At 59.9% G+C, this 55913-nt stretch carries 56 protein-coding genes and 6 pseudogenes (1 of these 62 running past the window's edge); 21 read left to right on the top strand and 41 right to left on the bottom strand.

Features of this window, described 5'->3' with window-relative positions; genetic code table 11:
• Positions 1 to 129 (top strand): annotated as a pseudogene (locus BSK43_RS35500) (transcriptional regulator); the annotation flags it as partial.
• A gap of 180 nt (positions 130 to 309) precedes the next feature.
• A complete protein-coding gene (locus BSK43_RS01125; RefSeq protein WP_052228077.1) occupies positions 310 to 825 on the top strand; it encodes a fasciclin domain-containing protein in 516 nt (171 codons plus the stop codon).
• Between the two features lie 43 nt (positions 826 to 868).
• On the opposite strand, the gene BSK43_RS01130 is transcribed toward BSK43_RS01125, so the two are convergent.
• Both BSK43_RS01130 and BSK43_RS01135 read right to left on the bottom strand, forming a co-directional pair.
• Positions 869 to 1069, bottom strand: coding sequence for a hypothetical protein (locus BSK43_RS01130; RefSeq protein WP_077472830.1), 201 nt, complete (start codon positions 1067 to 1069; stop codon positions 869 to 871).
• A gap of 185 nt (positions 1070 to 1254) precedes the next feature.
• Positions 1255 to 1833, bottom strand: a complete 579-nt coding sequence (locus BSK43_RS01135) for a response regulator (RefSeq protein ID WP_077472831.1) — start codon at positions 1831 to 1833, stop codon at positions 1255 to 1257.
• 36 nt (positions 1834 to 1869) lie between these two features.
• Here BSK43_RS01135 and BSK43_RS01140 point away from each other — a divergent pair.
• The 7 genes and pseudogenes from BSK43_RS01140 to BSK43_RS01170 form a co-directional block, all read left to right on the top strand.
• Positions 1870 to 2520: pseudogene (locus BSK43_RS01140) on the top strand (sugar ABC transporter permease); the annotation flags it as partial.
• Between the two features lies 1 nt (position 2521).
• On the top strand, positions 2522 to 3352 hold the full coding sequence (locus tag BSK43_RS01145; protein WP_047636001.1) for a carbohydrate ABC transporter permease: 831 nt from the start codon (positions 2522 to 2524) through the stop codon (positions 3350 to 3352).
• An 18-nt stretch (positions 3353 to 3370) separates the two neighbouring features.
• Positions 3371 to 4368 (top strand): annotated as a pseudogene (locus BSK43_RS01150) (ABC transporter ATP-binding protein).
• Entirely contained in the window at positions 4365 to 5141 is a 777-nt protein-coding gene (locus BSK43_RS01155) for an L-iditol 2-dehydrogenase (RefSeq protein ID WP_047636003.1), read from the top strand. Before BSK43_RS01150 ends, BSK43_RS01155 begins: the two are co-directional and overlap by 4 nt.
• 497 nt (positions 5142 to 5638) lie before the next feature.
• Positions 5639 to 7231 carry a hypothetical protein gene (locus BSK43_RS01160; protein ID WP_047636004.1) on the top strand — a complete coding sequence of 531 codons (1593 nt, stop codon included), beginning with the start codon at positions 5639 to 5641 and terminating at the stop codon, positions 7229 to 7231.
• Positions 7221 to 8234, top strand: a complete 1014-nt coding sequence (locus BSK43_RS01165) for an alpha/beta hydrolase family protein (protein WP_047636005.1) — start codon at positions 7221 to 7223, stop codon at positions 8232 to 8234. The genes BSK43_RS01160 and BSK43_RS01165 overlap by 11 nt, the downstream gene beginning before the upstream one ends.
• A gap of 401 nt (positions 8235 to 8635) precedes the next feature.
• Positions 8636 to 9220: a hypothetical protein gene (locus BSK43_RS01170; protein ID WP_047636006.1), complete on the top strand. Its 585-nt coding sequence runs from the start codon at positions 8636 to 8638 to the stop codon at positions 9218 to 9220.
• Between the two features lie 61 nt (positions 9221 to 9281).
• Here the strand turns inward: BSK43_RS01170 and BSK43_RS01175 are convergent, their stop codons facing one another.
• The 5 genes from BSK43_RS01175 to BSK43_RS01195 are packed head-to-tail and all read right to left on the bottom strand — an operon-like array spanning position 9282 to position 13222.
• Positions 9282 to 11300 (bottom strand): hypothetical protein, encoded by a 2019-nt coding sequence (locus BSK43_RS01175; RefSeq protein WP_047636007.1) that lies wholly within the window; start codon positions 11298 to 11300, stop codon positions 9282 to 9284.
• Positions 11266 to 11658, bottom strand: a complete 393-nt coding sequence (locus tag BSK43_RS01180) for a hypothetical protein (RefSeq protein WP_047636008.1) — start codon at positions 11656 to 11658, stop codon at positions 11266 to 11268. The genes BSK43_RS01175 and BSK43_RS01180 overlap by 35 nt, the downstream gene beginning before the upstream one ends.
• 4 nt (positions 11659 to 11662) lie before the next feature.
• On the bottom strand, positions 11663 to 12061 hold the full coding sequence (locus BSK43_RS01185) for a hypothetical protein (RefSeq protein WP_047636009.1): 399 nt from the start codon (positions 12059 to 12061) through the stop codon (positions 11663 to 11665).
• A 5-nt stretch (positions 12062 to 12066) separates the two neighbouring features.
• Positions 12067 to 12816, bottom strand: coding sequence for a ParA family protein (locus BSK43_RS01190; RefSeq protein ID WP_047636010.1), 750 nt, complete (start codon positions 12814 to 12816; stop codon positions 12067 to 12069).
• 7 nt (positions 12817 to 12823) lie between these two features.
• Positions 12824 to 13222 carry a hypothetical protein gene (locus BSK43_RS01195; RefSeq protein WP_047636011.1) on the bottom strand — a complete coding sequence of 133 codons (399 nt, stop codon included), beginning with the start codon at positions 13220 to 13222 and terminating at the stop codon, positions 12824 to 12826.
• Positions 13223 to 13350: 128 nt separating this feature from the next.
• Here BSK43_RS01195 and BSK43_RS01200 point away from each other — a divergent pair, with 128 nt between their 5' ends.
• The 6 genes and pseudogenes from BSK43_RS01200 (at position 13351) to BSK43_RS01225 (ending at position 16558) form a co-directional block, all read left to right on the top strand.
• Complete coding sequence (locus tag BSK43_RS01200) at positions 13351 to 14031, top strand: thermonuclease family protein (RefSeq protein WP_047636073.1); 681 nt, start codon at positions 13351 to 13353, stop codon at positions 14029 to 14031.
• Positions 14032 to 14099: 68 nt separating this feature from the next.
• Complete coding sequence (locus BSK43_RS01205; RefSeq protein ID WP_244509921.1) at positions 14100 to 14681, top strand: thermonuclease family protein; 582 nt, start codon at positions 14100 to 14102, stop codon at positions 14679 to 14681.
• Positions 14678 to 15301 carry a thermonuclease family protein gene (locus tag BSK43_RS01210; RefSeq protein ID WP_047636013.1) on the top strand — a complete coding sequence of 208 codons (624 nt, stop codon included), beginning with the start codon at positions 14678 to 14680 and terminating at the stop codon, positions 15299 to 15301. The genes BSK43_RS01205 and BSK43_RS01210 overlap by 4 nt, the downstream gene beginning before the upstream one ends.
• Complete coding sequence (locus BSK43_RS01215) at positions 15302 to 15613, top strand: hypothetical protein (protein ID WP_047636014.1); 312 nt, start codon at positions 15302 to 15304, stop codon at positions 15611 to 15613.
• Between the two features lie 8 nt (positions 15614 to 15621).
• A complete protein-coding gene (locus BSK43_RS01220) occupies positions 15622 to 15993 on the top strand; it encodes a hypothetical protein (RefSeq protein ID WP_047636015.1) in 372 nt (123 codons plus the stop codon).
• Between the two features lie 20 nt (positions 15994 to 16013).
• Positions 16014 to 16558 (top strand): annotated as a pseudogene (locus BSK43_RS01225) (hypothetical protein).
• 31 nt (positions 16559 to 16589) lie between these two features.
• Here BSK43_RS01225 and BSK43_RS01230 read toward each other — a convergent pair.
• Positions 16590 to 16931 carry a helix-turn-helix transcriptional regulator gene (locus BSK43_RS01230; protein ID WP_047636016.1) on the bottom strand — a complete coding sequence of 114 codons (342 nt, stop codon included), beginning with the start codon at positions 16929 to 16931 and terminating at the stop codon, positions 16590 to 16592.
• 389 nt (positions 16932 to 17320) lie between these two features.
• On the opposite strand from BSK43_RS01230, the gene BSK43_RS01235 reads away from it, so the two are divergent.
• Positions 17321 to 17614 (top strand): hypothetical protein, encoded by a 294-nt coding sequence (locus tag BSK43_RS01235; protein WP_047636017.1) that lies wholly within the window; start codon positions 17321 to 17323, stop codon positions 17612 to 17614.
• Positions 17615 to 17623: 9 nt separating this feature from the next.
• Positions 17624 to 18970 (top strand): hypothetical protein, encoded by a 1347-nt coding sequence (locus BSK43_RS01240; protein WP_047636018.1) that lies wholly within the window; start codon positions 17624 to 17626, stop codon positions 18968 to 18970.
• Positions 18971 to 19028: 58 nt separating this feature from the next.
• Here the strand turns inward: BSK43_RS01240 and BSK43_RS01245 are convergent, their stop codons facing one another.
• The 18 genes from BSK43_RS01245 to BSK43_RS01320 form a co-directional block, all read right to left on the bottom strand.
• Positions 19029 to 19379 carry a hypothetical protein gene (locus BSK43_RS01245; RefSeq protein WP_047636019.1) on the bottom strand — a complete coding sequence of 117 codons (351 nt, stop codon included), beginning with the start codon at positions 19377 to 19379 and terminating at the stop codon, positions 19029 to 19031.
• 89 nt (positions 19380 to 19468) lie between these two features.
• Complete coding sequence (locus BSK43_RS01250) at positions 19469 to 22267, bottom strand: type IV secretory system conjugative DNA transfer family protein (RefSeq protein WP_047636020.1); 2799 nt, start codon at positions 22265 to 22267, stop codon at positions 19469 to 19471.
• Positions 22236 to 23285 (bottom strand): P-type DNA transfer ATPase VirB11, encoded by a 1050-nt coding sequence (virB11, locus tag BSK43_RS01255; protein ID WP_047636021.1) that lies wholly within the window; start codon positions 23283 to 23285, stop codon positions 22236 to 22238. Before virB11 ends, BSK43_RS01250 begins: the two co-directional genes overlap by 32 nt.
• On the bottom strand, positions 23282 to 24193 hold the full coding sequence (gene virB10, locus BSK43_RS01260) for a type IV secretion system protein VirB10 (protein WP_246662467.1): 912 nt from the start codon (positions 24191 to 24193) through the stop codon (positions 23282 to 23284). The genes virB11 and virB10 overlap by 4 nt, the downstream gene beginning before the upstream one ends.
• Before the next feature lie 13 nt (positions 24194 to 24206).
• Complete coding sequence (locus BSK43_RS35505; protein WP_246662468.1) at positions 24207 to 24617, bottom strand: hypothetical protein; 411 nt, start codon at positions 24615 to 24617, stop codon at positions 24207 to 24209.
• A 9-nt stretch (positions 24618 to 24626) separates the two neighbouring features.
• Positions 24627 to 25439 carry a TrbG/VirB9 family P-type conjugative transfer protein gene (locus BSK43_RS01265; RefSeq protein ID WP_244509919.1) on the bottom strand — a complete coding sequence of 271 codons (813 nt, stop codon included), beginning with the start codon at positions 25437 to 25439 and terminating at the stop codon, positions 24627 to 24629.
• 17 nt (positions 25440 to 25456) lie between these two features.
• The gene (locus BSK43_RS01270; protein ID WP_047636024.1) at positions 25457 to 26191 is read right to left on the bottom strand and encodes a type IV secretion system protein; all 735 of its coding nucleotides are present in this window, start codon (positions 26189 to 26191) and stop codon (positions 25457 to 25459) included.
• Positions 26167 to 27318 carry a type IV secretion system protein gene (locus BSK43_RS01275; RefSeq protein WP_246662469.1) on the bottom strand — a complete coding sequence of 384 codons (1152 nt, stop codon included), beginning with the start codon at positions 27316 to 27318 and terminating at the stop codon, positions 26167 to 26169. The genes BSK43_RS01270 and BSK43_RS01275 overlap by 25 nt, the downstream gene beginning before the upstream one ends.
• Positions 27294 to 27536: a hypothetical protein gene (locus tag BSK43_RS01280; protein WP_052227961.1), complete on the bottom strand. Its 243-nt coding sequence runs from the start codon at positions 27534 to 27536 to the stop codon at positions 27294 to 27296. Before BSK43_RS01280 ends, BSK43_RS01275 begins: the two co-directional genes overlap by 25 nt.
• The gene (locus BSK43_RS01285; protein WP_047636026.1) at positions 27533 to 28324 is read right to left on the bottom strand and encodes a hypothetical protein; all 792 of its coding nucleotides are present in this window, start codon (positions 28322 to 28324) and stop codon (positions 27533 to 27535) included. The genes BSK43_RS01280 and BSK43_RS01285 overlap by 4 nt, the downstream gene beginning before the upstream one ends.
• A gap of 22 nt (positions 28325 to 28346) precedes the next feature.
• On the bottom strand, positions 28347 to 29519 hold the full coding sequence (locus BSK43_RS01290) for a lytic transglycosylase domain-containing protein (protein ID WP_077472855.1): 1173 nt from the start codon (positions 29517 to 29519) through the stop codon (positions 28347 to 28349).
• Complete coding sequence (locus BSK43_RS01295; RefSeq protein ID WP_047636028.1) at positions 29497 to 32016, bottom strand: VirB4 family type IV secretion/conjugal transfer ATPase; 2520 nt, start codon at positions 32014 to 32016, stop codon at positions 29497 to 29499. Before BSK43_RS01295 ends, BSK43_RS01290 begins: the two co-directional genes overlap by 23 nt.
• Positions 32017 to 32019: 3 nt before the next feature.
• A complete protein-coding gene (locus tag BSK43_RS01300; RefSeq protein ID WP_244509917.1) occupies positions 32020 to 32343 on the bottom strand; it encodes a VirB3 family type IV secretion system protein in 324 nt (107 codons plus the stop codon).
• 2 nt (positions 32344 to 32345) lie between these two features.
• A complete protein-coding gene (locus tag BSK43_RS01305) occupies positions 32346 to 32717 on the bottom strand; it encodes a TrbC/VirB2 family protein (protein WP_047636030.1) in 372 nt (123 codons plus the stop codon).
• The gene (locus BSK43_RS01310; RefSeq protein ID WP_244509915.1) at positions 32714 to 34060 is read right to left on the bottom strand and encodes a transglycosylase SLT domain-containing protein; all 1347 of its coding nucleotides are present in this window, start codon (positions 34058 to 34060) and stop codon (positions 32714 to 32716) included. The genes BSK43_RS01305 and BSK43_RS01310 overlap by 4 nt, the downstream gene beginning before the upstream one ends.
• Positions 33999 to 34454, bottom strand: coding sequence for a hypothetical protein (locus BSK43_RS34970; protein WP_047636032.1), 456 nt, complete (start codon positions 34452 to 34454; stop codon positions 33999 to 34001). Before BSK43_RS34970 ends, BSK43_RS01310 begins: the two co-directional genes overlap by 62 nt.
• A gap of 11 nt (positions 34455 to 34465) precedes the next feature.
• On the bottom strand, positions 34466 to 35248 hold the full coding sequence (locus tag BSK43_RS01315) for a hypothetical protein (protein ID WP_244509913.1): 783 nt from the start codon (positions 35246 to 35248) through the stop codon (positions 34466 to 34468).
• 1470 nt (positions 35249 to 36718) lie between these two features.
• A complete protein-coding gene (locus BSK43_RS01320) occupies positions 36719 to 37201 on the bottom strand; it encodes a hypothetical protein (RefSeq protein WP_047636033.1) in 483 nt (160 codons plus the stop codon).
• 502 nt (positions 37202 to 37703) lie between these two features.
• Here BSK43_RS01320 and BSK43_RS01325 point away from each other — a divergent pair.
• Positions 37704 to 37973: a WGR domain-containing protein gene (locus BSK43_RS01325; RefSeq protein ID WP_047636034.1), complete on the top strand. Its 270-nt coding sequence runs from the start codon at positions 37704 to 37706 to the stop codon at positions 37971 to 37973.
• A gap of 95 nt (positions 37974 to 38068) precedes the next feature.
• Here BSK43_RS01325 and BSK43_RS34975 read toward each other — a convergent pair whose 3' ends face one another.
• Positions 38069 to 38233 (bottom strand): hypothetical protein, encoded by a 165-nt coding sequence (locus BSK43_RS34975; RefSeq protein WP_168600508.1) that lies wholly within the window; start codon positions 38231 to 38233, stop codon positions 38069 to 38071.
• A gap of 380 nt (positions 38234 to 38613) precedes the next feature.
• Here BSK43_RS34975 and BSK43_RS01335 point away from each other — a divergent pair, with 380 nt between their 5' ends.
• Complete coding sequence (locus BSK43_RS01335) at positions 38614 to 38907, top strand: HU family DNA-binding protein (RefSeq protein ID WP_275507241.1); 294 nt, start codon at positions 38614 to 38616, stop codon at positions 38905 to 38907.
• A gap of 64 nt (positions 38908 to 38971) precedes the next feature.
• Here BSK43_RS01335 and BSK43_RS01340 read toward each other — a convergent pair whose 3' ends face one another.
• The 14 genes and pseudogenes from BSK43_RS01340 to BSK43_RS01410 form a co-directional block, all read right to left on the bottom strand.
• Complete coding sequence (locus tag BSK43_RS01340) at positions 38972 to 39304, bottom strand: hypothetical protein (RefSeq protein ID WP_047636036.1); 333 nt, start codon at positions 39302 to 39304, stop codon at positions 38972 to 38974.
• Positions 39305 to 39359: 55 nt separating this feature from the next.
• Complete coding sequence (locus tag BSK43_RS01345) at positions 39360 to 39683, bottom strand: DUF736 family protein (protein ID WP_047636037.1); 324 nt, start codon at positions 39681 to 39683, stop codon at positions 39360 to 39362.
• A 579-nt stretch (positions 39684 to 40262) separates the two neighbouring features.
• Positions 40263 to 40681 (bottom strand): annotated as a pseudogene (locus tag BSK43_RS01350) (hypothetical protein).
• Complete coding sequence (locus BSK43_RS01355; protein WP_047636077.1) at positions 40671 to 40931, bottom strand: type II toxin-antitoxin system prevent-host-death family antitoxin; 261 nt, start codon at positions 40929 to 40931, stop codon at positions 40671 to 40673. Before BSK43_RS01355 ends, BSK43_RS01350 begins: the two are co-directional and overlap by 11 nt.
• Positions 40932 to 40994: 63 nt before the next feature.
• Positions 40995 to 41936, bottom strand: coding sequence for a DUF2493 domain-containing protein (locus tag BSK43_RS01360; protein ID WP_047636039.1), 942 nt, complete (start codon positions 41934 to 41936; stop codon positions 40995 to 40997).
• Between the two features lie 318 nt (positions 41937 to 42254).
• Positions 42255 to 43305: pseudogene (locus BSK43_RS01370) on the bottom strand (toprim domain-containing protein).
• Positions 43306 to 43317: 12 nt separating this feature from the next.
• Entirely contained in the window at positions 43318 to 47736 is a 4419-nt protein-coding gene (locus BSK43_RS01375; protein ID WP_136686649.1) for a bifunctional class I SAM-dependent methyltransferase/DEAD/DEAH box helicase, read from the bottom strand.
• A 133-nt stretch (positions 47737 to 47869) separates the two neighbouring features.
• Positions 47870 to 48124 carry a DUF6117 family protein gene (locus BSK43_RS01380; RefSeq protein ID WP_047636042.1) on the bottom strand — a complete coding sequence of 85 codons (255 nt, stop codon included), beginning with the start codon at positions 48122 to 48124 and terminating at the stop codon, positions 47870 to 47872.
• A gap of 106 nt (positions 48125 to 48230) precedes the next feature.
• Positions 48231 to 49421: a hypothetical protein gene (locus tag BSK43_RS01385; RefSeq protein WP_047636043.1), complete on the bottom strand. Its 1191-nt coding sequence runs from the start codon at positions 49419 to 49421 to the stop codon at positions 48231 to 48233.
• Positions 49422 to 49497: 76 nt separating this feature from the next.
• Positions 49498 to 50154, bottom strand: a complete 657-nt coding sequence (locus BSK43_RS01390; protein WP_047636044.1) for a hypothetical protein — start codon at positions 50152 to 50154, stop codon at positions 49498 to 49500.
• A gap of 103 nt (positions 50155 to 50257) precedes the next feature.
• A complete protein-coding gene (locus tag BSK43_RS01395) occupies positions 50258 to 52378 on the bottom strand; it encodes a ParB/RepB/Spo0J family partition protein (protein WP_047636045.1) in 2121 nt (706 codons plus the stop codon).
• 360 nt (positions 52379 to 52738) lie between these two features.
• Positions 52739 to 53488: a sulfite exporter TauE/SafE family protein gene (locus tag BSK43_RS01400; RefSeq protein WP_047636046.1), complete on the bottom strand. Its 750-nt coding sequence runs from the start codon at positions 53486 to 53488 to the stop codon at positions 52739 to 52741.
• A 225-nt stretch (positions 53489 to 53713) separates the two neighbouring features.
• Positions 53714 to 54301 carry a hypothetical protein gene (locus BSK43_RS01405; RefSeq protein ID WP_047636047.1) on the bottom strand — a complete coding sequence of 196 codons (588 nt, stop codon included), beginning with the start codon at positions 54299 to 54301 and terminating at the stop codon, positions 53714 to 53716.
• Between the two features lie 74 nt (positions 54302 to 54375).
• Positions 54376 to 54834: a transposase gene (locus tag BSK43_RS01410; RefSeq protein ID WP_047636048.1), complete on the bottom strand. Its 459-nt coding sequence runs from the start codon at positions 54832 to 54834 to the stop codon at positions 54376 to 54378.
• 161 nt (positions 54835 to 54995) lie between these two features.
• On the opposite strand from BSK43_RS01410, the gene BSK43_RS01415 reads away from it, so the two are divergent.
• Both BSK43_RS01415 and BSK43_RS01420 read left to right on the top strand, forming a co-directional pair.
• Entirely contained in the window at positions 54996 to 55652 is a 657-nt protein-coding gene (locus BSK43_RS01415) for a helix-turn-helix domain-containing protein (RefSeq protein ID WP_047636049.1), read from the top strand.
• A gap of 2 nt (positions 55653 to 55654) precedes the next feature.
• Positions 55655 to 55913, top strand: partial view of a hypothetical protein gene (locus BSK43_RS01420; protein WP_068391584.1) — the beginning only. 1937 nt of this gene lie beyond the right edge of the window; 259 of the gene's 2196 nt are visible here — the first part of the coding sequence; its start codon is at positions 55655 to 55657; the stop codon falls past the right edge of the window.

Consider the following 55913-nt stretch of genomic DNA (forward strand, 5'->3'; position numbering starts at 1 on the left):
GACGACAGCTTGATGCATCAACCAAAGGCTGATGCGGGCAAAGACTGCATTTGTCTTGCCGTTACCGAGGCGCCGCTACGATTCAAGAGCAGGTTTTTGCGGTTGATACAGCCAATCCTCGGGATCTAACGCTCAGTATTATCGATCCAAAATCGCGAACGTGCTCACAAGCTTTTTGCACGATTTTTCTTAGATTTTTGAACCGGAGCGGCTGTCATTCGTAGAATGCCCTACCGAGCCAAGAGGCAGGCATTGAGAGGAGATGATTATGAAGTTTTTCTAGTAGTTTCGGCAGTCGCGTTGGTCAGCATGATGACGGGCAGCTTGGCTGCGTATGCCGCCAACCCTAAGGTCGGTGGCGCCGCGATGTTCGAGGACAAGAACATCATCGAAAACGCCGTGAATTCGAAGGATCACACGACGCTCGTCGCTGCCGTCAAGGCTGCAGGCCTGGTGTCGACGCTTGAAGGGAAGGGGCCGTTTGCCGTGTTCGCTCCGACCAACAACGCCTTTGATGCGCTTCCCAAAGGGACCGTCGAGAGGCTTCTCAAGCCCGAAAACAAGGACAAGCTCACGAAAATTCTGACTTGCCACGTGGTCGCAGCTGATGCGATGGCCAGCACCCTCGCCGGGATGATCAAGAATGATGGCGGCGAACATGACATCAAGACCGTCGGTGGCTGTGTTTTGAAGGCCAAGGAAAACATGGGCAAGATCACGCTCACCGACGAGGCGGGAGGAACTGCTACCGTGACGATCGCTGACGTCAAGCAGTCGAACGGCGTTATCCACGTCGTCGATAAAGTTCTCCTTCCCAAGATGTGACGGGAAGCGCCGCGCCGAGTTATCGGCCCGGCAATCTTTCAAATTAAGTTACGTCATCACTTTTTTCTGCATCACTTGTGTTCGAACGCCAGCCGAGCTCTGCGCATAAATCTTCACCGGCAGCAACGCCAGCGCGGAGACTTTCAAAAGGCCCTTTCAATATCGTGGTTTTTCCACGGAAAGCGACGATCACGGTCTTTGAGACTGGATCATAAAATACAGTCATTCCGTCTTCATAGTTCATTGATAACCTCTTTCCAGAAAGGGCCGGCGGAATGGCCGCCGGCCCACGCGGACCCGATATCGATCCGCGTCAGCTCCTGGGGTACGGAGCCGGTTCCATCGCTGTGGGGCTTTGCAATGGAACTGCCTTGTTACGGAATGCTCGATCCTTGGATCAAATCTGAAGGAGATTTATAGGGTCAGCAATCATTCCTTTGGTGGACCGCGGGATAGCAGCCGTTGCAAAGTCCGTCGATGCAGACGCAAAAGCCGCGCCGTCAACGACATGTTGTTCCCGGTGTCAGTAAACACGCTGTTGATGTGTTCCCAGCGGACCCGTTCTGCGGACTTTAGGCATGGCGCCTCCGTTTGGCTCAGTTGAGGGTAAACTCCAAGCACCTCTAAAATCTCATCCACATCCGCGGGTTTGCTTAAGAACTCGGTCGCACCAAGTTTCACCGCGGATACAACAGCGCCGACGTGGCCGTATCCAGTAAGCACAAGCGACTTGGTGTTGGGCGATACTTCCTTGCAAAGCTTCACGAGTTCAAGACCGCTGTCGTCGCCGATGCGCAGATCAGTTATCAGTATATCGAGGCAACCGCGATTGATTACGGCGCCCGCTCTCTCGATTGTTGTGCAGATTTCGACATTCAAACCACGCTCTTGTAGAGCCTTGCCAAGTCGATGCGCGAAAACGTGGTCGTCGTCTACCAAGAGTGCGTTCAGACTTGTCAGTTCCGTAGTTTCAACATGTGATATGGGCCGATCGGGTGTTCTTTCCATTGCTTCCTCCTACGGACGCCCTTGGGGCTGCAGCCGATGGTGCTCGGTGTGTTGTTGATCACGGTTATTGGGGGCATCGCCTTCGCGATCTTGCTGAACCAGGATAATCTATGGGCAGGGCATCGTCCGCATCCTGGTGATCGCGCCGTTCTTCGTCATGCCGACGGTCGCTGCGCTTGTCTGGAAGAACATGTTCATGAACCCGGTCAACGGGCTCTTCGCGCATCTCGCCAAGCGCTCGGATTGCAGCCCTATGACTGGCTGGCGAATGCGCCGCTGTTCTCGATCATCCTGATCGTTGCCTGGCAGTGGCTGCCCTTCGCGACGCTGATCATGCTGACGGCCTTGCAGTCGCTCGACGAAGAGCAGCAGGAAGCCGCCGAGATGGACGGCGCCGGCGTTGTCTCGAAATTCATCTATATCGTGCTGCCGCACATGGCCCGCGCCATCACCGTGGTCATCCTGATCCAGACGATCTTCCTGCTGTCGGTCTTCGCCGAAATCCTGGTCACCACCAATGGCGGTCCCGGCACGCAGAGCACCAACTTGACCTATCTTGTCTATGTGCAGGCGCTTCTGCAGTTCGATATCGGCGGTGCTTCGGCAGGCGGTATCGTCGCTGTCATCCTCGCCAATATCGTCGCGATCTTCCTTGTCCGCCTCGTCGGCAAGAATCTGGAGGCGTAAGATGGCTCGCAAAGTCACCACACAGCGCAAGGTCATCATGACCGCGATTGCCTGGACGCTCGGGATCCTGATCTTCTTCCCGATCCTCTGGACCTTTCTGACCAGCTTCAAGTCGGAAGCCGATGCGATCGCCTCGCCGCCGCAGTTCCTGTTCTTCCACTGGACGACCGAGAACTATGCGGAAGTACAGAGCCGCTCGAACTATCTGGCTCACTTCATGAACTCGGTGATCATCTCCTTCGGCTCGACGCTGATCGGCCTGATCATCGCCATCCCGGCTGCCTGGGCCATGGCGTTCTCGCCGACCAAGCGCACCAAGGATGTCCTGATGTGGATGTTGTCGACGAAGATGATGCCGCCTGTCGGCGCGCTCATCCCGATCTACCTGATGTTCCGCAATACCGGCCTGCTCGACAGCCGTCTGGGTCTGGTGATCGTGCTGACGCTGATCAACCTGCCGATCATCGTCTGGATGCTCTACACCTACTTCAAGGAAATCCCTGGCGAAATTCTCGAGGCCGCCCGCATGGACGGCGCCTCGCTCGCCAAGGAAATCATCTATGTGCTGACGCCGATGGCGGTGCCGGGCATCGCTTCGACGCTGCTGCTCAACATCATCCTTGCCTGGAACGAAGCCTTCTGGACCCTCAACCTCTCCGCCTCCAAGGCGGCGCCGCTGACGGCCTTCATCGCTTCCTATTCCAGCCCCGAAGGCCTGTTCTATGCAAAGCTTTCGGCAGCCTCGACAATGGCGATTGCCCCGATCCTGATCCTCGGCTGGTTCTCGCAGAAGCAACTCGTCCGCGGCCTGACGTTCGGCGCGGTGAAATAAGACGACAGGGAGAGAAACATGGGCAGCATTACCCTTCAGAAAGTCTCGAAGGTCTTCGGCGAAGCCAAGGTCATCCCTTCGATCGATCTCGATATCCAGGACGGCGAATTCGTCGTCTTCGTCGGCCCGTCGGGCTGCGGCAAGTCCACGCTGCTCCGGCTGATCGCCGGGCTTGAGGATGTCTCCGCCGGTAAGATCGTCATCGACGGCAAGGATGCCACCGAAAAGGCGCCGTCCGAGCGTGGCCTGGCGATGGTGTTCCAGTCCTATGCGCTCTATCCGCATATGAGCGTGCGCAACAACATCGCCTTCCCGCTGAAGATGGCGGGTATGGACAAGGCCGAGATCGACAAGAAGGTCTCGGATGCCGCGCGGGTGCTCAACCTCACCGACTATCTGGAGCGCAAGCCGCGCCAGCTTTCGGGTGGCCAGCGCCAGCGCGTCGCCATCGGCCGCGCGATCGTCCGCCAGCCGTCGGCCTTCCTGTTCGACGAACCGCTGTCGAACCTCGATGCCGCGCTGCGCGTCAATATGCGCATCGAGATCAGCGAGCTGCACCAGCAGCTTAAGACCACGATGATCTACGTCACCCACGACCAGGTGGAAGCCATGACCATGGCCGACAAGATCGTGGTGCTGAATAAGGGCAATATCGAGCAGGTCGGCTCGCCGCTGGAGCTCTACAAGAACCGCGCAATCTCTTCGTCGCCGGCTTCATCGGCTCGCCGAAGATGAATTTCGTCAAGGGCCAGACGGCAGCACAGCTCGGCGCGCACACGATCGGCATTCGTCCGGAGCATGTGATGCTGTCGAACGAGAGCGGTGAGTGGAAGGGCAGGGTCACGGTCGCCGAGCATCTTGGCTCCGATACGTTCCTGCATATCGACGTCGATGGCATTGGCCCGGTGACGGCACGTGGCGGTGGCGAGTTCGCGGCCAAGGCGGGCGACACCGTCTACCTGACGCCGGACAAGACGCTCATTCACAAATTTAACGAGGAAGGACTTAAGCAATGAACGGACGCCTTGAAGGGAAATCCGCATTGATAACTGGATCCGCGAGAGGTATTGGCCGCGCCTTCGCCGAAGCCTACGCGCGTGAAGGAGCCACAGTTGCAATCGCGGATATCGACATCAAAAAAGCAACCGAAACAGCACGTGATATTGGTCAGCGGGCGTATCCGGTTAAGATGGATGTGACAGATCAATCCTCGATCGAAGCGGCCATCCACGCCGTTGACGACAATACTGGCGGAATCGATATCCTAATCAATAACGCAGCAATTTTCGATCTTGCTCCGATCGTCGATATAACACGTCCAAGCTTCGAGAAATTGTTTGCGATTAACGTGGGCGGGTCGCTGTTTACAATGCAATCGGCGGCGAGATCTATGATTGTGCGAGGACGTGGGGGAAAGATCATCAATATGGCTAGCCAAGCGGGGAGGAGGGGTGAGGCGTTGGTCGCCGTTTACTGTGCGACCAAGGCCGCAATCATTAGTTTCACACAATCGGCAGGGCTGGACCTCATAAAATTTGGTATCAACGTCAATGCGATTGCACCAGGCGTCGTCGATGGAGAGCATTGGGACGGCGTAGATGCTCTGTTTGCCAAGTACGAGAATCGACCTTTAGGAGAAAAGAAAAAGATGGTTGGCGCGGCAGTGTCATTCGGCCGCATGGGCACCGCACAAGATTTGGTAGGAATGGCCGTGTTCTTGGCAAGTCAGGAAGCCGATTATATTGTTGGCCAAACTTATAATGTGGATGGTGGGAACTGGACCACTTGATGAAGCTCGTTGGCGTTCAGATCGCGGCCCTCCAAACACGTTGATCGCCTAGCCGAACCTGTTAGTCCAATGGGGAGCGCTCCAGGATACCATGATTCCAAGAGGGTCTTCATAATGCGACGAGTTCCATAAACTGGATTATGCGATTCAATTCCTGATTGAAGTATTGGCCGCTTATTTCTTGGCGGTACGGGCGCTCCGCTTTCTCTTAAGCCGTTATTTAATCACACTTTATTTACTATTTTCGCACCAACCTTCTGCGCATCCTACACACGCAGGAGCTGCTTTTTTCTTTTCGCCCGGACATTCTCGGTATATAAAGCTGTCACCAAGCAGCGCCGACTTCGCTCTGACGGACGAGGAGTCGTCTGTGGCAGTTTCCCCATTGCTTCGATGAGGACGAGAAGGGACTCCACGGCACCGATCGGAAGGGCATCACAAGGCGGAGGGCCCGCTGTGCATATGGGAAAACTGAACACATTTGAGCGTCTGAACCATTGGAAAAGAACGGGAAGATATTTGTCGCTCCGCCCAAGGACGGCAGCGACTTCAAAGAACTGTTTAAGCAGTTAGCTGCTGTGGGTGCGGGCCGTCCGGTCGGCATTGACGGCTTTCCACAGGGGCCATGGACTCCGGAGCTCCTGGCAGAGGCGATTACGCAGATCGACTCCAATCGGGCCGGAGTCGATTTACGCACGGTCCAACTATGGTTTCAAGAGAACGACAAGGGGATCAGCCCTTCCAATATCAACTGGTTGGCTCGGATCTTCGGCTGCGATGATAGGGAAGCGACGAGCGAATGGCTCCTGGAGCTTAGCGCGGCTCAAGCTCGTCTCACTGCCAAGAGACGAGGTTTAAAGAAAGCGACTTCTGCTGCAGATCCCGGCCCGGTGACCGGGCAAATTCAGATGCAGCCTGCGGACGCCGAGGGACAAGACGACGAGCGCGTTCCGCAAAAAAAAGGCCTCAGCTTGGCCCAACGAACGGAGGCGCTTTTTGGTAGCGGATCTCCCTTGAACCTCCCCGCGTCCACATTCGCTGGCGCCTCTGCCCTCGGATTTTTGTCGTACATCGTGGGGATACACAGCGTTACATATAGTCGGCCAGATGGGGTCGTAAAGCAGGTCGGCTTCCTGTGGGCTCCGAACTGGACGTTCCTGTTCATGATACTTTTACCGCTATTTTTTTCGTTTGTGACAGAGCTGCTACTCCTTTGGAAACAGGACGCGCGCTACAGGCTGTTGGCGCAAACAAACAGGTTTGAACGCAAGGTCTCCTGGGCGCGCAACGTCCAGGCTTATTCTTACTCGTACGCGGCGGTTTTCGTGATTTGCGTGATATTCGCCGGTGTTTTTCAATGGATTGGCGTGTGCTTGATCCCACTGTTGCAAGGTGGTGGCGACTACGCCACGAGTTGGGGCACGGTGGCAAACGTACAACCTGATCTCATATCAGTGCCGGTGGAGATCGTTTTCACTGGGCTCGCGTACCTGTACATGTGCCTCTGCTTCTATCTGTTCTTCGCGGGTCTTATTTTGCTCCACACGATCATCCACGATTTCTGGAGAATAGAAGAAGGATTGATGCCGCTGCTTGGAGGGGAGCATCATCCAGACTGCGTAGTCCGCATCAGAGTCATGCGGGGAATTTTCCGGTGCACCATCGTTGGTATCCTCGTTGCCATATGTATGAAAGTTCAAAGCTCATACCTGAGCTCGGACGGAGCGGATATTGTAACCTGGATAGTCCACGATTTGTTTTCGGTCGTATATCGTGACCATCACGCCGCCAACACCTTCGGCTACAGAATGCCGACGCACTACAGCAGTCTCCTTGTCGCCATTTCGGCGTGTGTCGTCTTTCTTTACGGCTCCATCCGCCTGAACGTCGGAGCGCGGTTCCGTGAGGCTTTGTGGAAGATGTCGGCGGTCGTTGGCCTGCTCTTCGCCACTTATTTGTTGATCGATGCCTTTGACGGCTTTTCAATCATTCTCATCGCGGGAGTGCTGGTTGCGACATACGGCCTCTTTGATCCAGAGTTCGGGCTGCCGCGATCGCGCAAATCGGAGAGCAATCAGGGTGTATCATAGGTGGCTGGATCGTTGGGACGAACGTCGAGCCCAACGCGGTGAAGAAGTTAAGGAAGCGACGGATTTCATCCTCGACTCCGGCCGCGCCTTCCCCGGTGCGGAGGAGGCAGACTCTCTCGAGGAGTTTTGTGTCCTTGCGGACCACGCTGTGTCCGATCCAAGCTTTTACGATGAGCCGGGACGGAGCGTGCAAGGGTTTGAAAGGCACGACGGGTGGCTCACGTTCCCTTCGGAGATCGCCACCGACGTGGACGAGAACAACACCGTTTGGGCAAAACTCACCGAAAGTGGCTCGCGCGATCAGGTTCTGGTCATTTTCCATCATTGGAATGCCCGCGCCCGACAACGCCAGATCGCCGGATTCTTCTCGAAACGTGGGATCACGGTCGTGGAGATTGCTATGCCCTATCATTTCGAACGCAGCCGACCCGGCGCGCTGTACGCCGATTATATGCTCAGCTCAAATCTCGGCCGCACGATCCAATCTGTAAGGCAGGCTGTATGGGATGGGCGGAAACTCATCCGGTGGCTGAAGAGCGAAGGCTACGGAGAGATCTCGGTTCTTGGCATGAGTCTGGGTTCGTGGGTGGCGGGTCTGATCGCAGCGCATGAACCGGCCGTATCGAAAGCTTCGCTGTTTTTGACGGCTGGAAGTCTTGCAGACATGGTTTGGACTGGACGCGCGACGCGCTCGATCCGCGAGAGCTTAGAACCGGCCATTGGACTCACGGATCTGCGGAGGGCATGGGGTCCGCTGAATTTGGAGAATTTCGCGCACAAATTGGCACGGCCCGAACTCGCGCTTCACGTGGTCTTCGCAACAAGAGACAAAGTAGTGTTGCCCGCGCTAACCAAAAGCTTCATCCGAAAACTGCAACAAGCAGGAGCGAAGCCGAGCGTTCTGAAGCTGAACTGCGGTCACTATTCGCTCGCGACGCCCCCGTACATTTTCTTGGCAGGTTGGAGCCTGAAGCGTTTTTTGTCGCGCGCCGCTACATCATAGATTGAGACGTCGAGACGCCCACGTACATGAGCCGGTTGGTTTTAGCGACCCGTCTTTGCATGTACTTTGGACAATCCCCTTACCCGGAGAATTTCCTGCCAAGCCCGGAAGCCAAGAATTTCATCTGGGGCCAGACTCGAGGCCCAAAAAAAGGAAATCTTCCCCGAGCCGTCTCTGTAAAAATTCGAAAATATTAACAAGGACTTGCTGGCGCCATTTCGTTTCGTTTCGGTTGGTTTCGCATCATATCGTGCAATCTGCGGTAATCGTCGTTTTTATCAATTATCAAAAACTGGAAGGCGTCTCGCAACTCAGTCGCGGTTCGGACTAACCCAATGTTACACGGCCACCGACTGCGGATTGCAGCGTTTGAAGGAAGCGAAGCCGGTATGAGAGCAGCTATGGAGACGGTCGTACTCGACGATCGCGGCATTCAAAGACGAGAGGGTTCAGTTGGCTTAGTCATTTTTGAGCGTGATGACTTGCTGCTACGGCACAGGCCGGAGTTTGGAGACCAGACGCTGGGAGATATCGACACAAGATTCCTGGCAATGCTTCAGGAGTTGCGCGACATCAACATCCGCTTCGGGTTCATTTCGTACCATACGGCTTCCCCATTCGATCGTAGCGCACGCATTGATAGTGCAACGCTTACGCGGTTGCTCGACGATCTTCTGAAGGTCTCGGGCGCCGTACCCGACTTCTGGATGGAGGCGATCCATTCACCGAGCCAGGGTCAAACCCGGCACTGGCCCTCGACCTCTGACCTCGATGTGATATTGAAACTGACTGAATGGTATGAAGTCGATCCGACGATGACGGTCGTGGTGCGCAAAGGAAATTTCTCTCGTTTCAGCAAAAAGACGCCTGTTTTCACGGAAATTCTTTATCCAGGATCAAGTGCCGCTGGCTCCTCCGACATCGATACGCAGGCCACAATGGTCTGGCTTAAAACGACGATCAAGCACGCTTTGAAACTGCCGTAAGTCTCATTTCGGCATCAGGGCCAGTTCTACAAAAGCGGCCTTGCTCACGCAGGCCATTCAGCTACCGGCTTCGATCCCGATCCTTATACTGTGGTGGGCGAAGTTTGATCGATTTTGACTGATCGCGGTCACGCCGTTGATTACCTTGGCGTTCCGTGCGATTTTTCTCAGAGCTATCGTGGTCGGCATTTGAGCGTGCTATGCGGGATTGATCGACGGTACGGTTGCTCGAAGTCTTGTTATCGAGTCCCTGCTCCGCTACGTGGTCGCGACCAGTCGCAGACTTCGTTTCCAAGCTATCCGAAGAGCGTTTCGCCTTACCGACCTCTGCGCGATCTCGATTCTTGGTTACACGAGAGTCGAGTTGCAGCCCGACGACCTTGCCGATGACATTGGTCGCTTGCTCGAAGAGCAGCCGATCGGCGGGATTGGCAATCTTTGCCGCAACGCTGAGGGCAGTGGTCGCCAGCATCTCCTTCGCCGCTTTCGACTGAGCAGCACTGATGGGTGTGGATCGCAGCATGTGTTCTTCTCCTTTCATTCTGGTAGGATCATGTCCGTCGCGCACGGCTACTTCCAACCGACGGTATTCGCGCTGCAGGCCGAGCGACAGATCGTGGCTCAGTTCCCGCGCCGTGCTCGGTGCACTTCGGTCCTTAGCAATGCCTTCCAGCATTTGGATGGCGCGCCCAACTGAGTGTCGGGTCTGATCAAACCGCTTCCTCGCGTCTTCCAGCTTCGGCGCGGTGGGCGTGTCGCGAAGCTTGGAGATCACCTTGTCGACAACATTCGTGGGTGCTGTCGCGCCCATGCGGTGAAACATCTCCCATTCCCATCGTTTGATGGGCGGTGGACCAGCACGCTCGACACGCTTTTGACGATCAATCGCTATTCCGCGCTCCCGCGCCTTTTCGGCGAAGCGGGTGCGCCACTCGGTGAAGTCGCGGATATTGGGGTTGAGCATCTTGCCGCTGGCATTGCGTAGCGCGACGATCACATGCAGATGCGGATGCTTCTCAAGGTCGTTGCGATTGTGGACAGCATAGGCATATCGGTGGCCGGAGAACTGCTCTTTTAGAAAGTCACGACCAGCCAGGACAAATCGGTCACGGTCGACATTGGCTGGGCCCGACAACAACAGATGCATGAAATCGCGCGGCTGACGGGTCTGCATCAGCGCGGCGACTATCTTACTCTCGACCGTAAGCTGCTTATGATCGCTTGTCGTCATCTCGCGCCGGTCCGTGGCTTGATAATAGCGGCCGCTCCTGCCCGGGCGCTCCTCGATGTGGGCCTTCGTCGAAAGCGTGACCTCCGCGCCTTGCCGCTGCATCGCATGGAGCGTCGCGGCCAGCCCCTTCGGACCGCTCGAAAACTCCACCGGATAGCGCGAGACTGGCGCCACTCCTTCCATCCGCAATGCTCTGTCCACACGCGCATCGATCGCGTGCACGTCATCCATTTCGGCGGCTATGCGATTCTGGCTGCCCCGATCGGATCGGTCCCTTTTCTCGTGCGCGATCACCAGCGCCAGGTTCAGACGGGTTTGTCCCTTTACGCCCTCGCTAACGCTGAACGCGTAGGTCCGATCGGAATCACCAACATCGCGGAACCCGTCGGACGCAAGCGAACTCAATGCGCGGGCAACGTGTTCCCGGTCGGTACTCTCCAGCTCATAGGTCAACCGTAAAACGTCCTTGCTTCCTTTCCTGTTTCCGAACTCCCGCTCCCAGGATCGGACTTCTTCGCTAAGATCGGTGACCTCACGGCCATCCTGATCATGTGCCTTTTCCTCCTTGCTTTGATAGGCAAGCACGTTGCGAGCCGAGGCCGCACCTGCTCCATACGACAACACCTTGACGACGACGGCGTTATTGCCACTCGCCCGACTTAAGGCTGTCGCCGCGCCGGCGTTCCGCCCAACCGAGGGGACCCCCACCTTTGCCCTCACCGGCGCCTTTTTGGTTCCACCGCCACCGCCGCCGCGGCGTCGAAGCTCATCCTCGATGAGGTCGAAATAGCTCGGTAGTCTGCGGCCTTCAGGCTTAGACCCCGAGCGACTTCTGGAGAGGTCGTTCATCGTGTTTCCTGATCAGGTCGGCGATAAAAGTGGATGGTCTCACAAAGGCTGCATCGCGGATCGAATCCACGGCGGCCATCACCTCGCCCAGCTTGGTCATGATGGCGGCGGCGAGGATGGCTTGGTCGCGCTCTTCCGACAGAAACTCCTCGTTCCGGAAGGCGAGCTCGCGGAGGAACTGGTGCATGTTTGCCAGCTGCCGTTCGTGCTCTTCGAGGATCGCAGGTATATGCATAATCTCCCTGGTGACGATGAGCTTTGCGACAAGATTGACGGAAATATCGAGCCGGCCGGCAAGCAGCTCCACGTTGCTCAGGACATGGGCCGGTAGACGGAACATGACGGCCGGTTCGCGCATCTGCCTACAGCCCCCTCGCCTTCAGCGCTTCGAGGATCAGTCTGTGGGTCGCCGATGAGAGCTGCTCATGCCGTTCCAGCGATACGCGGAAAATCTTCGTCAGCACGTCATCGTCGAGGTAGAGGGAAATACGCTTCCTCTTCACGGATCCCGTAATTTCGTCGGCTTCTATCGCCTGCTCTTCCGGAATTTCTCTTCTGGCTGGAGGACGGCCGAGCTTTGACCTTGGCTCCGTATTGACGCTCGGCTCCTGCGCCTGGGGAGGATCCTCCGGCATCAGCTTGTCGAGATCGAGGCTTGTCGGCATGTAGGAGGTCGCATCCTCCTCCACGTCCCTCGCCTGATCCTCTCTCGATCGGGCAAGGGCGAGAATATTGCCAGCCGGCGTTCTTTCCCTCGACATCGCGCTCAGGCAGCCTCCGCCTGCAGAAGGCCGATGAACTCGTTATTGATCTTTTTTACGAGATCTATCGCGTCAAGCACGCTTTCTGAGGCGCGCCGCTTGGCCGACGGCGTCAGCGTCGGATTGTTCTCGATGCTGGCGAGCTTGGAATAGAGCGACCCGAAGCCGGCGCCGACATCGCTGAAATGATTGCTCTTCCGAATGACCGTGTCGACCATCGGAATTCGGCCGCTTGTCAGGATGGCATGGACTTCCGGAAGGGAGCGATTGTGCTTGAGGGCGATCATGTCCACGTAGTTCCAGATCGCCGCATATGGAATTGGACCCTGCACCCGCTTCCTGGAAATCTCCTTGAGGATCGTCGCCACCTTGATGGCTGAAGTCGCGGCCGTCGGTTCGGGTATGACAGGAATGAGGACTGCATCGCATTCGTGATAGACCTCGATTGCCCGCTGGTGAACGTATCCGCCGACATCGTAGATTCGAATATCCGCCGCAGGTGCCTCCGCGAGGCGATCTGCAAACCGGTCATCCGGCGCGACCCGCAGATGCAGCAGCGTGCCGTCGGTGGGGAGCAATCCCCGTTTTATGGAGACATTGTACCACCGCGTCGACGATTCCTGCTCGTCGCAATCGATGAGCAGTGTCCTGTGGCCCTGCTGGGCGAACTCGGCTGCAAGATTGACGTTCAAGGTTGATTTGCCGGCGCCACCCTTGAAGGTCGAGATCGCGAGCGAAAGTGGTTTTCCTGTCATGGAGCCCTCAGCCTCGAAGATTCGCTTGGCTCTGCGCCTGCTGGCGGGCCGCGACCAGATCATCGTTGAGCCTGTTGGCTTCGCGCTCCCGGGCTGCATCTGCCTTGGGATCGCTCCCCGGCCAGAACTTCAGGATCGGCAGGAAAAGGAGCACGAAGAAGGTGATTGTCGCGCCTTTGAACCAGTGGGACTGCTCGTAAAGGTCCGCCGCCCATTGCCAGAGCGCCCGCGTCCATTCCGTCGGTAGCAAGAGGTAAGATAGCGTCAGCGCAAGGCCGTAGGCCAGGAAGGCGGCGATCACCACACAGGCAGCCGTGACGACCAGAAGGTTGGCGACTAAGACCAGAAACCACATTGCCCTGAAGGGAAAAGTCACGACCCTGATGGCCTTTCGATGTGCTGACATCTACCTTCTCCGTGCGCACATTTGAGTGTCAGACCAAACATATCGCAATCCTCGCGGTATTTCCAGACTTGCACTGCAGTATAATTTTGTGCATGCTTCGCGACAGCCAATTGATGACGGATTCACGCATGAACCCCGGCGCGCGGCGGCTTACTCGCCTCCTTTTTTGCACCATTGCATGCACGCAGGACGCCCTGGCGATTGCCGCGGAGGACGATGCTGCTTCGAGAGTCGTCAACTCCTATCAGAAGGCTTACGCAGAGGGGCGCGATCTGATCCCTCCTCCCGAAACAATCCTCGATACCTCATCGATAGTCGAGCGGCTCGACCTGCAAACGATCATGCCTGAGGGCGCCCTGAGCGGGAGCGCGTTTCTTGCCTCCGATGGGACCATCGTCAAACTGGCGGGTGTCCAAGGCTGTCTCTCGGTCGAAGAGGTGGAATTCGCTGGCCTGCGGACGACATGCGCGATGGTTTCACTCGCCGGTTTGACCGCCACGCTCGGCGAAGCCAAGGCGGTCGCTGGCAACGCATTTCCGTGCCATTTCCTCGGGCAAAACACAGGCACGCCGACTGTGCGCTTTGCCGAGTGCTTTTTCGTGAAGGACGGCGACGCACAATCGCTTTCGGAGGTGCTTATCGCCAAGGGATTGGCGTTTGCTGCCCGTGACCGTGCCGGCCGCGCGATATTCCCGGAATATGCGCAGGCAGAGGAAAACGCGAAGAGAACAAAGACTGGAATCTGGGCGAACGCCCACTTCACGCATCCCTACGGTGAGCGCTATCGCGCCAATCCTTCCATGAACTGATCGCGATGAGGTTCCTGATGTTGATGTCCACGCTCGCAGCTTCCGGCCTCTTTGCAGGCATATCGATCATGCCGATGCTCGCCGGGACGAGCCACCCAGAACCTCCTCGCCTCCAGGCGCCGATCATCCCTATTCAGGCGCTTAAGAGCGAAGGTACTACCGCAGGCAGCCAAGAAAGCGATCGAACCCAATTTGTCCCGTTTCCGGTGCAAGCGCAATTCGAAACCGGCGACACCTGGCTTTCCGCCGGGCGGCGATATCGTCTTTACGGCCTGCAAACGTGTCTCCGCGGAACCTCTGTCACGATTTCTCCCGGCGTCATCAGGGACTGCGGAGAGCTCAATCTGATCATGGCACAGGCATTGATCAAGGACACGAAGCCCGTCTGCGCGACGATCAAGGATCTCGACCAAAACAATGCTGTGGTGGCCTGCCAAACGACATCAGGCCAGCGGCGTTATGATCTGGCGACCTATATGATTGCCGAGGGGTGGGGATTCGCCGCCGTCGACACCAGCGGCCATTTGATCGTTCCCGGCTACAGGGTGGCTGAAGAAAGTGCAAGATCGGCACGCGCAGGCCTTTGGGCCTACTCCGACATGCCTCATCCCGTCGCAGTCCTGGCCGGCCAAGCGGGAGCGCAGCGATGAGAGGTGCATCATTGTCGATGTTGCTGATGATGATGACGGCGACCGCCGCTTCGGCGCAAAACAGACCGGCCGATATCCCCCGGCAGATCTTCGGAAAAGTCCAGGTCGTGGACGCCACAACCTTTGAATTCAGGAAGAGCGGACAAACCGTGCGGCTTGCAGGATACGAAGCCCCTCGCCTCGAACAAACAGCAACAAGCGATGGCGTCGACTGGCCGGCAGGTCAAGTTTCGCGGGCCTGGATGATCCTCCGCACACTTGGGCAGGACGTCAACTGCGCACCCATTGCTCGCGACGCGAACGGTCTGGTCCTCGCGCACTGCTTTGTTGGTGAGACGAACCTCGCCGCCACGGCTATTGCAGAAGGCATTGGCTACGCGTTCAACTACCGCGGCGAACCTCAGGTCCCCGCCTATTTCGATATCGAGAGGAAGGCCCGCGGCCTCGGATACGGCGTCTGGTCGTCGCCGGATCTTCTTCCTCCTTGGCTCTACACCGCGTCGGTGGCGACCGGGGACAAATCGAGGGCCTCTTCACTGGAACCTGACGGCGACTTGCCCCTGCCCTTGCCCGTGGGCCCCGCCAAGTCACTGACACCTAATGAAGCACATGGAGGTTGAATGAACCGCATTATTGGAACCGCTGTAGCGCTCATATTGATGTCCGGCTCCGCTTCGGTAGCGATCGCGCAGGACGGCGCCACACAGAAGCAGATCGAGCAGCGCGATCCCGGCTTTTGCGGAGCCGGAGGGGCGGGTTGCGATCCTGCCGAGGTGCAACGGTGGAAAGCTGTCGGCAACAGGCTTGCCGATCTCTCATCAGCCGATCTCAGCCAGTACGCCTATGCCTGTGCAAAGCATAGTGAGTGGAAGAGAGACTGCGAGACCGATCCGGCCGCCATCCTGAAACGCCTTGGGATCGAGGGATACTGAAGCTGGCGATGAACAAGCTTTCCGGTGGCGCGGTCCTAGCGGCGGTAATCGCCTTCCTGTTAGGCGCATTCGGCGGCTATGCGATCAACGAAGTGAGGAAGAGCGGCCAGGAGATCGATCTCGAACACGAGATCACCCGGCTAAAAGACGAAGCGCTACAGAAGACGAGCGGTGACGCTCCCAACGACGATGAGGCGAGCGCCGCAATTGCGAAGTCGGGGCGGTCAATGCGGATTTCTGAATGCAAACCGCGTCAAGCCGCGCCGGGTGTGACGTGCGCTGGCATCATTACAACGACGACGGGGTCATTTGCCGGGGCCAGGCAACCGGGCGTCCTTTCCTTTGCGAAAATTGACGGCGCCTGGACGCAGATTCAATGAACAATCTGAAGGAGCGAACAATGAGACCGACGCTGATATTGGCCGCAATCATAGTTAGTTCGGCCTCTGCGCCATCGGCGACCCCGGCGAATGCCGAGGATGCATCCTGGGGATGCCAAGTTCTCCTTTGCGCGGCGTCGCAGAACCCGTCTTGGCACGGGGTTCCCTACTGCGTTCCGCCCATGACAAAGCTCATTGCGGCCATGAAGGAGCCGGGGTTTTCGTGGCCAATCTGCCATGAGGCCAATGCCGGCAAGCCGGGTCACGAAACCTACGAAGACTGCCCGGTAGGAACGACGGTGGGCTATAGCTCGCAAGGAAACAACGGCGGGGGAGGCGAGCCCGATCAATGCATCAAGACCGTCGATATTTGCCGGTCTGCCGGTCAGCGCGCTTCTGACGCCGACCTAAGGGGAGCCGTGATACGGCGGACCTTCGGCGATCGAGGCGATAGCTGCACTGAGCAGATCGCGACGCGGCGGCGCGCCGCGCGGATCCCTATTTCTTCGATATTCCTGACGAACAAGGCGTGAAGCAAAGGTTCTGGTTCAACCTGAATCACTAGCCCGCGTCGAATGCGTGTCACGCGCCAGAACTTACGTCGGCTCGTCAGTGGCTTTCTTTTTCCTGCGACGGGCTCGCCATGCCGCTATCCGAGCAAGGTCACTGTCCGAAACCCTGAACAAATCCTCGATCGTGACATTCCACTCGCGCTGCATCTTGTCGAGGGTCGACAGCTTGACATCCCGCATGCCGCGGGTGACCTGAGACATATAGGCTTCCGACACGCCGAGCTGCTCGGCCAGGTCCTTGTTCGTCAACCGGCGCTGGGCCTTCAATCGCATCAGACCGATGGCGAGCCGCTCCTGAAAGGAGAGCGACTTCAGGTCAACCATGTTCGAAAGCTGATCAGCGCCATCGTCCCTCACCCGCGTCATCGAATGATATCCTCACCCGGAGGGTCCATGAACGCGTCGCCGTACGGTAGGCGCCGATAAGGGGAAGCGAGAGCGCGCCGACAGCTGCTTGAATATTTCAGAGTTCTACCGCTCATTCGATGCATGACGTTATTCTGAGACCAAGAAGGTAAGCGCAAACGGTTGTTGTTCATCTCTAGCATGCGACTGTTCACAAGTCCGTTACGCTCAATACACCGCGGCCGACAGCCGGTGCAAGAGACCGATTGCACGCCGCGAGAAGGATGCTCCAGTCAGGCCCTGCTTCCCGCTGTTATTGATGTTTCCCCGTGTTTGTACACCAATCTCCAATTGCGCCAAACTTTAACTGCGGTTAAATTTTTGTCGGTTCTATCAAAGGGAGAAAACTGATGGTGTGGCTCGAGCGGTTTGGCTATCGGTTTGACACGCGGCGGTTAGGAATAGCGGCCCTGTTCCTGGCACTCGCATTCGTCGCTGCTCGGGTGGCCTTTAGAGATAGTCTGACCCTGGGCTATGCGATGGTCATCCCCTCCTACATCTTCCTGTCCGTTGCGATTGAAGGTGCTCGCACAGGGAAAGGCAGCTTTTGGGACATTCGCGGTTGGGCGGAGACGGCCATCGCCGTCGCTGGTGCCGCGGGTGTCGGATATCTCGGCTTCAGCCTTTGGTCGATCGGATATTGACGGCAAACCATGCGTATCGTGGTCCGCAACAGCTCGACCCATGTGTTGTCTGAACTGAGCGACCGCGAGGCGGTCGCGTTACGGGCATGGTACGGCAACGCTGCCTCCAACGACGACGAGGTGATCGCGCTTGCGATTATCCGGCGCGTCAAGGTTATGAATGGCTGGATCGAATGCGACTGTCTGGGCGGGCGACACCAGCCGCTACTTGCCCCGATCCAGCAGGAACGCACGTTTACCCTGCGACGGCTAACCGCGAAGGATGAGGTCCCCGGCCGACACGACAAGCGACCAAATCACGCGCCATCCTGTCCATTCCATGTCGACAAGGACGCCGACCCCGCCCTCTTCGATCGTAGCTTTCATCTTCGCCCACTGCCGAGATCGGATCGCACCTACATCGATGCACTTCCCGCCATTCCCATCCGCCTTGCCGATGTCTCAGGTCAAGATCCCTCCCGGTCGACAGAACGAAACGACCGGCCATCACGACTCGGAGGCATCCTGTGGCGAATGCTCGAGAAGGCGGGCACCAACGTGGTCCCGCCGCTACAGGACGAGCCCGATCTCAAACTCGGCAATCAGCTCGCCCGGCTGCGCTCGGCCGCGAGGGAACTCAGGGTGCTCAGGACCTGGACACTAAATGCGCTTCTATCGACCTGGGCTGCGGACTATTGGAATCCCGACAGCCGTTGGCAACGGTTGCTTGCGACCTCCCGCCCCGACTGGCTTGAAGGACTTCGCCGCACCGGGTTCATGCTGCTGTTCTCAACCAGCGTATCCACGCAGGCGATCATGCCAGCATCTTCCTCGCGAACAATGGACATCCTTGCGAAGGTTCGACAGCCGCTCCGCGGCGATCCGGCAAGTCGAGGGCCATTTCTGACCCTTCTGAACGTGGATTTTCAGGAAGACGATGAAGGCCCGGCTCGGGCTGTGCAGGCCTACGCCCAGCCGGTCTACAACGGCGATACGCTTTTCCCCGTCGAGTCCGGATTTGAGCGTGACGTTTCCCATCTGCTATTCTGGCTTCAGCAATCGCTCTTCGACGCTGCGCCAGAACTCCGGATCTCCATTATCAAGCCACTCTTCGCGTCGGAAACGCCCATAGGTCTTTGCAGACCAGACTTCGTCTTGGAAATTGCATATAGAGATCACCCACCGCGCAGACTCCTCGTTGAGGCCTTCGGGATGGAGACGGAGGAATATCGGGAGGCCAAGGAAAAAACCATTCCGCGAATGAAGCACCTCGGGCCAATCTTCGGCATTTTTCCGGAGGACCTTACCGGACCGAATTCTGAAAATACTGGGCGGCGGCTGCAGGCGTGGGTCGTCGACAAGTTAGGAGATCGCTGAAACTTGCGGCGGAACGCCGGGTCGATGATCCACGTGGTAGAAATATCTTGGGCGGCTCTCAGGCGCCCCGGGATGGGTGTGCCCACTCGCCATCAAGCTCGGATTCCGCTGCCTCGATCAGAGCCACCTGAGCACGGGATCGTATCTCCGGTGGGCAGCTGCCGAATATGGCGGACACAAGCCCTTCCGCGAGTTCGGCGATCGTCGGCGTCAGGTCCGTCGGAAACAGGTGGTCCTCATCTACACCTACTCCCCGGCGTAAAAGTTGTGCCTTGATAGCGCGCTTCTCCACGACACGCTCCTTGATCATCAGCCAGCGGCCGGCGTTAGCCTTGGCTGCCGCGACAATCCGTTCGAAACCGTCGTCTTTATAGAAATTTCGATTTGCGAGGTATCTGATTTCGGCCATGCATCTTCTCCTTCCGTCAGCCCAAATTAAAACTGGCAAATGTCCCATCCCAATCTCAGGCGCGTATTCCCCATTTCGGCACTTACCGCCTATTCAACCCGGTCGGCGTCGTCATGTCGCGCGCTGTCTTCGCGCAGCGGATCGCGAGCAAGATTGGCAAATTCGCGCAGAAATGCCTTCGAACTGTCCTCAGCCAAGCGTCCGGAGAGGGTTCCGATCAAGAGCTCGACATCGGCGTTCAACTCCATCGGGTCGAGCGAGCCCGCGTCAGCCTGCTCAAAAATTGCGTCGTTCAAGGCCTTGATGTCCGCTCCGAATGCGCCCCGGACCTCCTGTCGCCGCAGGAGGACCGATCCAGGGGAAGTTCCAGCCTCGTCTTGGATATCCGAAGTGCGATCAAGCCGATGTCGAGGTCGTGGAGATCCCTGATAGACATTACGATCCAGCTTCGCCTGATCTATCTCGATACGGACGTTCTCGACCTCCATGGGACCGGAACCGCGCGCAGCTGGGCGCGTTGCTGGGGGATTGGCCGTCGTACCGGGTCGCTTGTTCTGCTCAGCTTTCTGGTTTTCCTCCCGAGGCTCGTCCTCCGAGACGCCGGCTTCGCGCGTTTCGTCGAGATCCAGACGCTGACGAAGTTCATCGAGCGACGAGATATAGACATGACGTACGCCCTCCTTGACGATGAAGCGGACGCTCTGTGCCTCCCGGGGTCGCTCGATGGCACCCAAATCGACGTCCATTCCGGCGCCCGACAATTGGCTCGCCGTTCTTGCGAACGGCGTTGTTTCAGGCGCTGGCGCGCCGGGCCAGACGGCCTCGCTATCAGCGATCGTCCACTCGACCGGCTCCATGCAGGGCCTGATTACTGGCTTGAACTTCTGAACCTTCGAAAACATCCGCTCGCCACCCGAGTCGAGCTTCATGATGCGCATGAGCGGCATGCCGGTGACCTGAAGGATCGCTTCCTCCGGCTTCATCATCATCAACGTGTTGACGGGAAGAAGGTCGACCGACACCGGCACCTTCGAGATCGATCGTTGCCTGCGACCATGCCGATGGGAATAGGAGGACTGCTCTACCCACTCCGTCGTCCTTCCGGCGGCGGCTGAGACGGCGGCCGCGTCCTCCTGGTTCTGGAAGTTCATGAACAGCTTGATCGTCGAAGCTCCCATCAGAATCTTCTGGCCAGAGCGCTGGTAAAGCCGCTCGAGCTGGGCACCGTCCTGCAGGATGAAGACGAAGCGAACGCCGTTCTTGCGGATCAGCGGCGCAAGAGTCAGCACGGTGTCTATGCGGCCGCCATTGCCGAACTCGTCGAGCATCATCAGCACTTCGTGCTCGCCATTGCGTAGCGGTCCCATCTGCACGAGCTTGTCGGCCATCTGCTGGATGAACATCGAGATCAGTCGCTCGTAGATCTGCATCGCGTTCCAGTCAGCCTGGATGAAGATCACCAATTTTCGCGTTCTGATCGTGTCGATCGGGATCGTGGTAATCGAGGTCAGCGCCTCCACGAGAGGGTTCTGTAAGAAATTGAGCTTGGCAACGATCTCCGCCGCGATACCTTCCCCGAGTTTTTCGTGCCGGCCGGCAAACTTCGTGAGCTGCATGCGGGTCTGGTCGGAAAGGACCGCCTCGTAGTTTTCCAGCAGCTGGATGATCGCCTTCCGCTCGTCCGACATCGAATTGAGAATGCGGTAGAGTTCGCTCAGCGACTTGCGGGTATCAGGGCATTCAAGCACGAAGCCGAGCATCGCCGTGAGCAGAATTCTGGCACTCTCCTCCCAGAAGTCGGAGGAATCGGACCGCAGGCGCTCCGGCAGCAACATCTGCGTCAGTTTCTGCAGGTCGGTGATCCGCTGGTTGGGATCGGCACTGATCAGGTCGAGTGGATTGTAACCGTCTGTAAATTTGGATCCTGGTGCCAGCAGGAAAATCTCGTAGCCCCGGTCCTTCAGATAGCCCGACGTCTCCTCGAACAGCTCGCCGCTCATGTCGAGGACCATCTGCGATCCCTTGAAGCTCATCATCGTCGGAATGACGAAGCCGCGCGACTTGCCCTGTCCCGGCGAGCCGATGACCATAACATGCTGGTCGCCATCGTTGCGCAGAAGAAGGCCCTGCTTGAGACCGAGCACAATCCCGTGCTTATCGCGCAGCCGGAAATCGGCGGCATCTTTCAGGGTCGCCAGCCGCGCCTTGCCCATGATCATGCGCTGGCGTTTCTGGATCGCCGCCCCAATCGGAAACCCAACCAGCGCTCCCGCCGCGGCCAGACCGGCGAGCGCCGCAAGCACTATCTGGCGTGACGGCCGCTGAAACGTACCGGCCGCGTCGGTGGCTCCAAAGGGGACCTGATACATCGCCGCGAGATGGGCCCCATAATAATCGGCGATAGCGGCATACCCACCAGCTCTGCTTGCGACGAGATAGAAGACAACGCCGTAGACGATCACGGCGGCATAAGCAGCCGCGAAGATGAGTGCGGTATGCGCGATCAAGGTGAACATCGACCGGATATGCAGGAGGTAGAGGATCTTGCGCGACAGCGCCCTGCCGCCTTTGAGCATCCACAAGCACAAAAGGAAAAACAGAAACGGCGAGGCCAGGACTAGAGCCAAGATCGAGAGTCCGACGGTGTTTCGCGCGCGGATGACCGACCATGTGTAGGCAATACTGTCGAGAACGCGGGCCTGCGCAATGTAGTCGTAATAGGAGGTCGACCCGAAGGATGTGACGTACAGGTCGTAGATCAGCGTGAAGAACAGCAGCCATATCAGCACGGCGCCGAGAACGGCGACCGGGAATGTGAAGGCCGAGACCTCCTGAAACTTCGTCCACTTCGGGCGTTCAGCCTCTGCGCCCGTGGATACGCTTGCCATCTTCGTCCACCTCGTCTGCAAAATAGATCTCGCTGACACCGCGGCCGCCGGCAGCATCGCTCTTCTTCAACTGGACCACGATCGGGATGATCGAGCGGATGTAGCGGATGATGTCGTCGCGCTCCATGCGAACATTGCTGTTGAGCACCAGGGTCGACAGCCGGTTGAAGGCATGATGCGGAGAATTCGCGTGGATGGTCGACATCGATCCCGGATGACCGGTGTTGATCGCGTTCAGGAAGTCGAAAGCCTCGTCGCCGCGTAGTTCGCCCATGAAGATCCGGTCGGGCCTGAGGCGCAGTGCAGAGGCCAGAAGGTCGGTCATCGTGACTCGCGCCTCGCCCTGGCCGCCTTTCGAGACGAGCAGCGAGACGACGTTTTCCTGGCGCGGTTCAAGCTCGGCCGTGTCCTGCATCAGGATAAAACGCTCATGGTCCGGGATCGCCGTCAGCATCGTATTGAGGAATGTCGTTTTGCCGGTGGACGTGCCGCCCGAGATCAACATGCTGCGATGGTTGATCGCCGCGAGCTCCAGAAACGCGCGCGTCCTTCCGGCCCGCAGCAGGCGCGATAACTCGATATCGACATCATCGATATAGTCGTCTCCCGTCACCTTGGTGAAGCGGAAAGCTCCGGCTCTCTCGTAATCGTCGAGGTCGAAGCGTCGGATGAATTGCTTGCGGATGGAAAAGGCGTGACCAGTGGCCGACGTCGGATTGAGCACGAACTGGACGCGCTCGCCGTCGGTGAGCGTCGCCGAGAGCAGCGGACGTTCGGCATTGACGGTCTGCTTGGTGAACGAGGCAGCGCGGGACGCCATATGGCGGATCGCCTCCTGATCAAGCCCATCGATCTCTTGCCTGATCATGCTGAGCTGGCCGATCCGCTCGAGCCAGATTTCGTTGCTGCGCTGGCAAGAAATCTCGACCACCACGGGATCGTCGAGAAAAGGTCGGATGGGTTCGAGCGCCTCGGAGAGAAAATGCTGTTCGGCGGAGATCGACAGGCGCGCGTTCATTTGGCGGCCTTCTTTCTGCGCAAGCGGTCGAACTCTTCGCGCACCGGGTCCGGATAGAGATCCGAGAAATCAAGGTCCCGCGTCACGAACACCGTAATATCGGAGCCCTGAGCAATATGGATCGTCGGCTTGATGTTGCGCGTATCCTGGAAGGCCTCGGTCGCCAATTGCTGGATGCCCGATGCGATGGTCTCGGAGGCGATCTCGCGCGCGCGATCCTGTGACGTGGTGCCGTTATCCTGGGGAATGCTGGTCACGGTTCCGTCCGTATTGACGATCGTGATGTTGCGATCCTGTTTCTGACCGAGCTGGGCAATGTATTGCGTCACCCCGCCGATCATGGTCAGGAGCGCCGGCGGTCCGAACCGCTCCCAATATTTCCGATCGACGACACCTGTCATGCCGGAGCGGCCGAGACGGTCCGTACCGTAGGAGCCGAGCTGGACCGAAACGCCGTCGCCGCGGATCATGCGCGTCCAGACGATGAACAGGCGTTCCTGGCCGCGTTCCACACCAGACTTGTAGTCGCCGATCAGCGAGGAGCCGGCGGGTATCAGGATGCGCCGGCCGTCGAAGGAATAGACATCCTCTCGGACGATCGCCTTCACCATGCCGGCAAGGTCGGAATTGACCGCCGTCTCCAGCGTGCCGCGGATCATCGTGCCCTGCGGGATCCAGGCATCGATACGGCGGTTCTCGGCGGCGACCGAGACCTCCACCCCCTGGCCACCCATCGCTTTCAGAAAGGCGCGATCACCATCGACCGCCCCGCCAGTGTCCCCAATCGCCGTAGATGCTCCGGCCGTGCTGTTCGCCCCGAACAGACCAGCTCCTGAAGTATCGGACGAAGCCCGTGCTGCACCGTTCGTTTGTTCGGACTGATCGAAGACAACGGCTGTAGAGCGCACGCGCTCGAGAAGCTTAGCCTGCCGGGCGAGCTCGATGCATTTTGGATTGTCCGGGTTGTTTCCCCTTGAGCAATCGACATCGACCGGCGGCGCGATCTGGACCGGGGCCGGGATCACAGGGGCCGGCGGAGGGGGGTGGTGGCGGAGGTGGCGCCTCGGGCACCTGGACAGTCGGCAAGGGCGGCGGCGCCGGCGGATTGAAACCTTCGTTTCTCGGCGCCTGGACCGGACGGAACTCTTCCCGTGGGGTGTTGTCGACTGTCGGTTCCCGCTCCCCGCCGGAAAACAGGAAATAGAGAACGACGCCGATGCCGGCGATCGCCGCCACCGCGGCGACCGGCCGCATCAGCCCGATGCCCGAGCGCCTCACCTGCCCGCCAATCGCTGTGTCGTTTTCGATGGAGTGATAGTTCGGATCAGACATCGTGCCTCCCTATCGTGATTTTGATGCGGCGCTGACGCCCGCCGAGCCCAGCCGCTTGGGCGCCACCGCTCCCTCTATCGGCGCCGGCACATCGGCTGGAGCGGTCTTGAGATTGAACAGGCAGGTCTCGTTCTCGGTGCCGTAGCGCAGCGTCCACTGCCGCGAGACCGTGTCGATGACGATGTAGTCCGCCTCACGGCGATAATTGACGAGGCTCTCCCGCCGTTTGTTATCGACGATAAAGATCGCCGGCACATCGCCGGTGAATTTCATGAAGGTCTTCAGGCCGTCGTCGAACACCCACAGTGGCTTGGCGGTATCGCTGCCCTTGAAGCCATAGTCGTAATTGACCTTGTCACGGCGGATGTTCTTGATGTTGGGATTGCGCTCGGCGTCCTGCGCCTGCTTCCAAAGCTCGGCCGTGCCCTTTAAACCAGCGTCTTCTGGGTACATGAACTGCAGCTTGAAGGTCTGGTTCTGGATGGCCTTGCTCTCGTTCACCTCCAGATCGAACGAATAGGTGCGCTTTGTGGTCACGACCGAGAGGTTGGTCGGCGCGTCTTTTTCCATCGGCTTCAGGGTGAGGGAGCGCCTGTCAGCCGATGTGAGTATCTGCCAGGAGACCGTGTCACCGGCGACGACCTGCGTGATCTCCTCATCGGCACCGAACAGGATGGTCGTCACCATCCCGTAAGTGCCGGTCACGACGAAGACCTGCTCGGCCGAATAGGGCAAGGTCCGCACCCGAGGATCGAGCCTGCCAGGCCGGGCAATGAGCTCGGCCTGCGCCGATGATGTTGCCAGGAGCAGTGACATGATCATTCCAGCCATCCTCCGACTCATTGAACGAGCCCCGAAGGCATGGTTTCAGGAACTTTCACATATTCGGTGACCACGAAGCCGAGCGGGTTATAGAGCCTAACCCGATTGCTGGCAGGCAGATTGATCTGCCGGTAGCGAACCGTCGCGGACCACCGATTGACGACCTCGCCTCCCCGCTCCCGCTCTCTCGTCTCGAAGCGCACTGACATGGTCGAGGCGTTGAGCGGATTGACCGACAGGATTTCCGGCCGGATCTCGCCAGTCGTTCCCATGGTCTTGACCGGGCCTCTCGGATTGGAAGGGTTCATCCACTCCGAATAATCCTTGAAGGCTGCCGCATCGGGATCCGACCAGAGGGCGATCATGTCGAAGTTTTCGGAGAGATAGCGGGGATCGTAGGTCTCGCGGCGGATGACGTAGTTACCCACAAACGAGGCGCGAACGGCCTGGATTTCGGAGACGTTCGAGCGGTCCTTGTCGAGCGTCGTCACTGTCTCCATGTAGCCGGTGTTCTTGTCGACGATCAGCGGCACGACCTCGGTTCGAACGAGCGGAAAGAGCTGCGCAACGGAAAAGGACAGAACGCCCGCGACGATCCAGCCTGCCACTGCAAAGACCAGCAGGATGAGACCGATCAATGTCCGCAGCGAGCGGTTCTTCTCCCCCCATGAGAGGTGTTGATCGTAGATGTCTTGCGGGCCGGGGACACGATCGGCCGGCGCCGGCTTCAATTGCCTTTTGAACAATGCCAAATCTCAAACCTCGAAGTCGCAATGAGTAAATCTCTGATCCTCGTCGCCACAGCCTCATTCGCTGTTGCGACGGCGATTGGTAACATACGGCCGAGAGCGCCGGCGCCCGCGACACTGCCGCGACCCGCAAGTGCCGCGGCCGTCACGGCGCCCCTTGGGCCGGCTAGCGTGCTAAGTGCTATTGCCGCAGCCTGGCCGGCGCGGGAATTACTGGAGGAGAGGCGCCTGCGCGCGGTATTGTAGGCCGTGTCCACGCCACCCCCGCCCGGAACGCTGGAGAAGGCCGCGCCGTAGGCGAAGGTCCGGGCGAAATCCGGTACCTGGAAGATGAAATAGGAGATCAGCGCGAGGTAGAGCACCATGGCGAGCACGATCGCCAGTGCGTTCTCCTTGGTGGCCATGTCGCCGTTGATCGTATCCATCATGCCGATCAGGAATCCGAACGACAGCCCGGCCATGATATAGGTAAAGAGCAGCATGAACATGCCGTAGGCAACGCCCCTCACCCAGGCGTCGAAGACAAAGCGGGTAATGCCGAAGAAATAGCAGAGAATGGCGATCGGACCGATTGCAAGCATGACGGCGGTGATCATCTTGGCAAAGAGCGTGACGCCTGTGAGGATCAGCAGCATCGGCAGCAGTCCGAAGACCAGCACGATAAAGACGACGACGGCGCCTGTCACATTCGGCAGCCATCCGGACTCGTAGGAATTGAAGAGCTGCATGGCAAAGTCGTAGACTTTTCGCGACATGCTGGCGACTTGCTGGGCGATGTCCGTTCCGGCCGATTGCCCACCCATCGCTGAAGATATCGCGGATCCCAGATCCTGGGGCGCCGACAGCACGAACTGGCCGATATTGTCGTAGAAGAGCGCCCAGGACATGATGAGGGCATAGGCAAGCGTGATCTTGAATGCTGTGATCGCCATGTCCTGAAGCGAAACGCTAGACAGTCCGAGCGCGCCCCAGAGGAAATAGAGGATCAGGAATATCGCGAGGATGCCGGAAACGAGGTTGCTGTTTTCGGCAAACAGCCCCCAGGCCCTTTCCAGAGAGGCCTCGTTGATCTTGTCGAAATATCGAAGCGCGTCGCCATAGAAATTTATTGCGTAGCTGACGGGATCCATGTGTCATCCTGAAAATTATTGACCGGTCGCATCGGGCCGCAATCGTGCTTGACGGCGCCCGCGACCGCATTCTCAACGGCCGTGGTCGTGGGCTCGGATACGAAACCGAGTGCCGGCACAGGGTTTTCGTCAGCCGAGCATTTCGCGAGCTGCTCGTACTTTCCGGCGCAACCGGCGAGCACTGCACCGGTGAACATCAAGACAAGAAACGCCCTCACTGGTTTTGATCCTCAAGGGCCTTCAGCTGATCGCGAACCGAAGCGCCTTGCGTCTGCGTCGCACCGTCACGCATCACGCTGTCGGGAAGCGGGGCGAAGGTCTTGAGGTTCTGCGACGACGTTGCAAGGGCTGCCTTGTACTGCTGGTTCAGGAGCATGACCTGGTTGTTCAGCGAGCCGACAGCCTCGTTGGCGGTCTGGTTGCCCTGAAGCACCATCTGGGTGTTCTCCTCCAAGGCCCCTTTCAGATCCTTCGCCGTTCCGATCTGCTGTGTGGCCTGCATGAACGAGTTCTGCCGATCTTTCGTGGCGCTGTTCATCGCGTCGGTAAGGGCCGTCAGCGTCGTCAGGGCATTGATCCCCTGCGAATAGGCCTGGTTTGCGCCCGAGAGTTCGCCGCCCTTGACGGTATCGACCACCATCTTCACGAGGTTGAGGCCGTTGATCAGTTTGGCTGCGGTGTTCTGGAACTGGCCGCCGATCCCACCGAACACTGCGGCGTTGCTCGATAGCACCGTGCTAAAGTCTGGCGCCTGTCCCATGCTGAAGCCATTGCCGGTCGCGAGCTTTGCAAACTGGCTGGCATCCTGCGTCCGGTCTCCGGTGATCGCTTGAAGGGTTTTCGTCGTGTTGTCTTTGACGACGGAGGTGTCCTGCTGGATCTCGGAGGACAGGCGCTTAATGTCCTGACTGATGGAGATGTTCTCCGAATCTTTGACGGGGACCTGCGCATGTGCGTGTGAGACGAGTAGGATGGCGAATGCCGGTGCGATCACTGCTGTCTTCATATGCCTAACCTCACTTCGTTGTTCAGTTTGCTGTCGGCCGGGAATCGACGACCGTGACGAGGCCGAGTGCTGGATCCTGCATCGCCGTGAAGGTCGCAACCGTGCCATTGCTGCGCGCCTCATCCTGCAGGTCGGACAGCCAGCGCTGGATTTGTTCGGTGGTGGCAGAGGTCGGCACGGCAAAACAGCGCGTGCCACCGGTGTCGATGATGTTGGTCGGGCACCGAATCTCGGCCATGACAAGCGAGCCGTCGTGATCTCCGGAATTTCCACCACCACTGCCGCGCAGGCTTGCCGACGACGATTGCAGCCCCGCCTGCAGGCGCTGGAGATATTGCTGGTTCGCTGCGATGGATTTTCCAAGCAGATCGTTCCACACCGAACCTCGCTCGACCTGCGCCTGCGTGTTGCGGTCGACGGCCTTCTTCAACTGCTCGCCGCAGCCATTCCCGTAGCTGGCGGTTTCGGTCTCGGTTGGGGCCTCCGTTGGCGTCCGATCGCCATTCTGAGCCTTGTTGCGGGCATAATAAGCAGAGACCTTTTTGACGTAGTCCTGGGTCTCCGGAATGTTGGGAATCTGGCCGTTCTGCAGCGACAGCCGATAGGGGCCGGCATTGTAGCCGGCGGCGATCAGGTCGTAGCGGTCGCCGAACATCCCCTGGAGCTGCTTGATGTATTTGACGCCGCCGCGAATATTGTCGCGCGTGTCATAGGGGTTGACGCCGAGCTGCGCGGCGGTACCCGGCATCAGTTGCATGACACCGGTGGCGCCGACCGCCGACCGTGCCGATTGGCGGAAGCGGGACTCCTGCTCGGCGATCGCCAGTGCGAAATTCGGATCGACACCCTGCCGGATCGCCTCCTCTTCGACCATGCTGGCGACTTCCTGCTGGCTCGGCGTCCGCTGGGCTGGCGCAGCCGGTGCAGCGTTTCCACCCATGCCGTCGGCCGAGCAATCGGCGGGCGCCCCCGAACCCTGACCGGGCGCGAAGCTATCGGTCGTGCCGCCCGAGGCACCTTTGACCTTGCGAGTATCGGCCTGATAGGACTGATACCAGTTCAGGGTCGCCTGCTGGATCTTTTGCCGAGCGTTGTCGATCACCGGTAGCTGCGCATGGCCCGCGGTTCCGGCGAAAAGTGCGACGACGGCGAAAGCGCCGGCCGCGGCTCTCTCAAGACGCTTTGCGTTGCTCATCGACCGCCACCCCATCCCAGTCGCAGAATTTCGACAGCCAGTTTTTTGGATCGTCGCCATATTCGTCGAGCAGCATCTCCACCTCGCGGACCGTCTCCTCGCGACCGGACAGCACCTTGATGAAGTCCGGCATGTGAGACATGTCCACGCGGGCGATCACGCTGTTCTTTGCCTGCTTGATCAGCATGAAACGCGAGCTCGGATCGCCGTTCTTCACCCATTCGAACTCTGCCCGCGACAGGCCAAAGTGATCCATGTAGGAGCCTTCATCCGCCTTCGGATTGGCAAAGAAGATGTTCGTCGATGTCTGTTCGATGATCGTCCGGCTGACGCTGGAGCGCACCACATCGTCGGCCGACTGCGTGCCGAAGATGACGAGACCGTTCCGCTTTCGGATGGTTTTGAAGTAGTCCTTCATGGTGCGCTTGAACTCGTCGTCGTCGAGCAGCTTCCAGGCTTCATCCATCAGATTGATGATCGGCGCCCTGCCGTCGTAGATCTCGTCCAGCCGGTGAAACATGTAGAGAAGGGCTGCGGTGCGCACCGTCGGATCGTCGAGGATCGACGTCATGTCGAAGCCGATCATCGGTCGCGAGATATCAAGATTGTCCTCGGCATTGTCGAAGAGCCAGGCGTAAGGCCCCTTGTCGACCCATTTGTCGAGCCGGGCGATCAGGCTGCCCTCGGTCCTCTCGCTGCCGGCGAGCAGTGCGCGCAACGACGAAAGACGGCGGTACGACCTGTCCTTCGTCTTGAGGACGGATTTGATCGCATTGCGGATGATTGATTCTTCTTGCGGCGTCAGGCTTTCGCCTTCCTTAGACGGCTTCAGCATGAAGCTCAGGAGCCCGTAGAGGAAAACGCAGTTCTCCTCAGTATCCTCGAGCAGCAGCGGGTTCCAACCTGACGGCTGGCCGGGCTCCAGCGTCATGTAGGTTCCGCCCGCCGCCCGCACCATGATGTCGAGGCCGCGATCCTTGTCGAAGACGATCGTCTTCAGGTGGGGACTAACGCGGTAGGCCTGCAGGATAAGAAAGGACATGATGACGGTCTTACCCGACCCGGTCGGGCCGAAAACGGTCGTGTGCCCGACGTCACCCTGGTGGAAGTTGAAGAAGAAGGGCGTGCCTGACGTCGTCTCGAAGATCGTGATCGCCGGCCCCCAGTGGTTGCCGTCGGGTTTGCCATAGGGATAGGCGTGAAAGCTGCTTAAGCCGGCGCAGTTCAGCGTTGAGATCAGTGCGCGGCGCGCGATGTAGGCCTGGTTGCCAGGCAGTTGCGCCCAGTAGGCGGGCTCCGCATTCAGGTCCTCGCGGACATAGGAGGCGCCGAGTGCGCCAAGTTCGTTGCCGATCAGGGCGACCGCGTCGTCAAGCTGGGCTGTGGTTTTCGCGATCGGCATCACGGTGAGATGATGCTCGGTGAAAGCGACCCGTTTGCGGGCAAGTTCGTCCCGAGCGATGTCAAGGTTGGCCTGAACACTCGATCCGCCTTCGTCGGCCTTCGTCATCTGGCGGTCCAGCCGTTCGATCCGGCTACGCGCCGTCATATCGTCGACAAAGGACATCGACTGGGTCAGCACCAGCTCGAATGGCAGTTTAAGGACATAGTCGAGCATACCGGCACCGGTCTCTGGCGGATATTCTTTAAGAGAGACCATCGCCGCGTAACGATCGTCGTCCGATCTGTCGCCTTGCAGGTGAATGACGCGGTTGCCGATCGATGTCCTGCGGGCCGGCAACATCTCGTCGATCGGAATGTTTCCAAGCCGGATCGGCCGGACGCGTCCGCCATTGAGGAGCGTATAAAAGAACTCGCATTGTTCGGAGAACCAGACTTTGCGGGCTGCTTCGTCAATCACCATGTCTTCTGAGACGTCGCGGAAGATCGTCCTGTTGTCGCCGACGTCAACCTGTATGCGTTGCACGTCGCGCAGAACCTTCGGGGCATAGACGGAAAGCGATTTCTCCAGTGCCCGCGTCGCCTCGATCAGCTTGTCGCGCATTGCCCGGAATTGTTCCTTGCGCACGATCGTGCCGCCGGCGCCCATGAGGCGGGAAAGCGCCGAGCCCTTCCGGAACATTGGGCGCACGACGAGGGAAACATAAGTGTCGTTCACGAACATCTCGTTCTTCGAGATGCTGGCCTGATAAACGTGATCGAGGCGCTGCATAAAGGGATCGGCGAAGACGGACGGCAACGACGGCGCGACCTTACGTCTGACCACATGCGTATAGAGTGCGAAGCTGCCGATCGAGGAGATCGCACGGAAGCCGGCGTTACGCTGCCGCTGCAGCATGTTGATCGTTTCGATATCGGCGGTCTCGAAAGAAAAGCCGGTGAGCTTCAGGGTCGAGACGAGGCAGTCGTTCTTCAGGCGAATGATGCCGTTTTCGATCGGCACATAGAAAGGGACGTGGGTTGCGACACGGCGATCCGCGAAAATTTCCCAACCCTTCGATAGACTGCCTTTCAGCGATCTCGCCATCGTGTTCATCGCTCACACCCCGTAGGTTCTGACGCCACCACCGAGCTTCCGGCCAAGCGGGTTGACGCCACACATGCTGAGGCGTCCGACAATCTCGAAGAACCAGAGGTCGAGCTTGACGGTGAGCACATAGAGAATGCCGTGCAGGACGACGAACGAGACCGGAAACCAGAGGATGGATCCAAGGATCATGAAGGCCATCAGCGAGACGAAGCACTCAGCGAGGAAATAGGTGTAGGGAATCCCCATGACCGTCGGCGGGCGGGTCAGCGCGAGGATGACGGGATAGGATTCGATATAGTCGTCACCACCGTCAGCGTCGTTTCCTGCCGCCATGGTCATGCTCCCCCGCCGGCGAGGAAGTCGACGAGCTCGGCTGCGGCAAACATGCCGGCAAGGCAACCGGCGACGCGCAGGAGGGCGCCCCAGGACCAGTATCCGAAGGCAGCGGCGAGAAACATGCCGATGAAAGCGATTGCTCCGACAGATCGACCGAACGGGCCGGTGAAGAACTGCACCAGGCGATCTGCCGCCTGTTGCAGACGATCGAGGTTTTGCGCCGCTGCCGGCTCGTATTGACTGATGAGCAGGATCAAGCTCGCGGCAACCACGATAGCGGCGTTGCCGAGCCATTTTCGCCTGGCCATGGAGGACCAGGCAACGCTGCTGTAGAGAATGGCCGTCTGGACTGCCAACGCGATCGGATTCATCTAAACACCTCTTCCTTGACAATTTTGACCGGCCCACCGGTGTTCTTCCGCTCCTCCTCATGTTGAGGACGAACGTCTGGCGGGATCGGCGTTGCGGCTGAGAAAACAAGCATGGGGGATTTTGCCCGCTCGGCAGGCCCACTGTGGCGCGGCGAGCTGGAAACATTCGCCGAAGTTCGGGTTGTGGGCGAGACAATCGGCGTGGCCGCTGTGCCGGTGTAATACCCGACGACACGGGTGACGTAGTCGGCGGTTTCGCGGATCAACGGCAGGGAATGGCGAAGGTCCACGTTGGGCTCGCCTGCATTATAGGCGGCAGCGACCAGCACAGGATTTCTGTACTTGGCGATCAGAACGCGAAGAAACCGCGTGCCCGCGCGGATGTTCTGTTCGGGATCGGTCAGATCAGTCGCACCGAAAGCATCACCGATCCGCGGCATAACCTGCATCAATCCGACGGCGCCGGCGGGGCTGACGAGGCGTGGATCGAAACTGGCATTCTCGGCTCGCATGACCGAAAGCACCCAATTCGGGTCAACGTCCTCCTTTCCGGCGATTGTCAGTGCGAGCCTGGCATAGCCCTCCGGGACTCCGGATAGAAGACTGGGACGGGCCTGTGTCGGCGTCGCGCTGACATCGATCTGAGGGTCAGTTGCCGGGTCGTTGATCGGAGGACCGGACGACTGATCGTGCGCGTAGACGCTGATAAGCGAATGCACGGCGCTGTCGCGCCGTGCATTCGTGCTGCCAGCCGCATCTCCGGATGATCGCCCAGCCCTGTCCGACCCTTCGATCACATCCAAGGGGGCAGCGCTGGATCGGAACAGATCTTCAACGATCGGTCCGTTAAATCGCTCGTCGAAGTTGGTGGAATCGATCGTCGGCACATCCTGCGACGAAGCAACAAAACCAGATGACGCCGGATTTGGTGGCGGTAGGACCGCGACCTTGTCCGCCTTCGGCTCAATGCCGCTCGAACGATGATCGACCTGTGGCGATATTCCCGAACTAATATGACCGCTGCTGTCGTCTGAGCCGGAGGCAAAACCTGTAAGTAATAAGGCCGATGTTCCGGCGATCCACAGTGCGCTTCGCGACCGTGTGTTGTGCGGTCTGTTTTCAGGCGAAAGCGGGACGCGTTCCATGGCTGAACCAGTGCAAATTATACTGCGGTATAAGAATTTGAACTGCATTCCTCCACGGAAATCAACCCAAAAATTTAACTGGAGTGTAATTATGCCGTCGTGGCAAAAGGTAGGAGCGACGGTTTCCCGAGAAGAATCAATCGCGTAGGCGTGACCATTTGTCTGGGTTCCAGCGATACTGGAGCTGTTCGCGGTCACCCAAAATGCGGGCGAGACGTACGGCCGTCCCGCCCTTGACCAGGACCGAACCAGCATCCGCACCTGATCGGGCGACAGAGATTCGGCACACGAAATTGGGCAATTCCGGTTGTATCCTCGTCACCTGATAGCAGGACTCGACTTGGTAGCGTTGGCCATCGTCGGCAATCGACAGGCCCCTCTCCTGGACGGGACCAAGACGCTGGCGTCCGAATTCGGTGCCATATTCCAGCACGCATTCGACGATGTTGTCCCGATAGGCTTTGCAAGCTGTGAGGCTGAGATACGCAAACGGCGCCCGCGGCTGTGGTCGCGGCCCCTCAACCTGATGAGCACATCCGGCCAGCACAGTAATCGCCGCCAGAGATCCGAAGAGCTTCGTGAAAGTCCGCATAGTGTTGCTTTCTAGCTTGCCTGCCGATAACCGGCATTTTCGAGGGCTTCGAGAAAAAGATCGCGGGCAAGCCCGCAATAGGGTGAGGATGGCTGAGCTAGGTGAAGCTGGGTGAGCATCAAACCGAGGTCGAAGATGGTTGTCACGACGTCCTTCAGGTCATCGTTGAAGGCGTCGCGCAACATCTCGCGGCCCTCGTGGCCTTTGACCACGATGGTGTAGTCATCACGTGCAACGCTATGCCAGAGTTCGATCGTGCCGGTTTCGCCGATTTCGCTTTCCGTGTCGCAGACTAGCAAGAGTGCATAATCCGGATCGCGCATTGCGCTTTCCTCTATAGAGGTCTCCCCACAAAACTCCGTCAGCACCGCGTCAGAGGCAAAGAGTAGCAAGCGCTCATTCACTAGAAGGCGCTCTTGGCCAAGTCGAACAAAGCCGTTCATGACCGCGGAGCGGATTGCAGCGGGTGGAAGATTTTCTGCGCAGTGTTCGCAAATCGATGTCAATTGGCCGCCCAGAAAAGCGAAGGCGCTATGGAAGCGATTGACGACGGATCGCTCAACATTTTCGGTCTGGCCGCCCAGCGCCTCGACGAATGCGAATGCATCAAGTGGCCCGTGGGACTTCACCAGTATTTCGCATCCCGGCGCGGACCCTGCGTCACCCAACAAACTCGAAGGGCCAACCACGACAGCGGCGGACCGCGTCTGTGCACCACAGCCCGGGCAGTCCGCTGAAAATGGCACCTTGTACCATTCTTTCGTCAGGAGGGATCGATTGTGTATCAGTGTCAAACCCCATTCTTGAAGAAACTGAATACCGCCTGGTCCGCAGCTTTGACCGAATGAATAACTTATACTCCGGTATAATTTTATCAGTAGCAGATGGCTTGCTCAAGCGGGAAAAAGCCTGATACTTAGACATGTCGGGGTCCGTGGTAGATATGTAGATGCTCGGTTGATCACGTCGCTCAGTTGGCCCCGCTAACGCTGACGGTTTCAATAGAGGCGTTGCCGAAGTCATGTTGTCGCCGTCTTGGTTGTTGCGAAAACCGCAGCAACCAGGATTGCGATTATAACCTTGCCAATTGAGGGAATGTCCAAAGACGCAGACCGCGGGGACGCGCTTTCACCGTTTCGCGAAATGGGTGAATCCCTCATTCACCGATGCGCCGGATCGCTCAAATGCCTGTTCGCAGAATGAGCTGTTCGCTGAGCCGCCCAATCGCGCGCCCACGCAAACACCCATTGAGCGATCTGCGTATTCACCGATTCGCTGATTAACGGGATCGCCTAAACACGCATTCGCCGGATCGGTGTCTCACCATTTCACGGATTTGCTGCTTCGCCGATCTGCCGTTTCACCCGATGGCCCAATCACTGCTCCACTCATTCGCCGACGTACCGATACGCCCAAACGGTGACGCACCTATTCACATATGCACGGATTCGCCTATTCGCACATTCGCAAGCCGGTCCAATCGGCGAACCACCTATCGACGGGTTCGCCCATTCGCCGATTAGCGCAAGCGCCTGATCTCCTAGATGCTGCTGCATTTCACAGCGGCCGGAGACTCTTGCCCCAAAGAGCCGGCTCCCAGCCTCCCCTCCTACCGGCTCGACGTCTCTCCCTCATGGCCTTGTTTCGTTTGAGAAATGAAAGACCGGGAAACCCTCGCTCGCCTTTGAGGCGATCGCCCCTCGGGCGAAACGGCTAATGGTATACCAATAGCCTATCCTGCCATCTTCTAACCAATCGGCCTGGCCACCGTGCCCGAGGCGCCGATGCTGTTGCGAGTCGTCAGACAAAGCAACAGCGATCACAGGCTATGGCCTGTGATCCGCGCCCGAGGAACAGCACGGTGGCCAGGCCGATTGGTTAGAAGATGCTGAAGCGAGCCGTCGTCGTGAGCAGTCGAGAGAACCGTCACCGGAGGTGACGGGTATCAACGACATGCGAACGATGAGACGGCGAGCGCCCCGCAGGAGAGGACGAGCACCTGGAGCGAATGCCCGAAGCATGAGGGCGTAGCGCAAGGTACTCGTCCTCTCCGTCTTGTTTGGGGAAGTCGCGGCAGCGTCCGCTTAACCGGCCCGAAAGGCCGGGCGGTCTCGACCCGCACCACAGGGAGAGGGGAGTTTGAGGGGGAGAGGCGGCAAGTCTTTCTCCTCAAAACCGTGCGCAGGCTCGATGCCTGCAAGCGGTCAAGCCAACGCAAAAGACGAAAGGCGAGAGGCGGCTCCGCCGCCTCTCGCCCTGCAACCTCAATCGTAGACGACGCGCGCAACGCTGATGGCGATGCCGGTCTCGCGCGCAATATCACGGATGATCGTAGCGAGGGGACCGATCTCCGTATCGCTCACAGAGACGGTCGTCGGATAGCTGATCTCGATGCCGTCGCAGTCTGCCGACAGTGCGTTATACCACTCGCCGCCGTCGACCCGATATTCGTGGGTGTCGAAATCGATCTCCAACTCATCCAGCAGGACAATCCTGCAGCGGGCGAGGATTTCTTCCGCACCTTGAAGCTCGCACGAGATCATGCCGTCTGGATCATCTCCAGAAAGCAGCTCGCGCTGCAGATCCATGATGTGGCGCGTCGAGTCGATCGCTGCATCGAGACCGGCCAGCAGGCGGTCGTGGAGCGTCTTTGAGAATTCATCCTCGCAACCGATACGGTTTGCGCTCACGAGAAGCTTGAAGCCAGCGAGCTTGGCATAGAACATGAGAAAGTTGAAATCAGACATAAGAAGCCTCCTTTTCGTTCTGACGAAAAGGCGCCCGCATTGGCGACCCAAGGGGTCAAGGATCGCGATTAGCGACCGCCAGCGGCGGCGAGCGGAGGAACCGATTTTTTTCGTCGTGTCGCGTCAGCGGCGCGGCGGAAAAATTGGAGGGGCCGCGATGTCCTTGAGGCCGCCGGGGCGAATGCGACAATAGGAAGTCAGAGAGAGATAGACCACGGCGCCGGCAGGCGCCGTGACCGCTTGCCGAGCGCAGCCGGCCCTGCAGTCTTTCCGCTTCCCCTGACGCCCGACAATCGCGCTAGGGCGCGGCAACCGCGAGAGGGGCGTGACCCGAATGGGCGGAGACCGCCTGCGGACTCCGTGAGCGAAAGTGAATAGCACCGTCCGCCGCAAGCGGCTCGCCCGGGTCATCCACCAATCATCATCGCCGTGAATCAATCAACACCGGCCGATTCAAATATGTCGTTGGACGCAAAGAGTTCCGTGTCCGATTCTGTGTTCCATGATCGCGCAGCGCTACCAGCTCTATGTCGAACGCACGGACGCCAGGAAGAACATGGCGCGCTACTATGCGATGTCGATCGAGCACAACCTGTTCGGCGAAGCCTGTCTGATCCGCCGATGGGGCCGCATCGGTGCCAGAGGCCAAAGACTGATCCATCATTTCGAGACGGAAGAGGAAGCGGTTGGGCTCTTCCTCCAACTCCTGCGGCAGAAGCGGAGGCGCGGCTACGGCCCGAGATCACGTTTACCGCGAGAGGTGATTGCTTGATCGATGACGGATGGAGGGACGGCCAAGCGATGCTTCGGGCGTGACGCGCCGGTCGACCCGGCGCATCACACCAGGCGACATGGCAAAGGCCTCCCTCAGAAGGGTGGCTCGGCGTCGATTGCGCCTTCCTGCTCTGCGGTGATCACGGCCAGTTCGGCGCGTGCTAGCTCCAGCTCGGATTCGATTTCGCGGCGTTCGGCCGGGTCGATTGCTTCGCGCAGTTCGAGGCAAAGCTCTTCAATGTATTGTTCCAGAAGCATCGTCGTCTCCTTGACGTTTGTGAAAGACGACGCGCGCGGTCATGGGGGCGTGGCGGGGTCAAGGATCGCGCCAGCGACCGGCGGAGCCGGCGAGTGGGGGAGCCGATTTTGTCGGAGCGCAGGGAACCGGAGCGGAGGCAAAATTGGGGGCACCGCTCGTCCTTGATGCCGTCATGCACCCATGACATCCTCGGACGGACTGAGCAGACATTTCCTCTCCGTATCGCACCCGAAACCGAAGGCGGGCTCGATGCCCGTCTTCGGGTCATCTGACCTGTCGCACGTGAATAACTGTGGAGATCCCGGAGTTTCCGGCCATTTGCAGCAGCGTGTCGATGACAGTTCCTGATGGCGATGGCAGGGATTCCGGGTCAAACACGATGCGGAGACATGAAATGACCACCACCAATGAAATCGCCGACAAGATTGCAGGCGAGCACCGCCTTACAAAGGTTCAGGGAAAAGCCATCGTCGAGGCGGTCATCGCCTCGATCACCGCGGCGGCGGTGGCCGGCAACGAGACCTCCCTCCCCGGCTTCGGCAAGTTTAAAGTCAAAGAAACGCCGGAGCGCGAGGCTCGCAATCCCGCGACTGGCGCGACGATCAAGGTTGCCGCCGCGAAAAAACTGGCGTTCACGCCAGCCAAGGCTCTCAAGGATGCGCTGAACAAGTAATCTTGCCAGACAAGCAAAAAAATAGTCCGGCGCCGTGCCGGGCTATTTCCGTTCTGAATTTGCATCAGCGCGCGGACGTCCGCTCAAGGAGATCCTGGATGATCGTGTCGCTGACCGCGTGATGCGCTTCGCGGGCATGGTCGTCCAGCAGCTTGTGAAGAATGCCGGACGCCAAGGGTATGAAGTCGAAACCGCGTGCGATTGCCGCGGTCCTCAGTTGCGACAGTGTTTCGAACTCCCGGAACTCCCTGCCCAGCCAGAGTTCAAGATCCTCGCCATCCGCGTCCGGAAATGCTTGGAGGAAGAACGTCTGAAGCGGGCGGTCGTAGCCGATAGTGGCATCCGGGTCAGCGTGGCGGGATGCGGTTCGGGTGACAGTGATCGTGTAGCGGCTCATGGCGGCCTCCTTTGGAATGAGGACGCGGCCCCGATTTCGGGGCCGGCGGTCCGGTTCAGGCCGGGCTGTTCCAGAGGATGACCTTCTTGCCGGGCTCGCCACCGGGGGCGGGGGCGACGTTGCCGAAGATCACGCCGATTTCGGGTGCTTCGAGCTTCGTAGAGATGTACTCCTCGCCGGTCTGGCGGGAGATGCGGTTCCAGCCTGCGCCGATCTCGAAGCCGGTCTTGCGGTGGATGATGCGGTAGTCCGGGGCTTCCTCGCTCGCCTTGTTGGCGTTCGGGACGAGGGCGATCGGGGCGTTGACGCGGATGGTGGCGAAGATGCCTTCGAGTGTGCCGTCGGTCTTTTCGGTGAGGGTTGCGATCGTGGTAGCCATGGTGGTGTCTCCTTCGTTGCATCGGGACCATTCCCGATGGCGCCCGAAGAAGGGGCCGCGCCGCAGGCGTCACCGGAGCGCAGCGCAGGGGAACCCCTTGCGGGTTGACGCTGGTCGCGGCCGGTCCCTTAGAAAGGCGACATGAAGAACGGGAATGGTCTCTGAGTGCGACGTCGGCGGGAGTCCTGTCGTGGCGACCGGTTTGCGGCCCGCCGGACGTGCAGCGCTCGTGTCGGGCATTGCCGGCGTTCAGGTCAATGCACTCTCGCTGTCAATGGGCTGAACTAGATGCGTCTGATCCGCCCGACCTAGCCTATCGCCGTCTGCACAGACCGCTTCGGTCAACGCTGCATTCGAATTGCCATCCACCCTGACGGGACTTCAGTTGCACTGAAGCTCTTGTGGGTGACCGGGCATGATTTCGGGGCGTTGCTCCGGCGTCCGGTGATGGAGAGGTGCCAAGATCGGTCGAGAACGGCCGGCAGCCTGCCAGCCGACGCTGCCAGGGTCGGCATTGAGCATCGACGGCGCGCCAGCGATACCCAACGGCGGAAGACACACCCGGGATGCCGGCACGCCTCAATCGAGGCGGTTGACTCGGCCGGATCGGCTCCGCGCCTCAGCGAACATGCCGGCAATCTTCACCATGAAGGACTTGCTGAAGCGGCCGAGGATGTCCTGATCGGGCTCGATGTACCAGGAGCGCTCGACGATATCGTAGTTGTACTCGTCGACCATGATCCAGCTCTGCTTCAAGTCGCCAAGGCCGGCGCGCTTGCGCTCGATATCAAGGGATTTCGAGAGCGCTCCGGCCTGCCTGCGGCGGCTGGGTGGTGATGGCCAGAAGCGCCAGATGCGTGTTTCCGTCGCTAGTGCCACGGATCGCGATGACGACGCAGACCGGGCGCTGCTTGCGCCCCTCGCTCGCCGCGCTGCTGCTGCCATGCCCAGAGATAGGGATAGGAGATGACCTCACCGGGGCGGAATTCACGGCTCATCGTCGTAGCCTTCGCCGCGCGCCAACCGATCGAGCGCCTCGTCGAACAGTGCGACATGCTCGTTGGGCATTTCAGAGATATGATAGGCACGGCGCGGATCGCCACCGGTGCGCATGCGCTCATAATGCTCGTAGCTCATCAGCACAAAACGCGGCTTGTTGTGACGGGTGAGAACGACCGGCTCGCGGCTTGCCGCATCGGTGACGTCGCCGACTTGTTTGTTGAGATCGCCTGTCGTGAACTGCTTCATCGATATGGTCTCCGCTTCGGTTTCCATATACTCCATGTTTTCCATATTTTCAAGAAATGGCGCTCACGCGCCGTCTCCTGTCTTCTGCCAGACCGGGATACCAAGGCGACGTGCCTTGTCGGCGAGGTTGCCTGATATACCCGAGCCGGGAAACACGATGACGCCAGCCGGCATGACGGAGAGCATGTCGTCGTTTCGCCGGAAGGGCGCGGCCTTGGCGTGTTTCGTCCAGTTCGGCTTGAAGGTGATCTGCGTCACCTTGCGGGCCTCGGCCCAGCAGGCGGCGATGCGCTCGGCGCCCTTCGGAGAGCCGCCGTGCAGCAGCACCATATCAGGGTGCTTGGCATGCGCCTGGTCGAGCTTCGCCCAGATCAGTTCGTGGTCGTTATAGTCCATACCGCCAGAAAACGCGATCTTGGTGCCGGCCGGGATCAGCACCTCGGTCTCGGCGCGGCGACGGGCGGACAGGAAATCTCTGCTATCGATCATCGCCGCCGTCATGTTGGCGTGGTTGACCTTGGAGCCGGTGCGCGGACGCCAGGACGAACCGGTCTGTGCCTCGAACAGGTCGGCCGAATAGTCGCGCATGAACTCGAACGCGTTACGGCGCTCCAAGAGCGTGATGCCTTCGGCAATGAGGCGTTCGAGTTCGACGCTCTTCACCTCCGAGCCGTCCTGCGCGCGCTGGCCGGTACGCTGCGCCTCCTCGTTGCGGTCGAGTTCGCGCTGGATGCGCTCGCCGGCGCGATGGAAGAGGTTGGGGATCGACCAGAACAGGTCTTCGAGATCGGGCTCCAGCCGGGTGTCGCCGAGCATTTCGGTGAAGCCGTCGAAGATCGCGGTGATGGCCGACTGGACTTGCGGCTCCTCCGGCAATGGCCGTGGATCGGGCTCGTCCTGGAAGGGGCGATAGCCGAAGACCTGCATCTCATAGATGAAGCGGTCGGTGGGAGACGAAGCGTGGTGGGGCTCGAAGGTATCGTCGGGGTTAAGGATCAGGTTCATGATGATCTCCGTTCGCTGGGCCGCGCCTCTCGCGGCCTGACGGCAACCCGGTCACGCGGGCCGAGGCCGGAACCGCAAGCAAAGCGCAGCGGCCCAGCGAAGCGCCGGGCGGCGGAAGAAGGGTTTCTTGCTTCGCGAGGAATGCCGAGTCGCCCTGCGACCGGCAGGGGAAGAAACCCGACTGACCCGCTGAAGGCCCGGAGGCCCGCGTGGTAAGGGGTCGCCTCTCGGCAGGCCCGCGGGCGCGCCCACCCAGGAGGCATCCTCGGACCGTGCTTCACCAAAGCCGCCGGCCCCGCCCACCGGCCCCTTCCGGCCTCATGCGGGCAGATAAGCCATCGCGTCTTCCGGGGTGAGTTGAGCCCGCAGGCTGGCGGTCAGCCGGTCGGGACCCAGCCAGCGCAGATCCTCGTTGAAGTCGCCAAGTTCGGGCGACAGCACCAGCGGCAGGACCCCGCACTCCTGAGCCCGTCTGCTCAATCCCTCGATCCCATGCCGGCCCGCCGCATCAGCGTCGGCCGCGATATAGATGCGCAGGCATCCGGGCGGGAAGCGGAAGGCAGCGAGGTGATTGGCCGTGAGCGCCGCCGCCATCGGCATGCCGGGCAGCACATGCGAGATCGACTGCATGGTTTCGAGGCCTTCGCCCGCCGCCAGGACCGGCACAGGCGCATTTACCGGAAAGCGGAAGCGAACGCCATTGCCGAGCAGCCCGCCCAGCGCGCGGCGGGGATCGTCCAACTTGGCCTTGCCGACCCCATCCGGGTCGAGCCCCGAGGACAAATAGGTGCGGTGGACGCCGGTGATCGCTCCGGCGGCGTCCGTCACGGCTGCGACCAATGCCGGATAACTGGTCGTCCGGCCCGTCACGAGATCGCGGATAGTAGCAGGACGGGTGGAAACGGAGCGCGCCATGGGTGGATGCCCGCAGAATACCACGTTCACGCAGATAGGTGTCTGCGAGCGTACCCGCCAACGGCTGCGTCATTCGAAACAGCCGCCGTGCCCGTTCAGCCGTCGGCCGCTCGACCGGAGAGGCATCACCGCCGCGGGTCCTGCGGGCCGACACCGGTTCGGGGTGGGGCAGACTGAGAAAATGACGCGCCTCCTCGGCAACGTCGCGGAAATCGACGAGGCCACAGGTCTCGCGGACAAGATCGTGCAGATCGCCGAACTGGCCGGTCGCCGCGTCCGTCCAGCGGCCGGCGCGCGGGCCGATCAGATGCACGTAAAGAGACCGGCCCTTGTTGTTGGCGACGTCGCCGACGAGCCAGTAATTGCCGGCCCGGCGGCCGGCGGAGAGATAGTGGCGGCAGACCGACTCGGCGTTTTGCGCGAGACGGTCCGCCAGATCGGAGGCGGAAAGCATGGCAGGCCTCCGTTACGACCGGCGCGCAATGTCGATGAGGCGGTGACGCTGCATCAGCTTCGACAGAATGCCCGGCCCCTCGTCAGTGATCGGCACGAAGAAACGCAGCTTCCAACTGATCATCTCGGAGAACAGGCCGACCGACCGCAGCCAGTCACGCATGCCGTCGATGAAGCCGATGAGCTCGACGCGGTACTCGTTCATCACACGCACCCGGCGGAGCGTCATGTCGCCGGCAAGACCGATGAACGAGGATCCGTCGATCAGTGCCGCCCATGCTTGCTCCGGGGCGATCACCATGGTCTGGTCGATCCCGAAGTTGCGGCAAAGGCCGGCCAAACGATCCGGCGCGACGACACGGCCGACGATGCGCTCACCGTCATCCGTCTGCAGGCGCCGCACGCGGCAGAAATCCTGCGGCAGCAGTTTCCAGATCGGCAGGAGCAGTCCGCTGACGATATGCATTACCGATGTCGAGAATTCCGGCACGGCCGCGACTTCGGCCTCCCAGGCAAGGGCGAAGACCTGTTCGTCAGCCCCCTCCCAGGACGTCTCTTCGAGCTGCCGGACTTCGAAGCGCAGCTCGTCCATCGGCCGGATCAGTGAGACGCGCGCCTGAACAGAACCGTCGTCCAGCATGATCGAGCGGGTCGGCACCATCACCGCTGGCCGGCCCGACTTGCCGTTGATCATCAGCTTGGCGCGTGGATCCTGCCTGAAGAGAGTCAGCACATCATGAAGCAGCATCGGCGCATTGCGATCCCTCCGCTCGATCGTCAGCAGGTGCGACTGCGCGCCGGTGACCGGATGTGTATAGATCAGCCGGCGCTCAGTGACCGTCATGCTGTCGGCGGCGATCGTCTCCAGGCCCTTGTCGTAGATCCCGGCGGCGATCGCCCCTTCGATGCACGCGGCTAGCAACTGCTCGAAGGCCTCGAACAGCACGTTCTGCATCGCGATGGTCAGCGCCAGCATGCGATTGAGGAATGTCTGGATGGGCGGCAACTCATTCTTCAGCCCGCCCTCTTCCGACGTCAGCGACAGGCCGGTGATGCTCTCGAACCTGTCAAGCGAGCAGCCTTCAATCCTGCCGGCCTGCAGCAACCCATAGAACTGCCGCAGCGCGTCGCGGGCATATTGGGATTCGAGATTGTCTTCGCTGCGGAACATCCCCTGCCCGCCGGTTTGGCGCTGGCCCCGGGTGATGGCGCCAAGCGTGTCGAGACGCCGGGCAATGGTCGACAGAAAGCGCCGCTCTGCCTTGACGTTGGTGGCGATCATCCGGAAGCGCGGCGGCTGTTTCTGATTGGTGCGATGGCTGCGCCCGAGACCCTGGATCGCCACGTCGGCGCGCCATCCCGCTTCGAGAAGATTGTGAAGACGCAGGCGCTTGTTCTTGGCGGCAAGATCCGCATGGTAGGATCTACCGGTCCCGCCGGCGTCGCTGAAGACAAGAATGCCTTTCTCGTCATCCATGAAGGCGCGAGCCTCGTCGAGATTGGCGCTGCCCGGCCGGTTCTGCACGGCATAGCGGCCAATAGAGCTGCTGTCCTCGCGGCGGACGATGCGGCGGGAGCGACCGGTGATCTCGGCGACCTGGCTCGTTCCGAAGTGCTGGACGATCTGATCAAGAGCGGTCGGGATCGCCGGCAGGCTGCCCAACGTTTCGACGAGCTCGTCCCGGCGCCGTTCTGCCTCGCGGCAGATCACAGGGTTGCCGTCGGCGTCGTGCACGGGCCGGGAGCTGAGATTGCCGTCAGCGTCGGAAAATTCCTCGAAGAGCTGCACGGGGAAGGAGTGCATCAGGTAGTCGATGACATATTCCCGCGGCGTCACGTCGACCTGCAGATCGCCCCATTCCTCGGTCGGGATCTGTGCCAGCCGGCGCTCGGTCAGCGCTGCCCCGGTTGAAACGAGCTGGACGATGGCCGCATGTCCGTCCTCCAGGTCTGCTGCAGTCGTTCTGAGAAGAGCCGGCGTCTTCATCGAGGTCAGGAGATGATTGAAGAAGCGCTGCTTGGAGCTTTCGAAGGCTGAACGCGCAGCAGCCTTGGCATTTTTGTTCAGCGTGACGGATTTGCCGGCCGCGCTGGTCGCACCAGTGATGCCCGAGGCCTCCATGGCAGCGTCCAGATGGTTGTGGATCACCTGGAACGCCTCAGCATAGGAATCGTAGATGCGCACCTGTTCCTCGGTGAGCTCGTGTTCGAGGATTTCGTATTCGACACCCTCGAAGGAGAGTGAACGCGACGCATAGAGACCCATCGCCTTGAGGTCACGGGCCAGCACCTCCATGGCGGCGACTCCCCCGTCTTCAATCGCGGCAATGAACTCGGAGCGCGTCGGGAAGGGGAAGTCGCTGCTGCCCCAGAGACCGAGCCGTTCGGCATAGGCGAGCGATTCGACTTCCGATGCGCCGGTCGCCGAGACATAGACGACGCGGGCGCTCGGCAGGGCGCGCTGCAGGCGAAGACCCGCCCTGCCCTGTTGCGATGCCGCCTTGTCGCCGCGCTCGGTCTTGCCGCCGGCGGCATTGGCCATGGCATGGCCTTCGTCGAAGACGATAACACCATCGAAGTCGGCGCCGAGCCTGTCGACGATCTGCTGCACGCGCGATCGCCGGCCCTCGCGTTCATCGGTGCGCAACGTCGCAAAAGTCGTGAACAGGATGCCTTCCTCCAGCTTGACCGGCTTGCCCTGCCGGAAGCGGGACAGCGGCGTCACCAAGAGCTTTTCCTGCCCGAGCGCGCTCCAGTCGCGCTGCGCGTCCTCGATCAGCTTGTCTGACTTGGAAATCCAGACGTGGCGACGGCGGCCCTTCAGCCAGTTGTCGAGAATGATGCCCGCGACCTGGCGGCCTTTTCCCGCGCCCGTGCCATCACCGAGAAACCATCCCCGGCGAAAACGAACGGCATGCTCCGTGTCGGGTGCGACGGCCTTCAGATTGTCGAAGGAGGCGTCGACGATCCAATGGCCGGCGAGATAGCCGGAATGAGCTTCGCCGGCATAGATGACGCTCTCGAGCTGGGCATCGGAAAGATCGCCGCTGGAGACGATCCGCTTCGGCAGTTGCGGGCGATAGCTTGGCTTCGGGGGCGCGACCGAGGCCATGGCCACGGATTCGACCAGCCTGTCGGGGTGAGGCTGGGTGCCGCGGATGTGGATCGCCTGCAGCCGATAGGGCTCGTAGATGCCATCGGCTGCGCCCGCCTCGTCCTTCGCCACAGCATCCCGCAATTCGTAGTTGAGCTCGATAATCTCGTCATCGACAGGCAACGAGCGGACCGTCGGAATGTGAGAAACCTGACCGGCGGCGGCTGGGCGATGCAGGGGAGCCGTGACGGCCGGCGAACGCATAGTTCCTGCGCCCTTTCGAACTGCAACCGTTCGAAGGGTGCTAGCGACGTTCGTCTCCATCGACGGCAAGCGCGGTGAAAGCCCTTCAATCCAGGCAAGCAACGTTTCCAGATCGGAGGCGACGCCCTTCGAGGCGACAAGCCTCTTCGGGTCGTCTGCCGGAACTTTGTCGATGACGGTAAGGCGCGTTTCGGTCGTCGTGCCATGGCGGGCATAGATGCTGCCGTCGATCGCCGCGGTGAACAGGACCGTGCCATGCCCCTGCAGCCGGACGAAGTCGTCGCGCCACGCAGGATTGTCGGGGGTGAGGCTTGAACCGGTGATCGCAACAAGCCGGCCACCGGGCGCAAGACGCGCGAAGGCTGAGGTCAGATGCCGCCAGGCGGCGTCAGCGACGCGGCCTTCGACATGAATAACCGCAGAGAATGGCGGATTCATCAACACGACGGTCGGCCGGACAGCATCATCGAGATAGTCGTCGATATGGGCGGCATCGTGCTGCGAGACCGAGACACCGGCGAAGAGCTGTTCGAGCAATGAGCGGCGCACGACCGCATACTCGTTGAGCGCCAGACGCGCGTCTGCGAGCTCGGCGAAGATCGCCAGCAGGCCGGTTCCGGCAGACGGCTCGAGAACGATATCGTCGGCCATGATGCCCGCGGCGCGGGACGCCACATACGCGAGTGGCATCGGCGTCGAGAGTTGCTGCAGCGCCTGGCTCTCCTCGGAGCGTCGGCTATGGGTCGGCACGAGCCTTGCCACCTTCGTCAGCATCGTAAGCGCCGACTGCGGCGCATGGACGCGCGCGATGATCGCCGCGCCGAACTTGCGGAGAAACAGGACCTGAGCGACCTCGGTCGCCTCGTAGGCGTCTTTCCAGAGCCAGAGGCCCTCGGCGTCGCTGCCGCGGAGGGCCTCGATCATGATCTGTCGCAGGTCGCCTGTGGTGACGACTTTACCTTGCTCCAGAAGCGACGTGATTCGACCGGCAGCACCTATAAGTGCGTCAGCGCGGGTTTTGGTCTCAAGACGCGGAGAGGTGGAAACGGTGTGAGGATGCGAGATGATATTCATCGGTCGAGGCTCCGAATGAGAGGGGAATGGGTCTGACCAAGTGCTCTCTTCCGAATTTCGGGAGGAGGAGAACTTGCGGCGTGAGGGTGTGGGAAATGATCGCAGATTGAAGGATGCCGGCGATCGTCAGCGTCTAGGTGGTCGGACCTACGATGAAGCCAGCGGGATCTTTTGGGTCCGGCGGCAGATAGGCGTCGTAGGGATTGCCGTCGGCGAGATGGCCGAATGGCGTGAAGACGTATTCGCCGTCACTGCGGCCGACGGCGCAGAGCACGTAACGCGGCTCGCGTGTCGCGGCATCAAGGCATTCCATGAGAGCAAGATTGCCATCGGACGCGGCGCGCAGCAGCGTGTCGAAGTTTGTACGGGCATGATTGGGGATAGCCATTGGGGTGCTCCAGACAAAATGAGGCCCGGCACTTGACCGGGCTCTGGGATGACGACGATCGGGTTCGCAGACGCGGCCGGGTCTGAGCCAGGCGCGCATGAACATGTCAGGCGGCGCTTTCGAGCAGCTTCTTTGCTTTGCCTTCGAGCTCCAGGCGCGTGTCCTGATTGGTCTTGGTGCGGGCGAGCGCCGTAATGCCCTGGACGAAATCGAAGATCGATTCCGGCGGCCGCCCCTCCTCCGACAGCACCATGTCGATCACCTTGCCGGTCTCGCCTTTCGAAAATCCACGCCGGCGCAGGAAGGTTTCGCGATCGTCATCCTTTCGCGCGACGATCCGCTCCCGTGCCGCTTTGATGCCGGCAATGAATGGCGCAGGCGACGAATTGGCAAAGCTGGTCAGCGCGGGCGCTGCCTCATGCGCGAACCGCTGGGCGGCAAATTTCGAGTGGCGGATGGTGATCTCCTCGAAATTCTCCGTGCCCCAGAGGTTTCGATTGGCGCAGACCGCTCGCAGATAGAAGGAGGCGATGCCGAGCGTTTTCGAGCCGACCTCGGAATTCCAGGCATAGAAGCCGCGAAAGTAGAGATCTGGCTCGCCATTCGGCAACCGGCCGGCCTCGATCGGATGGGTGTCGTCGACCAGGAACAGGAAAACGTCCCGGTCGCTGGCATAAAGCGTCGTGGTGTCCTTGGTGATATCGACGAAGGGATTGTGGGTCATGGTCGCCCAATCGAGCACCCCCGGCACTTTCCACATCGTGTCGCCGGTCCCATTGCCCGCAATCTTCATCACTGCCGAGACCAGTTCGTGGTCCCAGATGCGGCCATATTCCGGTCCGGTGACGGCCCGCAGTTCAACCCGACCATCGTCCAATTCTAACGTCTTGACCAATTCGGCGCGGTGATTGAGCAGGCCATGCTGCAGGTTGATGGCAGCGAGTGGCGCCGGTAACTGGCGCATATAGGTGGCGGGTGCGCCCACGAGGCTGCAGAGCTGACCGTAACTCCAATGGGTCGGTGCAATCGGCTGGCGCTGACCAGGGACGAGGAGTTCGAGCCGTTCGGCGTTGTCGCGTGTCGCCTCGACGCGGATCGCGGCGCTTTCGAGGGTTCGTGCATGCGCGCGGTCGGCGCGGGATCGAACGGTATCGTGGAGTTCGGTCAGCGACAGGAACCGCTCGTCGTCGGGGCGCGAGAACCATTCCGACGAGACACGTCCGATGCGTTCACCGCGGGAGATATCGACCTTGAAGCCGGAGGAAGCGGGCTGGTTAGTGGAAGCAAGGGAGTTCATTTGGATTGTCTCCATAAGACGAAACCCAGGCGCGGTGGCCGGGCGAGGTTGAGGGATGTCTGGGGAAGAAGAAGGATTAATCGGAGGTCAGTCGACGATGCGCCGAGCGGATCGCCGAGAGCGCGGCCTGGAATTCGGCGCTTCCCACCACGTCGGAAAAATCCATCGTGGTGGCGATGGACAGGCATGCGGCGTGGACCTCGTCGTCGGTCACGGCCTCCCGCCCTACAGCTTTGAAACTCGGATCGACTTCGAGCACCGCCGTGATTGCGTCGCGCACACCATCCTCTTGAAGCCTGACCAGGACGTGGGACGGCTTTGGCGGGTCGACCGGCTCTTCAGGATCCGGGTCTCCGGCGAGAATGGCTTCTCCTCTGGCAATCGCCCAGGCAGATCGCGCGAGCCAATCGAGCGACGGTGGCCGGGCCGCACGGACGTCATCGAACAGGATCTTCAATAGTCCGAGCAGGATCTCGAAATGACGCGCCCGGCGCTGGACAGGCTCTTCGAATTGCTGCGGGACCTGGATGGGCGGACCCGCATAGGCCGCATGTGCGCCGTTCCAGATGCCGGTGATATGAATTGGTCCCGAGGAATCGAAATCCTTCTCGGCGATATCCCAACTGTCATCCTCGATAGCAGCACGGCACGCCGCGTCCAGTGTGTCAGCCGCGTAAGTGCGATGCCGGAAGACCGGCAGGTGGTAGGTGGTCTCAATCGTGAAGTCGGGCATTGGTGCCTCCTGAAACGGAAAAACCCGGCACGGGGGCCGGGCTGGTTGCAAAGAAGACCCGACCGCAAAGGCGATCGGGTCAGCGGATGCGATGCTTATGAATCTATTCGGCGGCGGCGAGGTGCCCGCCGTCAATCTCATTCTCCGTATCGCCGGCGTTATCGTTCGATGTTCCTGGCTCATCGAGCAGGAAGGCCGGCAGGTCTGAAGCTTCGAATACAGGCTCAACCACCTCGGGCTGGACGGCACTATCTGCGACAGCGTCGCTTTCGATCGTGCCTTCCCCGATCGTCATGCGAAGCGGTTCCGGTAACCAGCCGCAACCTGTCATCAGTCGTTCGGCCTCGCGGGCCATATCGGTCTTCTTGAGATGGCCGATCAGCTCCGCCGCCTGGTCACCCTTGGCTTCTCGGACCGCCTGCAGGATGCGGGCCTTGGTGACGCGACCGAGATAGTTGTCGGCTGTCGGTGTCCAGCCGGCCCCCACCATGTCGAAACCAATCGAGCGGGCCAGCTGGTCAGCATGGGCGATCGCCCGGGTCCGCTTGTTCCAGGGTTCGATGACCGCGTTGACCGACAGCGAAGCGCAATGGCCAAACAGAGCCTGCCGGCTGACCTCGTCGAGCTTGATCAGGAACTCCCAGAGATCATTCGGATCCTTGGGAAGATCCTGGCCCCAGCCTTCATGCCGCTGCTCAATCTCCTTCGCCCATACCGTATTGCCGAGGCCGGGAGTCTGGCTGAAGCGGGCGCTTTGCAGCGTTACCTCCACGCATGAATCCGAGCCGTAGACGTAGAAGATCTTCAGGACGAACGCGTGCAGAACCGCGATGAAGGCGATGACCGGATTGTTCGCCAGCGCATTGCGCAAAGCAACCGTGCGCGCCGCTGTCAGATCGAGAACCAAGCGGTCGGGAAGCGGCTTGAGCGTTTCGTCCTCGTCGTCCGCCTGAACGCCGTCGCCGCTGGGAGACGACGGGTCGCTACCATGATCTGTGATATCGCCGCCGACATCTTCGGTTGAACTTCCCACGGCCTGTGGTTCGTCTACCGGCCGAACGAAACCGCGCTCGATCTTGAGCTCACCACCGGCGCCGAGCGAAACGAAGACACCGCCGCGGGCGACCTCCTGCGGGTCGAACACGTAAGGGCGGTCGTTGAGCCGGTCGAGCTCGGCACCAAGCTCCTCTAGTTTCTGTTCGGTCGCTTCCGAGTACTCGTCCGCCTCCGCATACTCTGCGTCCAGCTTGTCGTATTCCGCACGGGTTGCGTCAAAGCGGGCCAGTTCGTCTTCCGTCATTTCGGCCTGCTCGCCGTAGAAGCGGCGCAGACCGGACGTGTGGCCGTAGGGAAAATCGAAGGCGGCTTCGACCCATTTCCAGCCTTCGTTCACCCGGATCGCCTCGGCGTCAGCCTTGAGCTTATCCATTACGAGCTGCTCCAGGAGCGCCGGATCCTGCAGCCAACCGCCCTGATCTTGGTCGAACAGATCGCGCATGGTCACACCGCCGGCGGCCTCGTAAGATTCAGTGCCGACGTAGACGGCGCGGCGGTCGCTGGCACGGATTGCGGTTTCGGTCAGCAGCCTGCGAATGTAATACGGCTCGCGGCTATGCGAGCGCGAGATCGTGTCCCAGACCTGCTCCTGGCGAACGTGATCGTTCGCAATTGAGAAAGCCATGATTTGCTCCAGCGTCATCTCGTCATCGGCATAGAGATCGAGAAGCCGCGTCGAGACGGAAGCCAGCCGTAGGCGCTGCTTGACGGTGGCTACCGAGACGAAGAAGCGCGACGCAATCTCCTCCTCCCCGAGGCCCTGCTCGCGCAGGGTCTGAAAGGCGCGGAACTGATCGAGCGGATGTAGGCTGACGCGTTGGACGTTTTCGGCGAGCGAGTCCTCTACCTCGAGCGTTTCGCCCTTACTGACGATGCACGGGACACCCGCAGTCTTTGCCAGACGCTTCTGCACGACAAGGCGTTCAAGGGCGCGATAGCGACGACCGCCGGCAGGAATACGATAGATTCCGGTCTCGTTGCCGTCGCCGTCGAGTTCGGGACGGACGTTGAGGCTGGTGAGCAGCCCGCGATGAGCGATGTCTTCCGCCAGATCCTCGATCGAGACGCCCACCTTGATCTTGCGGACGTTCTGCTGGCTGAGCACCAGCTTGTTGAAGGGAATATCCCGAGCTGCACTGAGGGTGATTTTCTCCATAGCCTGAGCCATGTCAATTTCTCCATGACGGACCGGGCGGAGCCTCTCTCCAACCCTCTCAATCCGTCACAGCTTTCACCTCCCTCCTCTCCCTCTACCCCCTTCTCCATGCCCCACCGTCCCTTCCACCGGCGAAGCTTCTCGTTCGGCCAAGATCCGGCAATATTGCGTGGATGGAAGCCTTTCGGGTGAAGGCTGCCGCGGGCGGCAACCACAGAAGTGCCAAACGCCATTTCAATACCAGTCACTCGGTCTCAATGGCCTGCTGGAAATCGATCGTATTCCCGGCTTACCGGACGCCGGAACGCGACGCGTCGATAACGGAGTCCCTCGATTATTTTTCAACAGCGTCTGCAGCCAGCCCTTGGTCGACTAGAGGTAGGCTCTTGCAAAGAAAATGACGGTGGTCAGGAGGGCAACCACGACGGTGATAGCCCGGACAATCGGCGCCGGCAGCCTGCGCCCGAGATGGGCTCCGCTCCAGCCACCCGCAAAGGCACCCGCAATCATCGGCAGGCATTGTTGCCAGGCGATTGCGCCGGCCAGCACAAAGACGATCACAGCCACCGCATTTGCGGCGGTCACCATGACCATGCGGGTCGGATTGAGACTTTTGATATCACCGCCGCCAAGCAGGCTCCACGCGGCGAGCATCATCAGTCCCACCGCTCCGCCGAAATAGCCGCCATAGATGCCAAGCAGTAATTGGATCGGCAAGACAAGCGCGGTCTGCGAGCGTTTTGCCCGTTGCAGCCGAATGCCGAGCTTGGGTCCGAGAATGAGCATGGACGTGGCGATGAGCAAGAGCCATGGCAGCATGACGTCGAATGTCGTCGTGGGCGTTAAAAGCAAAAGGATACTGCCGGTGACACCGCCTGTGATGGTGGCAACTGCAATCGGCTTGACCCCGACACCGCATACATCTCTTACGCCCTCACGATAGACCCAGGAGCTTGCCAAGCCTCCCGGAAAGAGAGCGAAGGTGCTGGTCGCGTTTGCGATCACGGACGGGACGCCAACGGAGATCAGGGCGGGCAACGACACGAACGAACCGCCACCGGCCAGCGCGTTCATACTGCCGGCGAGGAAGCCAGCCACGAAAAGCAGCAAAAGATCGAACATGGTCGGAAAAAACCCCGGGCGATGCGACCATCCGCCTTCGTCTTCGAGGCAAAGGCGACGATCCTATGGATCACCTTCTAACCAGATCGCTGCCGCGCCCGCAAGAACAGTCCATGCACGGATGAATGCGACGCTTCGCAACAGGAGACGTCGGGGAGCTTGCCTGAGATGCGCCGACCAACCTCACTCAAATGGCAAAAAAACCGCTTTCGCCCAGCGCCTTCTTCATTCGGTATCGAACCGGCACAACATCGTCTGAAGTGCCCGATTTTCGTCACGGAGCTTGGCCATCAGGAGACGTTTCAGGCGGCGGTTTTCTGCGTCGAGTGCGTTGAGGTCATCCATGTGGTTGTCTGGTGGTAGGCCCGCCCGGCGATCGTTGACGGGGGTCATCGCCGGGATCGATGCAGGCTCAGTCTGCACCGAGGCAACGACGGTCCGCCTCGACGCAGCGGGAGTGCGCACATGCCGCGGCGTCGGCGGCACGGACTTCTCGGTTGCCGCAGCCTCTGATGAAAGCTCCTGCTTCGCCGCGCCAATTCCCTCGGGTAGGATGCCAGCAGCAGGTCCCTGGGGATTATGTTCGGGTATGGCAAGGAGATCCGGCGACGGGACGGGGGTTTCAGCCGGTTTTGGGTCGTTGACTGTCGGCCTCGCAACCGAATGTCCGGTATCAGGCAAAATCCCGTCGGCCTCGACCTGTCGGGCCACAGCCTGCAGATCAAGGCTGCCCCAAATGGAAGAAGGTCGCGTCTGGGTTTGCCGCCTGTTCGCCTTGTATTCGACCACGAAGGGCCGTTGTGGTATTTTCATAATTCGTCAATTTCATCGACAGCGGCGGCCAGTAAATCCTGTCCCGCGCAGCGTCATCGTCAAAACCAAGTTGATCAGGTGATCCCGAGCCGCTTGCGCAGTTCGGCGTTTTCGGTGCGGAGTTTTTCGCCAAGCAGTTTGCGCAGTCGGCGATTCTCTTCCTCGAGCTGAATGAATTCGGCAAACTCGTCGTCAACAGCAACTGGGCTGGACGACGTCCCAGACGTTGGTGCGGCGACGGCTTTCTTCCATGTATAATAGGTTTGGTCGGAGATCGAGGCCGCACCCACGGCATCTTTCAGGGTTGCCCCGCCGGCGACGGCTACCTCGATCTGCCTGATCTTCTCAAGCTTGTCCGTGTCACTCAAGCCTCGTGCCTTCGGCTTGTCGCTCTTCTGAACGCTGCTGGCAACCTTGCCCGCCGCAGCCTTGTTGGGGCTCGACCGTTTGCCGCGTCCGGTCACTTTCGTCTTCTCGACTTCAGCTTTGGTCTCGGCGCTATCCGGTTGTGTCAGAACGTCGTCTTCGATCATCGTTGATCCTCGCATCGTTGCATGCGTTTTCGGCCAGGCGCGGGAAAGAGTCAACGTCGCCTGGTCCACGGCCTTTTACACCAGCATGAAACACCCGCGGCAGTCACCGTTGACAAAATCGTTGACTACCCCTATCTGTAACATAACAGGAGAAGCTCATCATGCGTAACCCCTTGTGGAATAGCTTCGATATCGTAAGAGATCTAATCGCAAAAGACGATTTCAAAACAGTTGCCGAGAGAGTTGACTTGGCTCTCAATGCCTCAATGGAGACTGTCGCTGACGTCCTGCCCACTGCGGCGGCTCCGGTGTTACGCCAAGGTGTCGAAGCAGCAACAGGAGCGCTCAGCACGTTGCGAAGCAAGATCCGGGCTGATCGTTTGTCCCCGGATTACGCTGCCGGGCGGCTGGCAGCGGCCTTGGATATCATGGGGTATGCAGCGTCAGCCACAGCTGACGAGGACGCGATCAAGAAGGCAAAGCAGCAGCCGTTCGCGCGCATTCTTGATATGCTGGCCGTAAAATCTCTACGCAACACCGAGATCGCCGCAGCACTTGGCCAGGACAAAGGATATATTTCGCGTCTGCTGGACGAACTGCGGGCGATGGAGATGGTCACCAGCCATCGACACGGACGGAACCTTTACAACGCTCTGACGCCTGTCGGCCGGCTGGTTGTCGATGAAGGTGTCGAGGCTGCGCGCCGCGCGCCATTGGCCCAGAGCAAGATTGTCAATCTCGGATTCAGCCTCGACAACCGGCCCACCCCGCCCGATGTGCGCACGGCTGAGGTTCCCAGAATAAGTGCGACAGGTTAGCCATGGCAAAGTCACAGGTTACGACCTTCTACTCTTACAAGGGCGGAAGTGGGCGCAGCATGACGCTGGCAAACGTCGCCTGGGCACTGGCTTCGAACGATGAAAGAGTGCTTGCGATCGATTGGGATCTGGAAGCACCAGGGTTGCACCGCTATTTTCATCCGTTCCTAAGCGACCCGGATCAGGGCGAAAGCAATGGCCTGATCGACCGCGTTTGGGACTATCTCGAGCAACTCAACGCGCAGCCGGATCGCAAGGACA

The organism is Rhizobium sp. P44RR-XXIV (assembly GCF_001999485.2).
Classification (GTDB): Bacteria; Pseudomonadota; Alphaproteobacteria; order Rhizobiales; family Rhizobiaceae; genus Rhizobium.

What these genes read in the sequence shown, in the direction of transcription:
- BSK43_RS01125 (WP_052228077.1), top strand. Translation starts at nt 310, where the DNA reads ATGATGACGGGCAGCTTGGCTGCGTATGCCGCCAACCCTAAGGTCGGT.
- BSK43_RS01130 (WP_077472830.1), bottom strand. Translation starts at nt 1,069, where the DNA reads ATGAACTATGAAGACGGAATGACTGTATTTTATGATCCAGTCTCAAAG.
- BSK43_RS01135 (WP_077472831.1), bottom strand. Translation starts at nt 1,833, where the DNA reads ATGGAAAGAACACCCGATCGGCCCATATCACATGTTGAAACTACGGAA.
- BSK43_RS01145 (WP_047636001.1), top strand. Translation starts at nt 2,522, where the DNA reads ATGGCTCGCAAAGTCACCACACAGCGCAAGGTCATCATGACCGCGATT.
- BSK43_RS01155 (WP_047636003.1), top strand. Translation starts at nt 4,365, where the DNA reads ATGAACGGACGCCTTGAAGGGAAATCCGCATTGATAACTGGATCCGCG.
- BSK43_RS01170 (WP_047636006.1), top strand. Translation starts at nt 8,636, where the DNA reads ATGGAGACGGTCGTACTCGACGATCGCGGCATTCAAAGACGAGAGGGT.
- BSK43_RS01175 (WP_047636007.1), bottom strand. Translation starts at nt 11,300, where the DNA reads ATGAACGACCTCTCCAGAAGTCGCTCGGGGTCTAAGCCTGAAGGCCGC.
- BSK43_RS01180 (WP_047636008.1), bottom strand. Translation starts at nt 11,658, where the DNA reads ATGCGCGAACCGGCCGTCATGTTCCGTCTACCGGCCCATGTCCTGAGC.
- BSK43_RS01185 (WP_047636009.1), bottom strand. Translation starts at nt 12,061, where the DNA reads ATGTCGAGGGAAAGAACGCCGGCTGGCAATATTCTCGCCCTTGCCCGA.
- BSK43_RS01190 (WP_047636010.1), bottom strand. Translation starts at nt 12,816, where the DNA reads ATGACAGGAAAACCACTTTCGCTCGCGATCTCGACCTTCAAGGGTGGC.
- BSK43_RS01195 (WP_047636011.1), bottom strand. Translation starts at nt 13,222, where the DNA reads ATGTCAGCACATCGAAAGGCCATCAGGGTCGTGACTTTTCCCTTCAGG.
- BSK43_RS01200 (WP_047636073.1), top strand. Translation starts at nt 13,351, where the DNA reads ATGAACCCCGGCGCGCGGCGGCTTACTCGCCTCCTTTTTTGCACCATT.
- BSK43_RS01205 (WP_244509921.1), top strand. Translation starts at nt 14,100, where the DNA reads ATGCCGATGCTCGCCGGGACGAGCCACCCAGAACCTCCTCGCCTCCAG.
- BSK43_RS01210 (WP_047636013.1), top strand. Translation starts at nt 14,678, where the DNA reads ATGAGAGGTGCATCATTGTCGATGTTGCTGATGATGATGACGGCGACC.
- BSK43_RS01215 (WP_047636014.1), top strand. Translation starts at nt 15,302, where the DNA reads ATGAACCGCATTATTGGAACCGCTGTAGCGCTCATATTGATGTCCGGC.
- BSK43_RS01220 (WP_047636015.1), top strand. Translation starts at nt 15,622, where the DNA reads ATGAACAAGCTTTCCGGTGGCGCGGTCCTAGCGGCGGTAATCGCCTTC.
- BSK43_RS01230 (WP_047636016.1), bottom strand. Translation starts at nt 16,931, where the DNA reads ATGACGCGGGTGAGGGACGATGGCGCTGATCAGCTTTCGAACATGGTT.
- BSK43_RS01235 (WP_047636017.1), top strand. Translation starts at nt 17,321, where the DNA reads ATGGTGTGGCTCGAGCGGTTTGGCTATCGGTTTGACACGCGGCGGTTA.
- BSK43_RS01240 (WP_047636018.1), top strand. Translation starts at nt 17,624, where the DNA reads ATGCGTATCGTGGTCCGCAACAGCTCGACCCATGTGTTGTCTGAACTG.
- BSK43_RS01245 (WP_047636019.1), bottom strand. Translation starts at nt 19,379, where the DNA reads ATGGCCGAAATCAGATACCTCGCAAATCGAAATTTCTATAAAGACGAC.
- BSK43_RS01250 (WP_047636020.1), bottom strand. Translation starts at nt 22,267, where the DNA reads ATGGCAAGCGTATCCACGGGCGCAGAGGCTGAACGCCCGAAGTGGACG.
- virB11 (WP_047636021.1), bottom strand. Translation starts at nt 23,285, where the DNA reads ATGAACGCGCGCCTGTCGATCTCCGCCGAACAGCATTTTCTCTCCGAG.
- BSK43_RS35505 (WP_246662468.1), bottom strand. Translation starts at nt 24,617, where the DNA reads ATGTCTGATCCGAACTATCACTCCATCGAAAACGACACAGCGATTGGC.
- BSK43_RS01265 (WP_244509919.1), bottom strand. Translation starts at nt 25,439, where the DNA reads ATGATCATGTCACTGCTCCTGGCAACATCATCGGCGCAGGCCGAGCTC.
- BSK43_RS01275 (WP_246662469.1), bottom strand. Translation starts at nt 27,318, where the DNA reads ATGGATCCCGTCAGCTACGCAATAAATTTCTATGGCGACGCGCTTCGA.
- BSK43_RS01285 (WP_047636026.1), bottom strand. Translation starts at nt 28,324, where the DNA reads ATGAAGACAGCAGTGATCGCACCGGCATTCGCCATCCTACTCGTCTCA.
- BSK43_RS01290 (WP_077472855.1), bottom strand. Translation starts at nt 29,519, where the DNA reads ATGAGCAACGCAAAGCGTCTTGAGAGAGCCGCGGCCGGCGCTTTCGCC.
- BSK43_RS01295 (WP_047636028.1), bottom strand. Translation starts at nt 32,016, where the DNA reads ATGAACACGATGGCGAGATCGCTGAAAGGCAGTCTATCGAAGGGTTGG.
- BSK43_RS01300 (WP_244509917.1), bottom strand. Translation starts at nt 32,343, where the DNA reads ATGGCGGCAGGAAACGACGCTGACGGTGGTGACGACTATATCGAATCC.
- BSK43_RS01305 (WP_047636030.1), bottom strand. Translation starts at nt 32,717, where the DNA reads ATGAATCCGATCGCGTTGGCAGTCCAGACGGCCATTCTCTACAGCAGC.
- BSK43_RS34970 (WP_047636032.1), bottom strand. Translation starts at nt 34,454, where the DNA reads ATGCGGACTTTCACGAAGCTCTTCGGATCTCTGGCGGCGATTACTGTG.
- BSK43_RS01320 (WP_047636033.1), bottom strand. Translation starts at nt 37,201, where the DNA reads ATGTCTGATTTCAACTTTCTCATGTTCTATGCCAAGCTCGCTGGCTTC.
- BSK43_RS01325 (WP_047636034.1), top strand. Translation starts at nt 37,704, where the DNA reads ATGATCGCGCAGCGCTACCAGCTCTATGTCGAACGCACGGACGCCAGG.
- BSK43_RS34975 (WP_168600508.1), bottom strand. Translation starts at nt 38,233, where the DNA reads ATGCTTCTGGAACAATACATTGAAGAGCTTTGCCTCGAACTGCGCGAA.
- BSK43_RS01335 (WP_275507241.1), top strand. Translation starts at nt 38,614, where the DNA reads ATGCGGAGACATGAAATGACCACCACCAATGAAATCGCCGACAAGATT.
- BSK43_RS01340 (WP_047636036.1), bottom strand. Translation starts at nt 39,304, where the DNA reads ATGAGCCGCTACACGATCACTGTCACCCGAACCGCATCCCGCCACGCT.
- BSK43_RS01345 (WP_047636037.1), bottom strand. Translation starts at nt 39,683, where the DNA reads ATGGCTACCACGATCGCAACCCTCACCGAAAAGACCGACGGCACACTC.
- BSK43_RS01355 (WP_047636077.1), bottom strand. Translation starts at nt 40,931, where the DNA reads ATGAAGCAGTTCACGACAGGCGATCTCAACAAACAAGTCGGCGACGTC.
- BSK43_RS01360 (WP_047636039.1), bottom strand. Translation starts at nt 41,936, where the DNA reads ATGAACCTGATCCTTAACCCCGACGATACCTTCGAGCCCCACCACGCT.
- BSK43_RS01375 (WP_136686649.1), bottom strand. Translation starts at nt 47,736, where the DNA reads ATGAATATCATCTCGCATCCTCACACCGTTTCCACCTCTCCGCGTCTT.
- BSK43_RS01380 (WP_047636042.1), bottom strand. Translation starts at nt 48,124, where the DNA reads ATGGCTATCCCCAATCATGCCCGTACAAACTTCGACACGCTGCTGCGC.
- BSK43_RS01385 (WP_047636043.1), bottom strand. Translation starts at nt 49,421, where the DNA reads ATGAACTCCCTTGCTTCCACTAACCAGCCCGCTTCCTCCGGCTTCAAG.
- BSK43_RS01390 (WP_047636044.1), bottom strand. Translation starts at nt 50,154, where the DNA reads ATGCCCGACTTCACGATTGAGACCACCTACCACCTGCCGGTCTTCCGG.
- BSK43_RS01395 (WP_047636045.1), bottom strand. Translation starts at nt 52,378, where the DNA reads ATGGCTCAGGCTATGGAGAAAATCACCCTCAGTGCAGCTCGGGATATT.
- BSK43_RS01400 (WP_047636046.1), bottom strand. Translation starts at nt 53,488, where the DNA reads ATGTTCGATCTTTTGCTGCTTTTCGTGGCTGGCTTCCTCGCCGGCAGT.
- BSK43_RS01405 (WP_047636047.1), bottom strand. Translation starts at nt 54,301, where the DNA reads ATGAAAATACCACAACGGCCCTTCGTGGTCGAATACAAGGCGAACAGG.
- BSK43_RS01410 (WP_047636048.1), bottom strand. Translation starts at nt 54,834, where the DNA reads ATGATCGAAGACGACGTTCTGACACAACCGGATAGCGCCGAGACCAAA.
- BSK43_RS01415 (WP_047636049.1), top strand. Translation starts at nt 54,996, where the DNA reads ATGCGTAACCCCTTGTGGAATAGCTTCGATATCGTAAGAGATCTAATC.